The sequence below is a fragment of the Nitrosopumilus sp. genome, from assembly GCF_025699255.1.
Lineage (GTDB): Archaea > Thermoproteota > Nitrososphaeria > Nitrososphaerales > Nitrosopumilaceae > Nitrosopumilus.
Genome location: NZ_JAILWA010000002.1, coordinates 1 through 57,671, shown reverse-complemented (window position 1 = coordinate 57,671; position 57,671 = coordinate 1). Strand labels below are relative to the sequence as shown.

55 protein-coding genes, 1 tRNA gene and 1 other RNA gene (1 of these 57 running past the window's edge) are annotated in these 57,671 nt (G+C 29.1%); 31 read left to right on the top strand and 26 right to left on the bottom strand.

All coding sequences use genetic code 11. The annotated features are described in order from the left end of the window. Positions 1–367, top strand: the 3' portion of a protein-coding gene (locus tag K5781_RS02310) for a WbqC family protein (RefSeq protein WP_297440316.1). 347 nt of this gene lie to the left of the window's left edge; only the last 367 of its 714 coding nucleotides appear in the window; its start codon lies off the left edge, out of view; it ends in the stop codon at positions 365–367. A 9-nt stretch (positions 368–376) separates the two neighbouring features. Next, positions 377–1,273: an NAD(P)-dependent oxidoreductase gene (locus tag K5781_RS02305; protein ID WP_297440314.1), complete on the top strand. Its 897-nt coding sequence runs from the start codon at positions 377–379 to the stop codon at positions 1,271–1,273. Between the two features lie 13 nt (positions 1,274–1,286). Here K5781_RS02305 and K5781_RS02300 read toward each other — a convergent pair whose 3' ends face one another. Together K5781_RS02300 and K5781_RS02295 are read right to left on the bottom strand one after the other, a co-directional pair. Next, on the bottom strand, positions 1,287–3,032 hold the full coding sequence (locus tag K5781_RS02300; RefSeq protein WP_297440312.1) for a hypothetical protein: 1,746 nt from the start codon (positions 3,030–3,032) through the stop codon (positions 1,287–1,289). A gap of 106 nt (positions 3,033–3,138) precedes the next feature. Next, positions 3,139–4,092: an iron-containing alcohol dehydrogenase gene (locus K5781_RS02295; RefSeq protein WP_297440310.1), complete on the bottom strand. Its 954-nt coding sequence runs from the start codon at positions 4,090–4,092 to the stop codon at positions 3,139–3,141. 62 nt (positions 4,093–4,154) lie between these two features. On the opposite strand from K5781_RS02295, the gene K5781_RS02290 reads away from it, so the two are divergent. The 4 genes from K5781_RS02290 to K5781_RS02275 are packed head-to-tail and all read left to right on the top strand — an operon-like array spanning position 4,155 to position 6,833. Next, on the top strand, positions 4,155–5,054 hold the full coding sequence (locus K5781_RS02290) for an isocitrate lyase/phosphoenolpyruvate mutase family protein (protein ID WP_297440308.1): 900 nt from the start codon (positions 4,155–4,157) through the stop codon (positions 5,052–5,054). Continuing rightward, positions 5,051–5,539: a thiamine pyrophosphate-binding protein gene (locus tag K5781_RS02285; RefSeq protein ID WP_297440307.1), complete on the top strand. Its 489-nt coding sequence runs from the start codon at positions 5,051–5,053 to the stop codon at positions 5,537–5,539. The genes K5781_RS02290 and K5781_RS02285 overlap by 4 nt, the downstream gene beginning before the upstream one ends. Then, on the top strand, positions 5,532–6,080 hold the full coding sequence (locus tag K5781_RS02280) for a thiamine pyrophosphate-dependent enzyme (protein ID WP_297440305.1): 549 nt from the start codon (positions 5,532–5,534) through the stop codon (positions 6,078–6,080). The genes K5781_RS02285 and K5781_RS02280 overlap by 8 nt, the downstream gene beginning before the upstream one ends. 6 nt (positions 6,081–6,086) lie before the next feature. Next, positions 6,087–6,833 carry an NTP transferase domain-containing protein gene (locus K5781_RS02275; protein ID WP_297440302.1) on the top strand — a complete coding sequence of 249 codons (747 nt, stop codon included), beginning with the start codon at positions 6,087–6,089 and terminating at the stop codon, positions 6,831–6,833. On the opposite strand, the gene K5781_RS02270 is transcribed toward K5781_RS02275, so the two are convergent. The 7 genes from K5781_RS02270 to K5781_RS02240 form a co-directional block, all read right to left on the bottom strand. Beyond that, positions 6,830–7,954: a sulfatase-like hydrolase/transferase gene (locus tag K5781_RS02270; RefSeq protein WP_297440300.1), complete on the bottom strand. Its 1,125-nt coding sequence runs from the start codon at positions 7,952–7,954 to the stop codon at positions 6,830–6,832. The genes K5781_RS02275 and K5781_RS02270 overlap by 4 nt on opposite strands. Before the next feature lie 62 nt (positions 7,955–8,016). After that, positions 8,017–9,333 (bottom strand): sulfatase-like hydrolase/transferase, encoded by a 1,317-nt coding sequence (locus tag K5781_RS02265; protein ID WP_297440298.1) that lies wholly within the window; start codon positions 9,331–9,333, stop codon positions 8,017–8,019. Between the two features lie 8 nt (positions 9,334–9,341). Continuing rightward, entirely contained in the window at positions 9,342–10,484 is a 1,143-nt protein-coding gene (gene neuC / locus K5781_RS02260; RefSeq protein WP_297440296.1) for a UDP-N-acetylglucosamine 2-epimerase, read from the bottom strand. Next, positions 10,481–11,512 (bottom strand): N-acetylneuraminate synthase family protein, encoded by a 1,032-nt coding sequence (locus tag K5781_RS02255; protein WP_297440294.1) that lies wholly within the window; start codon positions 11,510–11,512, stop codon positions 10,481–10,483. Before K5781_RS02255 ends, neuC begins: the two co-directional genes overlap by 4 nt. 4 nt (positions 11,513–11,516) lie before the next feature. Then, on the bottom strand, positions 11,517–12,446 hold the full coding sequence (locus K5781_RS02250; RefSeq protein ID WP_297440292.1) for a methyltransferase domain-containing protein: 930 nt from the start codon (positions 12,444–12,446) through the stop codon (positions 11,517–11,519). Between the two features lie 39 nt (positions 12,447–12,485). Next, complete coding sequence (locus tag K5781_RS02245) at positions 12,486–13,493, bottom strand: Gfo/Idh/MocA family oxidoreductase (protein WP_297440290.1); 1,008 nt, start codon at positions 13,491–13,493, stop codon at positions 12,486–12,488. Then, entirely contained in the window at positions 13,490–14,257 is a 768-nt protein-coding gene (locus K5781_RS02240; protein ID WP_297440288.1) for an acylneuraminate cytidylyltransferase, read from the bottom strand. Before K5781_RS02240 ends, K5781_RS02245 begins: the two co-directional genes overlap by 4 nt. A gap of 97 nt (positions 14,258–14,354) precedes the next feature. Between K5781_RS02240 and K5781_RS02235 the strand changes: the two genes are divergently transcribed. Next, positions 14,355–15,350 (top strand): polysaccharide biosynthesis protein, encoded by a 996-nt coding sequence (locus K5781_RS02235; protein ID WP_297440286.1) that lies wholly within the window; start codon positions 14,355–14,357, stop codon positions 15,348–15,350. Here the strand turns inward: K5781_RS02235 and K5781_RS02230 are convergent. Further along, on the bottom strand, positions 15,347–16,657 hold the full coding sequence (locus tag K5781_RS02230; protein ID WP_297440284.1) for an aminotransferase class III-fold pyridoxal phosphate-dependent enzyme: 1,311 nt from the start codon (positions 16,655–16,657) through the stop codon (positions 15,347–15,349). The two genes, K5781_RS02235 and K5781_RS02230, sit on opposite strands and share 4 nt — an antisense overlap. Next, positions 16,654–18,201, bottom strand: a complete 1,548-nt coding sequence (locus tag K5781_RS02225) for a hypothetical protein (protein ID WP_297440281.1) — start codon at positions 18,199–18,201, stop codon at positions 16,654–16,656. The genes K5781_RS02230 and K5781_RS02225 overlap by 4 nt, the downstream gene beginning before the upstream one ends. Before the next feature lie 85 nt (positions 18,202–18,286). Between K5781_RS02225 and K5781_RS02220 the strand changes: the two genes are divergently transcribed. The 4 genes from K5781_RS02220 (at position 18,287) to K5781_RS02205 (ending at position 23,334) form a co-directional block, all read left to right on the top strand. Beyond that, positions 18,287–20,017 (top strand): N-acetylneuraminate synthase family protein, encoded by a 1,731-nt coding sequence (locus K5781_RS02220; protein ID WP_297440279.1) that lies wholly within the window; start codon positions 18,287–18,289, stop codon positions 20,015–20,017. A 38-nt stretch (positions 20,018–20,055) separates the two neighbouring features. Next, positions 20,056–21,189 carry an N-acetyl sugar amidotransferase gene (locus K5781_RS02215; protein WP_297440277.1) on the top strand — a complete coding sequence of 378 codons (1,134 nt, stop codon included), beginning with the start codon at positions 20,056–20,058 and terminating at the stop codon, positions 21,187–21,189. A 93-nt stretch (positions 21,190–21,282) separates the two neighbouring features. Next, positions 21,283–22,158: an SDR family NAD(P)-dependent oxidoreductase gene (locus K5781_RS02210; protein WP_297440275.1), complete on the top strand. Its 876-nt coding sequence runs from the start codon at positions 21,283–21,285 to the stop codon at positions 22,156–22,158. Between the two features lie 48 nt (positions 22,159–22,206). After that, positions 22,207–23,334 carry a DegT/DnrJ/EryC1/StrS family aminotransferase gene (locus K5781_RS02205; protein WP_297440273.1) on the top strand — a complete coding sequence of 376 codons (1,128 nt, stop codon included), beginning with the start codon at positions 22,207–22,209 and terminating at the stop codon, positions 23,332–23,334. On the opposite strand, the gene pseG is transcribed toward K5781_RS02205, so the two are convergent. Continuing rightward, positions 23,331–24,356 (bottom strand): UDP-2,4-diacetamido-2,4,6-trideoxy-beta-L-altropyranose hydrolase, encoded by a 1,026-nt coding sequence (pseG, locus tag K5781_RS02200; protein WP_297440271.1) that lies wholly within the window; start codon positions 24,354–24,356, stop codon positions 23,331–23,333. The two genes, K5781_RS02205 and pseG, sit on opposite strands and share 4 nt — an antisense overlap. 12 nt (positions 24,357–24,368) lie before the next feature. Further along, complete coding sequence (locus tag K5781_RS02195) at positions 24,369–25,370, bottom strand: N-acetylneuraminate synthase family protein (protein ID WP_297440269.1); 1,002 nt, start codon at positions 25,368–25,370, stop codon at positions 24,369–24,371. 73 nt (positions 25,371–25,443) lie between these two features. Here K5781_RS02195 and K5781_RS02190 point away from each other — a divergent pair, with 73 nt between their 5' ends. Then, on the top strand, positions 25,444–25,863 hold the full coding sequence (locus K5781_RS02190; protein ID WP_297440267.1) for a GNAT family N-acetyltransferase: 420 nt from the start codon (positions 25,444–25,446) through the stop codon (positions 25,861–25,863). On the opposite strand, the gene K5781_RS02185 is transcribed toward K5781_RS02190, so the two are convergent. Then, entirely contained in the window at positions 25,860–27,698 is a 1,839-nt protein-coding gene (locus tag K5781_RS02185) for a CDP-glycerol glycerophosphotransferase family protein (protein WP_297440265.1), read from the bottom strand. The two genes, K5781_RS02190 and K5781_RS02185, sit on opposite strands and share 4 nt — an antisense overlap. Before the next feature lie 129 nt (positions 27,699–27,827). On the opposite strand from K5781_RS02185, the gene K5781_RS02180 reads away from it, so the two are divergent. From K5781_RS02180 to K5781_RS02170, 3 genes are read left to right on the top strand one after another with little or no spacing between them, the layout of a single operon-like run. Continuing rightward, complete coding sequence (locus tag K5781_RS02180) at positions 27,828–29,327, top strand: hypothetical protein (RefSeq protein WP_297440263.1); 1,500 nt, start codon at positions 27,828–27,830, stop codon at positions 29,325–29,327. Positions 29,328–29,347: 20 nt separating this feature from the next. Next, positions 29,348–30,490, top strand: coding sequence for a glycosyltransferase (locus tag K5781_RS02175; RefSeq protein WP_297440261.1), 1,143 nt, complete (start codon positions 29,348–29,350; stop codon positions 30,488–30,490). Positions 30,491–30,534: 44 nt separating this feature from the next. Further along, positions 30,535–31,887, top strand: coding sequence for a nucleotide sugar dehydrogenase (locus tag K5781_RS02170; protein ID WP_297440259.1), 1,353 nt, complete (start codon positions 30,535–30,537; stop codon positions 31,885–31,887). A gap of 2 nt (positions 31,888–31,889) precedes the next feature. Here the strand turns inward: K5781_RS02170 and K5781_RS02165 are convergent, their stop codons facing one another. After that, the gene (locus tag K5781_RS02165) at positions 31,890–32,636 is read right to left on the bottom strand and encodes a class I SAM-dependent methyltransferase (protein WP_297440257.1); all 747 of its coding nucleotides are present in this window, start codon (positions 32,634–32,636) and stop codon (positions 31,890–31,892) included. Positions 32,637–32,676: 40 nt separating this feature from the next. Then, positions 32,677–33,822, bottom strand: coding sequence for a hypothetical protein (locus tag K5781_RS02160; protein ID WP_297440255.1), 1,146 nt, complete (start codon positions 33,820–33,822; stop codon positions 32,677–32,679). Positions 33,823–33,837: 15 nt separating this feature from the next. Here K5781_RS02160 and K5781_RS02155 point away from each other — a divergent pair, with 15 nt between their 5' ends. After that, on the top strand, positions 33,838–34,980 hold the full coding sequence (locus K5781_RS02155; RefSeq protein ID WP_297440253.1) for a glycosyltransferase family 4 protein: 1,143 nt from the start codon (positions 33,838–33,840) through the stop codon (positions 34,978–34,980). Here the strand turns inward: K5781_RS02155 and wecB are convergent. Beyond that, the gene (gene wecB / locus K5781_RS02150; RefSeq protein ID WP_297440251.1) at positions 34,977–36,047 is read right to left on the bottom strand and encodes a UDP-N-acetylglucosamine 2-epimerase (non-hydrolyzing); all 1,071 of its coding nucleotides are present in this window, start codon (positions 36,045–36,047) and stop codon (positions 34,977–34,979) included. The genes K5781_RS02155 and wecB overlap by 4 nt on opposite strands. A gap of 133 nt (positions 36,048–36,180) precedes the next feature. On the opposite strand from wecB, the gene K5781_RS02145 reads away from it, so the two are divergent. Beyond that, positions 36,181–37,134 (top strand): glycosyltransferase family 4 protein, encoded by a 954-nt coding sequence (locus K5781_RS02145; RefSeq protein WP_297440250.1) that lies wholly within the window; start codon positions 36,181–36,183, stop codon positions 37,132–37,134. On the opposite strand, the gene K5781_RS02140 is transcribed toward K5781_RS02145, so the two are convergent. Then, positions 37,131–38,033 carry an NAD-dependent epimerase/dehydratase family protein gene (locus tag K5781_RS02140; protein WP_297440248.1) on the bottom strand — a complete coding sequence of 301 codons (903 nt, stop codon included), beginning with the start codon at positions 38,031–38,033 and terminating at the stop codon, positions 37,131–37,133. The genes K5781_RS02145 and K5781_RS02140 overlap by 4 nt on opposite strands. Before the next feature lie 119 nt (positions 38,034–38,152). On the opposite strand from K5781_RS02140, the gene K5781_RS02135 reads away from it, so the two are divergent. Further along, positions 38,153–39,340 carry an asparagine synthase C-terminal domain-containing protein gene (locus K5781_RS02135; protein ID WP_297440246.1) on the top strand — a complete coding sequence of 396 codons (1,188 nt, stop codon included), beginning with the start codon at positions 38,153–38,155 and terminating at the stop codon, positions 39,338–39,340. Positions 39,341–39,410: 70 nt separating this feature from the next. After that, positions 39,411–40,454 carry a methyltransferase domain-containing protein gene (locus K5781_RS02130; RefSeq protein WP_297440244.1) on the top strand — a complete coding sequence of 348 codons (1,044 nt, stop codon included), beginning with the start codon at positions 39,411–39,413 and terminating at the stop codon, positions 40,452–40,454. Positions 40,455–40,477: 23 nt separating this feature from the next. Here K5781_RS02130 and tes read toward each other — a convergent pair whose 3' ends face one another. Further along, positions 40,478–42,142 (bottom strand): tetraether lipid synthase Tes, encoded by a 1,665-nt coding sequence (gene tes, locus K5781_RS02125; RefSeq protein ID WP_297440242.1) that lies wholly within the window; start codon positions 42,140–42,142, stop codon positions 40,478–40,480. Positions 42,143–42,260: 118 nt separating this feature from the next. On the opposite strand from tes, the gene K5781_RS02120 reads away from it, so the two are divergent. From K5781_RS02120 to K5781_RS02110, 3 genes are read left to right on the top strand one after another with little or no spacing between them, the layout of a single operon-like run. Next, positions 42,261–43,028: a helix-turn-helix domain-containing protein gene (locus tag K5781_RS02120; RefSeq protein WP_297440240.1), complete on the top strand. Its 768-nt coding sequence runs from the start codon at positions 42,261–42,263 to the stop codon at positions 43,026–43,028. Position 43,029: 1 nt separating this feature from the next. Next, positions 43,030–43,488, top strand: coding sequence for a metal-dependent transcriptional regulator (locus tag K5781_RS02115; protein ID WP_297440238.1), 459 nt, complete (start codon positions 43,030–43,032; stop codon positions 43,486–43,488). 47 nt (positions 43,489–43,535) lie between these two features. Further along, the gene (locus tag K5781_RS02110; protein WP_297440237.1) at positions 43,536–43,700 is read left to right on the top strand and encodes a hypothetical protein; all 165 of its coding nucleotides are present in this window, start codon (positions 43,536–43,538) and stop codon (positions 43,698–43,700) included. Here the strand turns inward: K5781_RS02110 and K5781_RS02105 are convergent, their stop codons facing one another. Further along, positions 43,701–44,120, bottom strand: a complete 420-nt coding sequence (locus K5781_RS02105; RefSeq protein ID WP_297440235.1) for a secondary thiamine-phosphate synthase enzyme YjbQ — start codon at positions 44,118–44,120, stop codon at positions 43,701–43,703. Positions 44,121–44,291: 171 nt separating this feature from the next. Between K5781_RS02105 and K5781_RS02100 the strand changes: the two genes are divergently transcribed. Together K5781_RS02100 and K5781_RS02095 are read left to right on the top strand one after the other, a co-directional pair. Further along, entirely contained in the window at positions 44,292–44,708 is a 417-nt protein-coding gene (locus K5781_RS02100; protein ID WP_297440863.1) for a hypothetical protein, read from the top strand. Positions 44,709–44,740: 32 nt separating this feature from the next. Then, positions 44,741–45,793: an mRNA surveillance protein pelota gene (locus K5781_RS02095; protein ID WP_297440233.1), complete on the top strand. Its 1,053-nt coding sequence runs from the start codon at positions 44,741–44,743 to the stop codon at positions 45,791–45,793. On the opposite strand, the gene cutA is transcribed toward K5781_RS02095, so the two are convergent. After that, positions 45,790–46,101, bottom strand: a complete 312-nt coding sequence (gene cutA / locus K5781_RS02090) for a divalent-cation tolerance protein CutA (protein WP_297440232.1) — start codon at positions 46,099–46,101, stop codon at positions 45,790–45,792. The two genes, K5781_RS02095 and cutA, sit on opposite strands and share 4 nt — an antisense overlap. Positions 46,102–46,144: 43 nt before the next feature. Here cutA and K5781_RS02085 point away from each other — a divergent pair, with 43 nt between their 5' ends. The 4 genes from K5781_RS02085 (at position 46,145) to K5781_RS02070 (ending at position 49,007) form a co-directional block, all read left to right on the top strand. Further along, entirely contained in the window at positions 46,145–47,341 is a 1,197-nt protein-coding gene (locus K5781_RS02085) for a site-2 protease family protein (RefSeq protein WP_297440230.1), read from the top strand. 42 nt (positions 47,342–47,383) lie between these two features. Beyond that, the gene (locus K5781_RS02080) at positions 47,384–48,298 is read left to right on the top strand and encodes a TIGR00269 family protein (RefSeq protein ID WP_297440228.1); all 915 of its coding nucleotides are present in this window, start codon (positions 47,384–47,386) and stop codon (positions 48,296–48,298) included. A gap of 33 nt (positions 48,299–48,331) precedes the next feature. Further along, positions 48,332–48,643: signal recognition particle sRNA (gene ffs, locus K5781_RS02075), an RNA gene on the top strand. Between the two features lie 31 nt (positions 48,644–48,674). Next, the gene (locus K5781_RS02070; protein ID WP_297440226.1) at positions 48,675–49,007 is read left to right on the top strand and encodes a DUF5655 domain-containing protein; all 333 of its coding nucleotides are present in this window, start codon (positions 48,675–48,677) and stop codon (positions 49,005–49,007) included. On the opposite strand, the gene K5781_RS02065 is transcribed toward K5781_RS02070, so the two are convergent. Beyond that, positions 49,004–49,282 (bottom strand): acylphosphatase, encoded by a 279-nt coding sequence (locus tag K5781_RS02065; RefSeq protein ID WP_297440224.1) that lies wholly within the window; start codon positions 49,280–49,282, stop codon positions 49,004–49,006. The two genes, K5781_RS02070 and K5781_RS02065, sit on opposite strands and share 4 nt — an antisense overlap. Positions 49,283–49,332: 50 nt before the next feature. Next, positions 49,333–50,067 (bottom strand): 50S ribosomal protein L2, encoded by a 735-nt coding sequence (locus tag K5781_RS02060; RefSeq protein ID WP_297440222.1) that lies wholly within the window; start codon positions 50,065–50,067, stop codon positions 49,333–49,335. Positions 50,068–50,172: 105 nt separating this feature from the next. Between K5781_RS02060 and K5781_RS02055 the strand changes: the two genes are divergently transcribed. From K5781_RS02055 to gatE, 3 genes are read left to right on the top strand one after another with little or no spacing between them, the layout of a single operon-like run. Next, positions 50,173–52,359 carry a CDC48 family AAA ATPase gene (locus K5781_RS02055; protein WP_297440221.1) on the top strand — a complete coding sequence of 729 codons (2,187 nt, stop codon included), beginning with the start codon at positions 50,173–50,175 and terminating at the stop codon, positions 52,357–52,359. 32 nt (positions 52,360–52,391) lie between these two features. Continuing rightward, a complete protein-coding gene (gene gatD / locus K5781_RS02050) occupies positions 52,392–53,681 on the top strand; it encodes a Glu-tRNA(Gln) amidotransferase subunit GatD (RefSeq protein WP_297440219.1) in 1,290 nt (429 codons plus the stop codon). Between the two features lie 11 nt (positions 53,682–53,692). Continuing rightward, a complete protein-coding gene (gene gatE, locus K5781_RS02045) occupies positions 53,693–55,600 on the top strand; it encodes a Glu-tRNA(Gln) amidotransferase subunit GatE (RefSeq protein ID WP_297440217.1) in 1,908 nt (635 codons plus the stop codon). 8 nt (positions 55,601–55,608) lie between these two features. On the opposite strand, the gene K5781_RS02040 is transcribed toward gatE, so the two are convergent. From K5781_RS02040 to dnaJ, 3 genes are all read right to left on the bottom strand, one after another. Beyond that, positions 55,609–55,693 (bottom strand) — tRNA-Leu (locus K5781_RS02040). Positions 55,694–55,930: 237 nt separating this feature from the next. Next, entirely contained in the window at positions 55,931–56,470 is a 540-nt protein-coding gene (locus K5781_RS02035) for a hypothetical protein (RefSeq protein WP_297440215.1), read from the bottom strand. Between the two features lies 1 nt (position 56,471). Further along, positions 56,472–57,527: a molecular chaperone DnaJ gene (gene dnaJ, locus K5781_RS02030; RefSeq protein WP_297440213.1), complete on the bottom strand. Its 1,056-nt coding sequence runs from the start codon at positions 57,525–57,527 to the stop codon at positions 56,472–56,474. Positions 57,528–57,671: the final 144 nt, after the last annotated feature.

Genomic DNA, 57,671 nt, shown 5'->3' with positions numbered 1-57,671 from the left:
AGATAGTCTGGTAGAATTGAATTTTGCATTTATAAAAGAAATTTTAGATGTTTTGAATATTCAAAAAAACATCAAATTTTCATCAGAATTAGGAGTTGAAGGAACAGGCACGGACAAGATAATTAATCTAATTAAAGCCGTAAATGGAGATGAATATATCTCAGGCACAGGAAAAGGTTCATCTAGATACATTATTGATAATGAAATTAGATTTGAAGATAACAATATCAAGTTAATTTTTCAAAAATTCAATCATCCAATTTATAATCAAACTTCGTCTGACTTTGTTCCTAATTTGTCAATAATTGATGCTATTTTCAATATAGGTCCAGAAGATACGTTAAAAATCATGAACAAAAAACTGTAGAGTAGAAAAATGAAAATTCTTGTAACAGGTGCATCAGGTCAAATTGGAAGAATCCTTAGTAAAAAAATTATCAATGAAAAAATTCCATATCTTGGATTAGATATCAGAAAAGATGATTCAATAGATGGAAAAATTATTCATTCTGAAATTACAAATAATGAAGATCTTAAAAAACATGAATCTGAATTAGTAGAGATAGATACTTTGATTCATTTAGCAAGTTTAATCACTAATGACAGAGATGTAATTAAAAATGGACCAGATAGTGTTGAACTAAATATCAAAGGGACAATGAATTTGTTAAAATTTTTACCAAATTTAAAAACAATAATTTTTTCTAGTACATATATGGTTTATGGAACACCAAATGAGAATCCAGTAAGTGAACTTCATATTACAGATCCAAATGTTGTTTATGGAGCTAGTAAGCTTGCAACAGAAAAATACTTGCAGATATTTTGTAAGGAAAATAATATTTCTTTGGTAATTTTAAGGATGATGGGAGTATATAATGTGGCAAAACCACATGGGCAAGCAATTCCAACTTTTGTAAAAATGATTGCAAATGATCAAAGACCAACAGTTATGGGAACTGGGAAAATTAGAAGAAATCACCTATACATAGATGACGCAATAGAATCAATAATGAAATCAGTCAAAAATCCTCAAACGGGAATTTATAATATCGGAGGTAAAGATTCACCATCTAATTTAGAATTAATTGAGATAATAAATAATAAAATGGGAAAGAAAATTGAGCCTATTTTCAAAGAAACTACTGTAAAACCTTATGATTTTATTACTGATATTTCAAAAGCGAAATCTCAATTAGGCTTTGAACCTAAAATAGAAATTGAAGAAGGAATTGAAAAAACAATAAAAAATTATTTAGAAAATAAATGGTAGATTAATTCAAATTTTATTCTAGGCATATTTGATCATTTTGTGTAATAGTATTTTCATTATTTTTAATAGAAAGAATACAAAATGATTTAGAAAAATCACTAAAAATTATTTCATGATTATCAGCTAAATCTTGGAAAACAATCTTTTCATGGATAGTAGTAGGGGTTTTGAATATGAAAACAGAATAATCTTCACTTAAGATATTTTTTAATAAAGAAATGGAATCAGGAGGGGCAATTTTATCATCTATAGGTACTATCTGGAAAGGAATTACATCATATTCTAAAATTCTATCAGTTTTTAGGGCTACAATCACATTATTTTTTTTTAATCCTTCCAAATCAGGAGGATGATTTAAAGATAATTCAAATGGATTTTGGATTTCAAAAGTTCCGTTGAAGATTGCTTGACCAAATGGAGTAAAGTAAATTGAACTTCCAAAAAATATAATCAAACAAATAATTACAAAAATTTTAATTATTTTTAATCCAAATATTGGAATTCTTTTTTTATCAATAGAAAAAATTTTGGTAATTAAAAATCCAATTATCATATAAAATAAAATAAATGCAGGAAACATGTATCTACCAGGTACTCCATAAGATGCTCTATCTTCTGAAGTTAAAGCTGAATAAAACCAAACCGTAGAAAGAATGAAAAAACATATTACAAAAATTTCTTTTCTATGATCTTGTGTTTTTAATGAAATTATTATACCAGAAAGTAAAATCAATATTGAAATTATTCCAAGCCAGAATTTTCCAAAAAGAGGATCAAAATTTTGAAATAATGACGATTCCATAGCGGGAAATTGATATGGTAAAAGATATTTTGAATATTGTTTGATGTTTTCAAAATGCCTAGACTCAAGTTCAAAAAAGGATGAAATTTCTTTATCAGTTGTTCCTTCACCACGCTGAATTATGATTTGAGTTGTAAATGGATCACCAAAAAAGAAATCATGATATCCAAACCAAAATGAAAAGAAAATAATCCAAGGTATTAGAAGTAAAGCAGACTTTTTGAAAGCAGATTTCGAAAATGATTTTTGATAAAGTGATTTTTTATTATTTTTTGTCCTTAAATGTTCAAAAATAAAATATGAAAATAAGAAAATTAATTCTACGGGGAAAAAAATTATATTATTAATTCTAACAAAAGTTGCTACCGATAAAAATAATGAAGTTAGAAAAATTGAAAGGTTAGATAAATTCTTTATGAATTTTATTAAAAAGTAGAAACCCAACAAAAAAAGAATTGTAGCTGAACTTTCAGTTTGAAAAGAAACTGCCGAACGAAGGAAAATATGATTTGTGACTAAAAATAAAATTGCTAAAAGACCAACATATTTTCCAAATAATTTGGTAGATACACGTTCTGAAACAATTAGTAAAAGAATTCCAGAAATTGGACCAAAATAAAACAAACCAAAATTTCCTGTTAGAGAATAAAGAAATGATGCCCATAAATGAAACCCTATTGGTCCTAAGGGAACTGCATAAGAAGGATCAATAGTATTTGCCCAATCACCAGGTTTGAATTCAAATTTTCCAGTATTTTCTAATAATTCATTTGTAATTGCATATTGACCTTGAGAAAGTTTGATCCCAATTGTCGCCAAAGTATATCCATCTGCTGTATCATAATAAGGGGCAAAATTAGAAATTAAATAAAAACCAAAAAATCCAATAATTAAAATCTTGCATAAAGAAACTTTAGATAAAAAAAATGTTTGATTAGTAACATTATTTGTCTTCAATTTAATTCTCTTTTTCAATGTATGTTTTAAATCAATTTAAAATAATATTTTTCCGAATAGGCAATTTATGTCAAATATTTAAAATCAAAGGAAAATTTGATGAAAATTAAAAAGTGTCATAGAATTGTTTTGAATTTAGTAGATGTAATAACTCAATTATCTTATCTTTTGAAATAAATTTAGGATTATTATCTAAATGTTTTTTATCCTTTAAAATTAATTCTGATGCAATATCATAATTTTCATCAAGATGTATAGGTTCAAAATTTAATTTTTTTACAATAGTTTTAAAGCGATCATAAAATTTTGAATTGTTGAATTTGTGGGCAACTGAAGTTGTATAAGATAAAGCATGCCCATGAGAATACCCTTCATTAGAATAAACATATGATAATGCATGTCCTAATGTAGTAGAACTATTTCCAAAGCCTAACCCCGTAATTAGAGAACCATATGGTAAAAGTTCAAAATTTTCAGAAAGAATTGCACTTTCTAAACAATTGAAAGCATGTTCACAAAGAAATTTTGTGTATTGATTTGCAATTTTACTATCATAAGCTTCTGTACATTGTGCACAAGCATCAATTGCTGAATTTTTTATAATATTCAAAGGTGTATTGGTAATGAAATTACTATCAACGATTGAAATATCAGCAAATAGTTTATCATCATGAAAGCTTTGTTTTTTTCCATTTACCTTTAAAACTGAAATTCTAGTAACTTCACTACCACTTCCAAATGTTGTTGGAATTAAAATTTTAGATTTGTTTAATTTTGCGGCAACAAATTTTGCTACATCTAAAGTGCTTCCTCCACCAACACCAATTATTGTAGAAAAAGAGTCATTTCTAAATTTTGAAATAATTTTTTCAGTGGTCTCAATTGATGGATTAGGTTCAACATCTTCAAAAAGTAAAAAATCATTTAATGCTAAATATTCTAGCCATCCTCGGGATTTAGCACCTTTACTGGTAATAACCAAACTATCTAAAGGAAAAGAGAAATTTCTTACAGAGTTTTTGCCAAAAATAATCTTTGGAGGCTGTTTAATAGTAAACATTATCATAATTTTTTTAACAATCTATTATTATAAGCTAAAAAACTAGTTTCATTGTGACTAAAATGAATTCTAGTTCTAATAGTTTAAGAAAAAAATTAGCAGAACAATCCATTGTTAAAGTAGGAGGCGCATTTGACGCCATGTCTGCCAAACTAGTAGAAATTCATGGTTTTGATGCAGTTTGGGCTGGAAGCTTTGCCATTTCCGCCACTCATGCACTTCCTGATGCAAGCATTCTAACGATGACAGAATTTTTACATGCTGCATCCAATATGGCTGAATCATGTAATATTCCCATTATTGCAGATTGTGATACGGGTTTTGGTGGACCTAGTAATGTTGGTCACATGGTAAAAAAATATGAAAAAGCAGGAATTGCAGCTGTTAGCATCGAAGATAAAGTATTTCCAAAACAAAATAGCTTATTAGAAGATGGAACTCAAGAACTTTTACCGGAAAAGGATTTTGTTGCAAAAATCATTGCAGGAAAGGATGCAAAAATTTCGAATGATTTTATGATTATTGCTAGAGTAGAGGCTTTAATTGCAGGTTTAGGAATAGATGAAGCAATAAAACGTGCAACTGCATATGAAAAAGCTGGTGCTGATGCTATTCTCATTCATTCAAAAAAGAACACACCACAAGAAATTTTTGAGTTTAGTAAAAAATGGGAAGGAAATATTCCCTTAATTTCAATCCCAACATCATATCCTAATGTAACAACTGATGAATTGATTTCAAATAATTTCAAAATGGTAATATATGCAAATCATACTCTTCGTGTTTCATATTTAGCGATGTCAAAACTTTTGGAAGATATTTCGAAAACAAATAGCTTATCCAAAGTGGAACAAGAAATGTCATCTATGGAAGAGATTTTTCAGTTGCAAGAAATGTACAATATTAAAAAACAGGAAAAAGAAATTGAAGAAAATCTTAAAAAACTTGGATATGTAAAATGAATGAAAAATCACAAAGATCAATGTTTAAATTTTTGAAGAAAATTGGAATAAAGAATTTTGTAGGAGTCCCAGATTCTACTATGAAACATTTTATCAACCAAGGACTTGAAAAAAATGAGATAATTATAACAACTAGAGAAGAAGAGGCTATAGGAATTGCCACAGGTATGTCTTTAGTTAAGAGCCAATCGCTAGTTTTTATGCAAAATGCAGGTTTTGGAAATTCAATAAGTACTATAACTTCACTAGTACAATTGTATAAGATTCCAATAATTTTTCTTATCGGATGGAGAGGCTACCTTCCAACCGATGCCCCAGAGCATACAAAACTAGGAAAAATTCAGCCAGAATTGATTAAAAGTTTAAAATTGAAATCAAGAATTCTTACTGAGTCAAATTGGAAAGAATCATGCAAATGGGCAAAATCACAAATAAAATCTGAAAATCCATGTGTCTTAATAATTAAAAGGGAATTTCATGATTAGAAAAGAAGCAATTGAAATCATTGGAAAGTTTTGTAAAAACAATCCAATTGTTTCTGCAAATGGATTCATTAGCAGAGATCTATATGATACATGTGAAAAGAAATCTAATTTCTATATGATAGGTTCAATGGGGCTTGCATCATCAATTGGTTTAGGAATTGCTTTGACAAGATCTAAAAAAAAGATCTACGTATTTGATGGAGATGGTAATATCTTAATGAATTTAGGTTCATTAACCACCATTGGAAAAATGTCTCCAAAAAATTTAATCCATGTAATTTTTGACAATTCAATACATGAATCAACTGGAGGACAACCCACACACACATCAACAATAAAAATTGAAAAAATCGCTAAAGCTTGTGGATATACAGTATATAAAACAAGTTCAAAAGAAAAATTAATTGAAATATTAAATAAAAAATTAAAAATCAAATCGCCAATAATGATTTTGATTAAAATTCAACCAAGTAAAATTGTTAGTTCTAGAGTAATGTACAAACCAACAGAAATTAAAAAAAGGTTCATGAAAGCAATTTAGAATAAAATGAGAGTAATTATTATTGCAGCCGGTTATGCAAGTAGATTAGGAGATATTACTAAAACAACTCCAAAGGGATTGTTAGATATTAACGGAAAAACAATTTTAGAGAGACAAATTTCACTATTTAAAAAAAATCAAATTAATGAAATTATCATAATTACAGGACCACACAAAAATTTTGGAATTGAAAATATCTTATATCTTAATGATGATAATTATGCAGAACATGATGTTTTGGGTAGCTTAATGGCTGCAAAGGACAAAATTGAGGGTAAGATTTTAACATCATATTCAGACATTCTGTTTGAAGAATCAATATTAAAAGAGATACTAAGTTTTTCTGGAGATATAGGAATTCCAATAGATCTTAATTGGGAAAAATCCTATGAAGGTAGAACTCAACATCCTAAATCTGAAGCTGATAATGTGTTAATAAGAAATGATAAAATCATTAAAATTAAAAAAAATATAGAAAAAACAAATGATGAAGATGTAATTGGAGAATTTTTAGGTCCAATGATTCTTTCAGAAAAAGGTTCAAAGTTATTTGTAGATACATTTATGAAAATTCAAAAAAATCATGTAGGAAAATTTCATAATGCACCATCATTCAAGAAAGCATATCTTACAGACATGCTTCAAGAATTAATTGATTTGAACATTGATGTTAAGCCAATTTTCATAGAAGGAAATTGGTGTGAAATTGATACTCCTCAAGATTTAGAAAAAGCTAGAAAGTTATTTAGTTAAATTTTTCCATCACTTAAAATTTGAAGTTTTTCAAATAAAACGGTTTCAATTTCTAAGTTATTTCCTGAAAGATTGTTTGTTTCATGTGGATCATGAACCAAATCATATAATTCTCTGGTTTCATTATATTCATTAAATATTAATTTCCACTCTGAAGTTCTTACAGATTTTATATTTGGTTCTTTAGGAGGTTTTGTATCTTGAAGTGGATTTCCTGTTTCAGAAAAAGCAATTTTTTCTGGAAGGGATTTTCCTCCAAATAATGGCAAAAGTGATTCGCCATCAATTTTTTCATAATTTAGATCTAAAGAAATTCCAAAGTAATCTAGAATGGTAGGCATGAAATCAATAGTTCTCACTTGTTGACTAATTTCTAAATTTGGCAAATCAGGCGTCAGAAAATATGCAAATGTTCTCAATGTATAATCATAACAAAAAGCTCCATATGCTCTTTCACCAATTTTTTCGCCAATACTAATCCCATGATCGGACATAATTAGTATCATAGAATTTTTTGAGAGTTCTAAATCATCAATGGTTTTTAAAATTTCTGTTAGATATTTTTCTGCACTTTCAAAAAGAGATTGATATCTTTCTTTGTTTTTTTCTTTACTGTTAAAATAATCTTCACTAAAATTATTGTAAACTTTTAAAACTTCATTCATAATTCCAGTATGAATATTACTATACTGTAAATAAAGAAAGAAATTTTGTCCAATATCATTTTTTATTTTCATTTCTTGAAGAAATTTTTGATGTCTTAATGTAAGATTATCATTTAATTCATCATGAATTAAAAATTCATCCAACCCTTGTTTTGGAATAACTAAATCGTTTACAACATCAGCTTTTGTATAATAATTCTCATCATGTAGATATTCAGAAATTGTTTTGAATTTATTTTTTTTAAAATTATAAGTTGACCAATAGCTGTTTGTACCTGTTCTAGTCCCATAAGAACCACTGAAAACCGCATGCATTGCAGCAATTGTATGTGGACCATATGTGATTGGTTGAGAAAGGCAAATTGAATTTTTTTTAATAGATATAAAAGTAGGTGATTTTAACGAATAATCTAATCGTCCTCCATCAATCATCAAAATTATAAGATTTCTTTTCATATTATGAACAGAAAACTCCAAGCTAATAAAATTATTTTATTATTTTATAAAATATGTAGATGTTATACGTATCCCAATTTTTTAAGTTCATCTTCAACCTTTTTTGTTTCTTCAACACTCATGGATGGTTTTTCAAAGCGTTTTTGCAGTTTGTTACGTAAATCCATAAGGTCAGATTCCATTTTGCTTACAAGGTTTGAATTTTCTAATGCAATATTTTTTTCTTCCAAAATATCCTCTTCTAAATTGAATAAGTGGATTTTTTTAGAAGGATCTTCCAAACTTCTAAAATATTTGTATTTCAATGTTCGAATTCCAACAGTTGCTTGAGGATTCTTTGTATCGGTTTCAAAAATAGTATTTTCCAGATATACTGTGGAAATGTCTACTGATTTGCCACTAAAAATTGGTACAAGACTTTTCCCATCGATTTCCTTTAGATTGATTGGAATTTTCAATAAATCCATTAAAGTAGGAAAAATATCTACACTTCTGACAAGATCATCAACAGGGCCAATAGAATCAACACCACATCCTGAAAATAAAATTGGAACGTGAATTAAATCATCAAACAAATATCGTTCTTTGGCAGTTCTTGTTTGAAGCGTTCGTTTTTCTAAAGGATCGTGTGTTTGAAATTCTTTGATTTTATGTTTTGTCCCGCGTTTTATTGAAGAAAGATAATTGTAAGTTGAATTAGGTAATTTTGATCGAAGTTTAGATTTTAAAGAAGATTCGTGTTTAGGTAAATCTTCAGATAATAAATAATCACCATGATCAGATGTTAAAATTATCAATGTGTTTTTTAAATCAAGAGTTTCAATCAATTTTCCTAAAAAAGAATCAATCTTTTCTACAATCACATCATAACGTTCAGAATAATTTTTGTCAGTGTATTCTTTAGGAACTCTAATTGGAATATGTAAATCATCTAAATGGATTAAATAAAACCATGGTTCTGAAAATGACTTGATCTTGTCTAAAATTTGTTTATCCAAGCCTTCATGAAGATTAGTGGAAGTACGGTCATAGCCTTTATCTTCATTTTCAAAGTTTACATCAAATCCAATTTCAGTTAAACCTGAATCCATTGTTGCAAAAGTATGATATCCATTATTCTGTAAAATTGTAATGAAATTTGAGGAATCTGAAAAAATTTTATGATAACTCATTCCATCTTTACCAGCATTTATTGGGTATTTTCCAGTAAAGATACTTCCATATCCAGTAATTGTGTAATCAGAAGAGCTAAATCCATTTTTAAAATAAATCCCTTTTTTTATTAATAAATCAATATTTGGTGTTTGGATATTTTTGTTGTTAAAGCATTTGTCTGCCCGCATTGAATCAATTAAAATTAAAATTATGTTTGGCTTCATTTTTTATCTCAATATGATAATGTCTTCTGAATAGGTATTTTAGATAGATCGAGTGTTTCCAATATTTTGACAATTTTTGATGCACTATTACCATCTCCATAAAGACTAGTAGATTTTTTTACTTTATTTTTAAAATTTTTGTCAAAAACAGCCTTTTTGATGGCTTTTTTTATTTCATTTTTGTTATAGTTTACATCAATCACACTAAATGACTTTAATCTTCCTTGTTGACGAGTACCAATATTTACTGAAGGAATTTTTAAGAAAGGTGTTTCAATAATTCCACTACTTGAATTTCCAACTAATGCAGATGCATGAAATAAGAGATTAACATATTTGTTATTTTGAATTGTTTTGATATGTTGAATTGAAGAATTTTGTATTAATTTAGAAAGTTTTTGAGAACCAGCATCAGCATTTCCATGTATAAGTAACGCTTGAATTTTTAATTCAGAAATTGCTTTTAATGTTTTCAAGAAATTTTTATCGACATTATTAACTTCTGTAGTAACTGTGTGTTGTAAAACTACTATAAATGGAGAAGAAAAATCAATTTTGAATTCTTGAGACAAATTCTCAATTGTTAGTTTTTGTGTTCGAAGAATATTGTCTAATCCTGTACTTCCAACAGTAAAAATGAATTTCTTATTTTCTCCCATTTTTTGTAATCTAGTTGAGGCAATTTTATTTGATGTAAAATGAATATGTGAAAATTTTGATGTTGCATGTCTTATTGATTCATCGATAGTACCAGTAATATCACCACCTTCAATGTGTGCAACATGAATATTCATATGTGAACCAACAATAGCTGCCGCAAAATTTGCACCTATATCAAAACCAGCTAAAATTAAATTAGGTTTTTCTATTTTCACTATTTCAGTTATTTTTAAAATTGCTCGACCAAAACTTTCAACCATTTCCGAATTAGTTCCTGTAAAATATTTTGGATACATTGAAAATTTATAAGAAATTTTGAAACCATCATTTTTTATTTCATTAATTGTTTTTCCATGACTTGACAAAAGATGACTGCCTGTGACAACAAGACAATAATCAAGTTTGGACGATTTGGTTATTTTTTTTAAAATTGGTCGAAATTTTGAATAATCTGCTCGCCTTTCAGTAACAATAAGAATTTTTTTCTTCAAACTATATCTTTCCAAGTTAATTGTTTATTTGGTTTAATAGATTTTTTAGCGTTTTTACCTATAATTTCATAGAATTTATTTGCGTGTAAATCACCTGTTCCGGGTCTTTTTGTGCCTATATTCTCTAAAGTAAATTTTTCTCCCTTTTCAATTGTTTTTGTAGTAACAATTGATGCTTCAGCAAATTTTCGTATTGGTTTTTCATTTTTTAAAATAAATTTCGAATCTCCTAGTGCTTGTTTTACTGCGTTGCACCCAATTACCAATTCATTTAGTTCAGACGGATCCAAAGAAATTTTTTGATCTGGTCCAGACATTTTTTTATCTAGAGTAAAATGCTTTTCGATTATAGATGCTCCTTTTGCGACACTAGCTATAGCAGTATAGATTCCAATAGAATGATCTGAAAGACCTACAGGAACATCAAACATATCTTGTAATTTTTCAATCATCCCCAATTTAATTTCGGAATAATCTGAAGGGTATGTAGATGTAGTTTGGAGTAATGCAAATAAATTTTTGTATTTTTTAAAAATTTTTACAGCAGATCGAATTTCTGAAATAGTTGACATTCCAGTTGATAATATTATTGGTTTTCCAGTTTTTGCTACAGTTTCAAGAAAAGGTAAATTTGTAAGTTCCCCAGATCCTATTTTGTAAGCAGGAATTCTAAGTTTTTCAAGTCTTTGAACAGCCTCAATAGAAAAGGGGGTAGATAAAAATAGAATTTTTTCTTTTTTACAGTATTTTTGAAGTTTTAGTTCTTCTGTTTCAGATAATTCACAATTTTTGATTATATTCCATAGAGTTTTTCTTGAAATTTTTCCTGGTCGAATATTAGTTTTAATCATTTCTTGATCTGCAATATGGGTTTGAAATTTAATACAAGATACGCCAGCTTTTTTGGCAACATCAACCATTTTTTTAGCTATTGTTAAAGAACCATTATGATTAATTCCAGCTTCTGCAATTATAAAAACTGGAAAGCTAGTACCAATATGAAAATTGGAAATTTTTAGAGATTTCAAGATACTATTTTTTTAGAATAAAACACAGATAAGGTGAGTTTTCTAGTGAATAAGTTTCAGGAAGGTTCAAGAGAGGTTTAAATAATTTAAAGAATATATCAACCCATTCTTTTTTGATATTTTTTCTTTGTTCATCAGATAAAGATTCAGACATTTGAATTAGCAAATGAGCAATTGGTCTTAGTCCAATGTTCCACATATCAATAATTAATTTACCAGGATGAACATTTTTCACTTCTTCAATTTTAAATCCTGCTTCTTCAATTAGCTTTTTCCATTCATTATATTTTCGTAAACCTTTCATAGTTTCTCGTTTTTTTCTATCTAGAATATCAATTGCTTCTTTTGAAAGAAAACATTCCAATTCATCTAAAGTTTCAAGATGAAATGGAGTAAACAAATGAAGAACTGCTCTTCCTTCAGGATGTAGCATTCTGTGAATATCAGATAATAGAGGTTGTGGTGGGTCTACCCAATAAACAGAGTTACTGTAAATTGTTTTAAAAAAATCATCTTTAAATGGAAGAGGAGTTTTATTATTATCATGTAACACCAAATTTTTGTATAGACCTAACTTTTCTGCTTTACTAAGTAAATTCTGTTTCCAATCGGTACCATAATCAATTTGTTTGTCAGCATTTTTTAAAATTTTTACTGCATAGTTTTCATCAAAAGAATCATGAATGTCTACAAATTCAGAATGTTTGAATTCTTTTGCAAGAGTTGAACCAAAATTATCAAAATCTTCATGAAATTTACCTCCCATATGAACAAAAGCAAACTGTCCATCACCACAGGAAATATCAATAGAGGGAGATTCAAAATCTATTCCATCAAGAGATTTACTTCTAAAATAACACTCAGGGCCAACTTCAGGTCTTAACCAATGAAGATTTAGAAAATCCTTTAGAATATCTTCATCATGTTGATTCACAAGAATACAACTTTTTTTGACAATTTAAGTTGTTCTGATTCAGATAAAAATTGTTTCAATTTTTTTACCAGTTTTATTACTTTTCTCAATTGCATCTAAAATATTGAGAAGATTTAATTCATTTTTAAGAGTGTGAGGATATTTTTTTAATCCCTTTATAGCATTGATGAAAGCTTTAATTTCTTCTTCATACATTGACTCAGGAATTTTCTTAGCATAACCTTTGGCATATTTTCCAATCAATAATTTTTGAGTTTTCCATCCTTTTCCATTATTGATAGATATAGTATTTTTAAAAAAATCACACAGTATGGAACCAGATTCACCAACAATTTTTGTTTCTCTAAAAGTGGGTTGAGAAAAGACATCTATTAGTAAATGGCAAGAGATTTTATTCTTGAATTCAAGAAAAATATGGTAAAAATCATCAATATCTACAGGCAGACTAGAAATTTTTCCTTGAATTCCAATAACAGATTTGACATTTGAAAATAAATGTATAAGCCAAACTAATTCTACTGGAACCATTTCACGAGCTCCCCCAGTTTCTTTTTTTGAAACATAGAAATCATCAATTTTTTCCCATGGATGCCAAGAAGGGAGATATTGACCTGTATGATGTTCTATTGCTAAAATATCACCAATTGAATTTTTTTTAATTAATTTTTGTAGTGATTTTACAACAGGGTGAAACTGCATTGTACATGAAGGAGCTCCAATGATATTTTTGTTTTTTAATTTTTTAATAATAGATAATGTATCTTTAGAAAACATGTTTACTTCCATGAAAAAATGAAGATTATTTTTGATTGCTAATTCTGCATATTTTTTATGTAAATCGGGAGGAGTTGAGATAATCATCACATGAGGTTCCTCTCTTAAAGCATCATCAATTTTCAAAAATGTAGGGATGTTGAATTTTTTAGATACAGTTGTAATTCTATCTAATTTAGGATCAAATCCAATGATATCTTTACAATTTAACTTGAGGAGATTTCTAATTCTTCTATTTCCCATTGAGCCTAGACCGACAATTAAAAATTTCATTTTATTTCATTTGTTTTTGTAGAAATATCAGATAAATTAGTTTTCCAGTGATTTTTCCATTTATCTTCAGTATTTCTAATTGCTTTTAAGATATTGGAATTATTATTTAGAAATATTGAAAGTTCCTCTAAATCAAAATTTTTTGAAATACTAGAAAAAATTTCTTTAGCTATTTCAAAATCTTCTGGATAATCCAATGATAGACGTAAATTGTTTGGGAATTGGTTTTCTAAATTTTGTATAGCTTCGCCTTTTGAAATAAGATTTGATTCAGTAAAAAAACGGATCCAACCAGTTTCAGTATCATCAGAATTTTTATTTTTACAAATTTGTTTTAAAATATGTATAGGAAATCCAAAAGATTGTAATCCCAATGGAACGGATGAAATTTTAATAAAATCAGTTTTATTTTTAATATATTCTTCAACAATGTCATCAATAGATTTAGGATCAGTGTAAATATCATCTCCATCTACATTAACAATATAATCAGAATTGAATGTTGTTGCTGCATCAAGATATCTTTGTAGGATATCTTTTTCAGAACCTCTGAAATATTTGATATTATTTTTTTGTAAAAAATTCACTAGTTCATCATCGGATGGTAAAGTTGTTGTACACACCACAATGTTTCTAATTTTTTTTGCATTTGATAATCTATCAACCAAGATTTTAAGAATTGGTATTTTTGATATTTGTAAAAGTGCTTTTTTAGGTAATCTACTACTATCTAATCGTACAGGAATGAATATATCGAAATTCATAAGAAAATTCCTAGTTATTGCTTAATATCTTAATATGCTAAATTCACGAATAGTATGAGTAGAAATTATTTTATTATTAATGGATTAAATGTAGAGATTGATTAAAAAAGAGACAAATTTGAAAGGGAAAAAAATTCTAATCACAGGAGGATCAGGGTCAATTGGAATTGAACTAATTAAACAAATTTTAAAAGAAAAACCATCAAACATCAGAATTCTTTCAAATAACGAAAATTCAATATTTGAACTTAAAAAAATTTTTGGTAATAATCGATACATCACTTACCTTTTAGGAGATATTAGAGACAAGGACAGACTAAAGTTGGCAATTCGTGATATTGATATCGTATTTCATGGCGCTGCAATGAAAAGAGTTGATGTTTGTGAAGAAAATCCTTTTGATGCAGTAAAAGTCAATGTTATGGGAACAAGCAACATTCTTGAAGTCTCGTTATTAGAAAATGTTTCAAAATTTGTTTACATTAGCACTGAAAAAGCAGTTAATGCCTCAACAACAATGGGAGCAAGTAAATTTCTTGCAGAGAGACTTGCAATCAATGCTGGATCATATAGAGGAAAAGGAAAAACAAGTTTTTCAATTGTAAGACTCGGAAATGTTTTTGGATCAAAAGGATCAGTTTCACAAATATTTTTAGAGAGAATTAGAAAAGGTTTGCCCATAGAAATTACGGATAAAACAACATCAAGATTTTTTATTTCAATCCCTGAAGCAGCATCATTTATTCTAAAAATTGCCAAAATTGGAAAAGATGGAGAAATATACATCCCAAAAATGCCAATGATGAAAATTTATGATTTGGGAGAAAATATGATTAAATTTTTACAAAAAAATTCAAAGATTAAAAAATCTAAAATTCAAATAAAACAAAATTTTGTAGAAAATAGTATTGAATATTTAATCTCAAAAGAAGAACTTCCATTTTGTTATGAAACAAAAGAAATGTTCAACATTACAAAAGTTAAGAACAAGAAAAATTATTCTTTAGAACATTTTAGTTCAGATAAGTCCAAAAAAATTGGGAATAAAAAATTTGAAAAAATCTTAAAAGACCTAATAAAACAAGAAAATTAGAGTGTCTTCTTTTTAGTAGACTCAATAACCACATTCCAGATGGATTGAGGAAGGTTTCCTTCAACAAATTCTTTGAAATTATCATCTTTTACTTTTTTACTAATCATATCACAGATATCTTCAAGGGAACTTAGAGTGTTAGATATATCTAATTCTGAATGCGAATAGCTGATAAATGTGTGACCAGGGGAAATAAAAATTCCTTTCTTAATCATTTCTTGTAAAATTAATGCTTTCAAAGAATTAGATTCATTTTTTTGTGAATCATAACATTTCAATGCCATACGAATATCATACCCCATCATTTTTGCATCCAAATCATAATTTTCAACAATTTTATTCCAACCATTAAATAGTTTTTTCCCTAAACTCCAACAATAATCTAATGTGTTATTATTTTTCATTTCATTTAATGTAGCATTACATGCAGCAAGTGAAAGTGTTTCACTATTATTTGTGGAACTAACCCAAAGTTTATCAAAGATTTTCATAAATTCTGATTTACCTGCAATTATTGATAATGGAAATCCATTTGCAATTCCTTTTCCATAACAAACAAAATCTCCTTCAATATCAAAATATTTTTGTCCGCCTTGAAGATCAAATCTAAATCCAGTAACAATTTCATCCAAAATTAAAATTGATTTATTTTCATTTGTTAATTTTCTAACTTGTTGTAAAAAATCATTTTTTGGTTTTTCTAAATAAGTTGGTTCTAAAACAACAGTTGCAATTTCATTAGGGTTTTCATGGAAAATTTGTTCAAGACCAGATGCGTCATTATAATCAAAAATTTTTATCAAATCCTGATTAAATTTTGGAACCCCATCATTCCTACTAACCATAGCAGCTTGCCAATCATGCCAAACTCCACCACTTCCACAATAAGCGATTTTTTCACGTTTTGTTAATGCTCTAGCTGCTCTTACTGCACCAGTTACCGCATTTGAACCTGATTTTTCAAATTTTACCATTTCAGCATTGGGAATAATTTCAGATATTAATTCAGAAACTTGAATTTCAATTGGATGCGGAAGTGAGAAAAGAACACCATCTTGAAGTTGTTCCATTACTGCTTGATTAACAGATGAATAGTTGTATCCCAAAGTAATTGGTCCTAATGCCATCAAATAATCTATGAATTCATTATTATCTACATCAAAAAAATGAGAACCTTTAGCAGATTTAGCATATACAGGATAACAACCTTCTACAAAAGTTGTTGCAGATCTACTAAATGTTTGAGTTAATCCGGGGATTAATGTTTTAGATTTTTCTAATAATTTTATAGATTCATCAAAAATCATTTTAATACAACATCTTTATCATCATAGTTTTTAAATTTCTTTAAATGTTCATTTAACATAGGTTCAAATTTTGATTTATGACGCTCAAGAAATTTTTTCATTTCTGAATTTTCAATAAATTGTTCTTGATTAAACCCAAGATAATGGAATGTGTTTTGAAAATCGATCAGATATTCCCATTCTTTAAATTCAAATGAATTTTCATGTACATAACTTACATAATCATAAAGAGCTTTAAGATCAACAGAACAATTCAATGCTGAATGAATAGTTTTAGAAAGATTTTCAAAGTGATCTATTCTAAAAACAGATGGAATGACAACATAATCAACATCAGAAAAAACTATGCTTGGTTTTTTATATAATGCAGCTTCTAAACCAACATCACCAGATATGGTCATAGCTATTTTACATTTTTTAATTAAATCGTGAGAGGAAATTAAAGGATGAATCAATTTAACATTAGGTAATTTTAAAAATTGCTCATAATACTCAATATTTCGCCAACCTTCATCGCGCATTACAGGGTGTTCTTTTACATATAACATCATGCCCATAGGTAATGATTTGGCAATGTTTGTTGCTACAACAATTTGGTTAAAATTAAAACGAGATTGAATTAAAATTTCACGTTCAGGTTCTGAATGTAATGGAAAATATACAAAATCTTCAGAATCATCAATTTTTTTTATACAGTGAGTATCAAGGAAATTTTCATTAGTTTTTCGTCGTCTTTCTCTAAAAAATTTAGAAGATTTTTTAATTATTGAAAATTTTGTTTTTCCTTTATTAAGATAAATTTTTTGGTTATGTTCATTCATAGAATTTATTAGAAATTTTCCCATTGCAAATAATTTTTTAGTTTTTGGAATTGTAAATTGTGTTCCAAATAAAGAACCTGTACCACGTTTGTATGTTTCAAGATATTTTTCAAGATCTTCATGTGATTTGATAATTGGATTTTTAATTTGCGTGTAAAGTTCAGGATTATCAATTTTTGCAATGGTTTTTGAAATAGTTAATCTATTTCCAAATCTTGCTGTCTCAAGCATTAAAGAAGGAATACCAAGTTTTTCACACATTAAATGAAGTAAAAGTTTTGGATGTCTAGTAACCATATTTGTAAGAAAATAATCAGGTTTGATTTCCTCTAAAATTTGTTCAAATAATTTACATTCATGTTGAATTATTGACAATATTTCTACCTTAGAAAAATTATGAAAAGGATTGAAATCAGAATAAAAAAATCGTTCAGTGTAAATAATATCCCATAAATTTATACCCCATTTTTGTTCAAAATTTTTCAAATAATCTTCATCAACATCTATATCATTTTTAACAAAATCATAATAATTCCATAATTTTGAAAATTTAACTAAATTTTGATTTTGATAAAAATTTTTTATTCCAATCTCTGCATCATCAATTAATCCAAATAATTCAAAATCAGAATCCTCTTGAAGGAGATTAGCTAAAGAATAATGTACAAAATCTTGACCAGACCAAATTAACAGTTTTTTCAAAATATTTTCAACCTTATTCATTAATCAAACAAATGATAGAATAATAATTAATTGGTTAAAATTACAAAATTCGTGTAATTTTAATATCTGTTAAACTTAGAAAATATTGTTTTCAAACAAGAATTGTTTTGTAATTGCTGAAATTGCGAATTCTCATGAAGGTAGTATTGAAAACGCAATTCGACTCATTAAAGAATCTAAAAAAGCTAATGCAGATGCAGTAAAATTTCAAATTATTTTGGCAGAGGAATTAGCTACTTCAAAACATAAAAATTTCAAATTATACAAAAAGCTCCAATTTTCAAATCCAGAGTGGCAAAAAATCTCAAAAATTAGTAAAAAACTAGGATTAAAAATATTTGCCGATGTATTTGGATTAAAAAGTGCAAAAATAGCTGTTAAAATTAAAGTTGATGGATTCAAAATTCATTCGTCTGAAATAGGAAATAAAAAACTAATTGATTATTTATCAAAACAGAAAAAAAATATTTTAATTTCAGCAGCTGGGTCAAAAATTATTGAAATAGAAAAAATTATTTCAATATTAGCATCTCCAAATAAAGAAATTGCTTTACTACATGGATTTCAGGGATATCCAACTAAACTTGAAGATTTAAATTTGAAACGATTGTCTGTATTGAAAAATAAATTTAGAATGGAAATTGGCATAATGGATCATGTTTCTGGAGATTCAGAATTTGCATTAATTGCTCCATTATTAGCAGTAAGTCTTGGGGCAACAATTGTTGAAAAACACATTACTTTGAATAGAGATGAAAAAGGAATTGATTATTTTTCAGCATTAAACCCTATAGAATTTAAAAAAATGGTAAAATTAATCAAAAATTCACATAAGGCATTAGGTAATGGAACTGTGGAAATTTTAGGGAACGAATTACAGTATAGATTATTACATAAAAAAACTTTAATTGCAAAAAAAGATATTCCAAAATATAAAATTCTTAGTGAGCAATATTTTGATATCAAAAGAGCACCAAAGGTTACAGAAATTTTAAGTTTTTATGATTTAGATGGAAAAATTGCAGCAAAGAAAATTACAAAAGGAACAATAATTACATCCAAACATTTAGAAATTAAATCTCCTAAAGTTGTAGCTGTAATTGCATGTAGGATTAATTCAGATAGATTATTTGCAAAGCCATTACAAAAAATAGGTAATGAACCTATTTTAAAACATATTATAAAACAAATTAAAAAATCATCTCTAATTAATGAAATTGTACTCGCAATAAGTGAAAAAAATGGAAATCAAGTGTTTGAAGAGTTCGCAAGGGAAAATAATTTAAAATTTGTAATAGGAGATGAAACAGATGTTTTAAGCAGATTAATCAAAGCATCAAATTATACAAATGCAGATATTGTTTTTAGATGTACATCAGAAAATCCATTTCTATATTGGGAAAAAATTGACAATATCATAAAGGAGCACATTAGTGGGAATTTTGATTATACCTATATTCCAAAAATTCCTCTTGGTTGTGGATTTGAATTAATTAATAAAAAGGCATTAGAAATATCACACAAGAATGGTTTGAAAAAACACAGAAGTGAGTTATGTACTTTATACATAAATGAAAATCAAAAAAAGTTTAAGATCTTACCATATATGCCACCAAAAGAATTGCAAAAGCCAGGAATAAGATTAACGGTTGATACACCTGAAGACCTACAATTAGCTAGAATAATCTTTGATTCAATAGGAGCAAAACGTCTAATTCGTATCAAAGATATTATTTCATTCTTAGAAAAGAATCAAGAATTAACAAATCTAAATAGTGATGTCAAAGTGGAATATCGTAGATATGATAACGTATGAATTTAAAATTAAGAGAATAAAAAATCAGAGTGGATAATATGAGAATATGTAAGCGATGTATACAACCAGACACAAGACCAAATATCTATTTTAACGAAGCCGGAGTATGTGGTGCATGCATATGGGAGTTAGATGAAAAACCCAAAATTAACTGGCAAAATAGAGAGAAGGAATTACATGATATTGCTAAATGGGCAAAAAAATCATCAAAATCCAACTATGATTGTATTATTGGAGTAAGTGGAGGAAAAGATAGTACCTTTCAAGCATTAACAGCTCGCGACAGGTTAGGCCTTCGTTGTTTACTAGTTAATGGAGAACCAGAAGGAATTACTGAAATTGGTAAAGAAAATATTGAAAATATTAAAAATTTAGGATTTGATGTGATTTCTCTAAGACCAAATCCTAAAGTAATGAAAAAACTGGTTAAATATGATTTTTATAAATATTTGAATCCTCAAAAAGTAACAGAATATTCTTTATGGGCATCATCATATATTATTGCAAATCAATTTGAGATTCCTCTATTAATTCAAGGAGAAAATCCTGCATTAACATTAGGTGTTAGTAAAGGGGGATTAACTAAAGGTTACAATGCACTTGAAGCAAATAAACAAAATACATTATCATATGGATGGAAAGAATATTTGAATGTAGAAGGAGTTGAAGAAAAAGATCTTTTCTTTTTTCATTATGATGAAAAAGAATTGGAAAAGAAAAATATCAAAGGTGTTTGGTTACAATATTTTTTGAAAGAATGGTCTCCAAAATATAATGCAGAATTTTCAAAAAAATATGGTTTTAAACAAAGAGAAGATGGATTTGATCCAAATTCTATTGGTACGTATATTCCATACTTTCAATTAGATTCAGATTTGATTCAAGTAAATCAATTACTGAAATCAATTAAGCTTGGATTTGGTCAGTGTCTTGATCATACATGTTATGATCTTAGGGAAAATAGAATTTCTAGAAAGGAGGCAATAGATTTAGTTTTAAAATATGATGGAAAATGTAGTGAAAAATATATTGAAAAATTTTGTAATTGGATAAATATTTCTATTAATGAATTTTGGAATGTTGTAAATAAATTCAGAGGAAATATGTGGAAAAAAGAAGGAAATGATTGGGTAAATTCTTTTCAAAAAGAAATTAGAAATCAGGTAAACTGAAGAATTTTAATATTTTTACTTAAAATTTTAGAGAATATATTGTATAGAATAACTGATATAATCATTAATCATTGAATAAAACGGTTGAAAGAAATGGAAGCAAAGGTTAAAACTCAACTCAAAAAAGAGTTGAAAAACAAAGTTGTTTTAATTACTGGTGGGGGAGGCAGTATTGGTTCAGAATTAGCAGAAAGAATGTTAGATTATCCAATAAAATCATTAAGAATTTTAGACATTGACGAACATGCCTTGTTTAAATTTTCAAGAAAAGTCAAAGATAAGCGTATTAGAGCATTATTGGGAAGCGTGTTAAATCGTGAAAGAATAGATATGGCTTGTAGTAATGTAGACATAGTAATTCATACTGCCGCAATAAAAAATATAGAGATATCAGAATTTAATGCTATTGAAACGATTGATATCAATATCAATGGAACTGTAAATATGATTAAATCAGTTGAAAGAAATAAACCAGAAAAATTTTTGAACATTAGTACAGATAAAGCTGCAGAATCCTCAACACTCTACGGAACAACAAAACAAGTTGGAGAAAGACTAACAAGTTGGGCATCATCTCATATAGATTCAACAAAATTTGCTTCAGTCAGATTTGGCAATGTGATTGAAACAAGAGGCAATGTTTTTGAAGTATGGGATGAAGAACATCAAAAAAAGAAACCTCTTTCAATAACAGATCCAGAAATGAAAAGATATTTTTTTCATAAATCTGAAGCAGTAGATTTCATTCTTGAAACCTTGACACTAATGAAAGGGGGAGAAGTCTTTGTACCAAAAATGAAATCATTTAGAATTGATGATTTGGCAAAAAAGATTTCAAAAAAACACAATATTATTGGAAAGAGAAGAGGCGAGAAGTTAAACGAAGTACTGCTTACAGATAATGAGTTAAAAAATTCTAAAGAGCTCAAAAATATGTGGATATTAAAACCCTATATGTACATGAATTAATAAACAAAAATCTTAAAAGTTTAAAATCATACGTTGAGAAATAAAATAATGAAAGTTCCATATTTTTTACCATGGATTAATGATGAAGATAAAAAAGCAGTTCTAAGATCATTAGATCAAAGATGGTTGACTAATGGTCCTTTTTTAAAAAAATTTGAGAAGGGAATATGTGATTTTTTAGGTACTAAGTATGCTCAAGGAGTAGGAAGTGCAACTCAGGCTTTACATTTGTCATTACGTGCAGCAAATATCAAAGCTGGTGATGAGGTAATTGTGCCTACATTTACTTTTGTAGCTACTGCAAATGCAGTAAAATATTGTAATGCAAAGCCAGTCTTAGTAGATGTAGATCCATTAACTTTTAACATTTTACCATCAGAAATTGAAAAAAAAATCAATAAAAAAACTTGTGCAGTAATTGTTGTTCATTATGGAGGACAATCATGTGACATGGATGAAATTCTAAAAATAGCAAAAAAAAATAATTTAATTGTTATAGAAGATTGTGCGCATGCATTTGGGTCTACTTACAAAAAAGTAAGCTGTGGAAATATTGGAAAAACTGGTTGTTTTAGTTTCTATCCAACAAAAATTATTACTACGGGTGAAGGAGGTGCGATTTCAACAAATGACAAAAATTTTTTGAGGAGAATTAGAATCTTAAGATCACAAGGAATGGATATCTCGTCTGCTGAAAGAGAAGAAAATTTAGAATGGAAATACGACATTATCGATTTAGGTTATAATTATAGGATGGATGAAATCAGAGCTTCATTAGGATTATCTCAATTAAAAAGAATTAAAGAAATTAACAAAAAAAGAGAAAAAATTGCAACTATATATGATCAAAAATTAAAAAATATTCCAGGTTTAATCACTCCATATAAAAAACCAAATAGAAATCACATTTATCATTTATACACAATAAGAATTACAAAAGATTATCATATTTCAAGAAATGAATTATTTAAAAAATTAAATAAGAAAGGAATTGGAGCTAGTGTTCAATATATTCCTATACATAAAATGACACTCTACAAAAAAGAATACGAAAACAATTCTAAAGATTTTCCAAATGCGGATTTACTAAAAGACCAAGTATTATCTCTACCAATTTTTCCAACAATGACAACAAAACAAATTGAAAGAGTTATCACAGTTTTAAGAAAAAATTAATTTTTTAATAGTGAATAAATTTTTTGAGAAACTCTCAAACTTCCTTTCCCATCCAAGAATTTTACAGATTTTGTGCGTAAATTTATGTTATTTGAGAGTAGATTTTCTAATAAAATCTTAATTTTTGAATGGATTCTATTATTCGGATATCCCAAATTATAAGCAATTTTATGGTGTTCCCATTCTCGTGCAGTTAAAATCTGATGAGAACTTTGACAGATTAGAGCAAAGGGTTTTCCTAAAGTTGCAAATTCATAGCTAGTTAGACCACCACTACATATTCCAAAATCACAATTTGATATTTCTTTTTTCATATTATTAGTAGACAAAATAATTTTAATATTATTTGAAAAATTTTTTTTCATTAAACGTAAATTTTTCGTTAAACAAGTAGCAGGTCCAAGAACTAAAGTAATATCAAAAAATAATATATTTTTTGAAATAGATTTTAAAAATAATTCAATAATATTATTTTCGTCATAGCCTCCAACAGTAATCAATAATTTTTTAAATTTTTTTCTGGAACGATTTTTAGCTTTCATAATCTTAAATTTTGGATCTAAAATCTGATATTTTGGTCCTAAAAGAAATGTTGTAGAATTTTTTGTAATTAATTGATTTTTAAAACCTATAAAACCATTTACTAAAAGATGGGAATCATAATTGATATTTGATAGATCACTGATAACTACGGTTTTTACAAATTGTTTAAATTTTTTAATATAGTTTTTATCAATTTTGTATTTATCAAAAATCACTAAGTCAATATTATTCTGTTTAATAAAATCAATTGTTTTCTCATAATCTTGCTCTAAATTGTAACTTTTTTTTACAGTAGTGATATTTCTATATCCATTTTCTAATATGATTTTTTTCGCTCCTCCAAAATCTTCTAAAAGAAAAAAGATTTTTTCTTTAGAAAATTCTTTTGCCAAGTTAATTGTGCGATAAATATGGCCAAAACCAAGTTCTTTTCCTTTGGATTTTCCCCCTGATGTTCTAAAAAGAATGTTATACGTCAAGACAGGATACCATCATTTAATATCATTCCAATGAAGAGTTTTTCCTGATTTGATATTTCTTTTGGCAAATTTTCCAATAATTTTTGAATAATATTTAGGCTCAATTCCCGTTGCAGGTCGCTTGATTGCGATCATATCGTGCATAATTTTTTCCCCTTTAGAAATATTTGAAAGTGCGGTAAGACTTCTCCTAGCATTTTTCCTAGTGGAAATTTCGCTATTTTGACATTTTTTTATTCCATCACCCAACATGCGTTCAAAGTCACGACTTTGTTGAACTAAATTTGCAAATTCATTTGGAGTAGCAGAAATTGGTTGATCTGGGCCTTTCATTTTTTTATTTAGTGTGAAATGTTTTTCAATAATTTTTGCACCTAATGCAACCGCCATTAATGGAATTAAATTATTATTTCCATTATCAGAAAAACCTACAGGATAATCAAAATTTTTTGAAATAGTAGTAATTGCTTTCAAATTAGCTTCTTTAATTGGGTAAGGATATCCAGAAATAGAATGTAATAAAATAATTTTATTGTTATTTTTTTCTATAACTTTAACTGCTTGTTTAATTTCTGTGAGATTAGCCATTCCAGTAGACAAAATAATTGGTTTATTTTTCTTTGAAATATTTTCCAACAAAGGGAAATCAGTAAGATCTCCAGAAGCTATTTTATATGCAGGTAATTTGATTTTACTCAATAATTCAACAGCTTTGTTGCTAAAAGGAGTGGAAAGAAAAGTAATTCCTTCACTCTTCGAAAAATCAGAAAGCTCGAAATAAACATCATCATCTAATTCTAAATTTTTCAATAATTTATAATAAATTGAATCAGTTGTTGTAATATCATCAGCTCGAAAAGTTTGGAATTTAACAGCGTCAGCATTAGAATCTTTTGCTGCAGAAATCAGTTTTTTAGCAATCTTAGAATCACCGTTATGATTTATTCCAGCTTCAGCAATAAAATAAACAGGTGAATCATCACCAATTCTCTTTTTATTAATCGAAATTTTCATACTATTAAAATAATTATCAACCTATAATTTGTTTTAGTATAAGAATAAAAACATCAAAATCTGTTTTAAATTATTGAATATTGAATTAGTGCCTGTAAAAAGAGAAAATTGGGATATAATTTTGGAACTTAGAAATGAGTTTTTTCAAATGTTCTATAAACAAACTAAGCCCATACAAAAGGATGAGCATTATGCATATCTAACTGAAAATGAAAAAAATCAAAATTTTCATCATTGGATGATAAAATTTAACAAAAAAACTGTTGGATATGTTAGAATTTTGAATGAAGATGTAGGAATAATGATCAAAAAAGAATATCAATCTAAAGGAATTGCTACAAAAGCTTTAGAATTAGTAGAAAAGGAAGCAAAAAAAGAAAGTATTAAAAAACTAATTGCATTAGTAAAAATTGAAAATGAAGAAAGTAAAAAAATTTTTGAAAAAAATAATTTCAAAATGAAAATGTTTTGGTATGAAAAAGATATTAGTTAATCAAGAATTTTATCAATAATAGAATTCGGGTTATTTTCAGGAATATTATTTTGTTCTAATAGAAATGCAGGTAAATTTTTTTGTAAATCTGAGATAATAGATTGATCAGATAAAATTCTTTTAACATTATTTGATAGTTCATTAAGATTTGAACTTAAAACAACATTAAATTTTTCATATGGAACAGTATGTTTAATATTATCAAAAGTAACACGAATAACTGGTTTTTCAAAACATAAGGCATCAGTCATAATATTTGAAAATACAGATATCACAATTGAAGAAATATGAATTAATTCAAACAGATCATCAGAAATTATTCTTGCATTATTTACAGAAGAATCATCAAGAATTTTTTTATAAATTTCTATATTTTCATTTGGATGTGGTTTTAGAATTAATTCGTATTCTGAGTTATTTCCAAAATTCTCAAGAAGAATTTTCCAAATTAAAGAATTGTAATTATATTTCCCTTGAGCAGAATATTTTTCCTGAAGAAATTCAGTTCCATAAAGAATTACTTTTTGACTTTTTTTAATGTTATATTTCTCGAATAAATTTTTTTGAGATAATGAATTTTTGAGTTTATGTAGATTAAAGAAAGTAGGATTACCATAAACTAAAATTTGATTAGATGGATATCCTTGAGAAACCATAGTATTTTTGGAGAATTCTCCATGTACCAATGTTATGTCAGGAATAGGAAATCCTAGGAGAAAATTCTTGTTTCTAATTTGATCATAGGAATACATTGGATTGAATTTATCAATTGCACCATGAGCAACCCCAATTGTTTTAATGTTATTTTTTTCAGCAGCTAAAATCATGGCTAATCCATATGGACCAGTTTCATACGAAAGAAAAATTGTTTTTGGTTTGTGTTCTTTAAAATAATTTTCTAGAGAAATCAAATAATGAATGTAAGATGGAATATAGGATGAAAAAGTCATCATTTTGAATGTATAAGAGATGGAACTCCATAATGAAATTTCTCTATATACAAATAGTTGCTGAAATTCTTTTTCAGAGATTAAGTTGTTATATTTATTTAAAAAATCATTTAAAATTTTTGTAGGTAAATCAGATAATAACATCTCTGAAGGTATCCAATCAATTTCTGAATTAAGTCGATTGTCTAATACATTAAATTCACCATCAAAAGTATAATCAAAATCAATTCCAATAATATTATGATTTTTCATTACATGATCAATAATGGGTTGCTGAATATATTCACCAAAATATGATTCGCCAGTTTTATGATCAATGATTTTTCTATGATATATTGTTGGAATAGCAAAAATAATTTTCTTTTGTATATCAGGAATTGATTTTGATTGAAACATTGTTTTTCTTTTTTCAGTTTTTTTAGAATGGATTTTTTGATAACGGTTATTTTGGAAAGTTGGTTTAAATTTATTAAAAAATTTATTTTTAATATTTGTTGAAAAATTCTTTTCTAATTTGATTCTATGTTTATGTGAGATTTGTTCTATCAAATCAATATTGGAAAAATTTTCAGAAACTATAATTTTTGAAGGTTTTTTTTCAGATAAGAATTCTTCAAATTTTTCTATAAAATTTATGCATTTTTTTATTTTTGGATAAACTGATGGGTGAATAAACCACCATAACGAAAAATCACTAAATTGAAAATTTTCGAGAAAAGATTTTGAATTAATTTTTGATTTTTCTATTCCCATCAGGAATTCAAGAGGATTTCCAAAGGATTCCTCACCTGCAAGAATTTGAAAATCTTCTTCTTTTACATATAAAATCGAGTTATTTTCAGCAGATTTTTCTCCAAAAATAACGATAGGACCAGAATTAATCATATTTCTAAATAAAATTATTTGATATAATAAGAAATTCAGCTATCCAACAATAAGCTTTTGGAGAAATTATGTTGGTTGATTTGGAGATTAAACAGTAATTGTTTAATTTAATGAGAAAGAGAAAGCCGCATGAGTGACGTTAGACTAAGATTTTCAGGTATGGTTCGTTTTATCAGTGCCATAGTTAGTGTTTTTACAGGACTGGCATTTACCACTCTAATCACAAGAAATCTATCTTCAGTAGAATATGGAGAATGGAGTATCATTGGTTCTTTAATGATTTATGGGGTAATGCCGGCATTAGGTTTAGGTTATTGGTATACTAGATACACTGCAAGAGAACTTCCTATTGCTAGATATGGCGTATTCTTAACATCGATTTTTTCATTAGGAGGAGTTTTAGCATTTTTTACTGCAGCAATAATCTTTATTGATGAATTTGAAAATTTGTTTCCAATTTTACTTGTAGCTTCCTTACAAGTAATTACTGGAAGTTTGATACATTCACTTAATGCTATATCAAATGGGAAAAAACCAGAATTCCAAGCATATGGTACACTCATTTTTGAAATAGTTAAAGTAATTATTGCATTTGCCATGGTTTATGGTTTAGGTAATTTTTCATTAATAGATGTAATCTATGTGCTAATTATCTCTCAGATTATTCAGATAATTTCGTTATCTTCAATGATAAGAAAAGAAATTAAAAAGAAAGTTGAAATTAAAAATATTAAAAAAATTATCAAGTCATTATGGATTCCTTTGTATGACAGAATGTCAGATGTTGTTTTTACATCAGACATTTTAGTAGTTACTTTACTTACATCATCATTTGTTCAAGTTACGGTGTTTAAAATTGCATTTGTATTTTCAGCCATGGCAGAATTTGGATTAAGTTTCACATATCCATTGTATATAAAATTGCTAGGGGGTGGAAAGAGCATAGATATTGTTACATCAATCAAAATGGTTGTTTTATTCACATTGCCAATTGTTGTCGGAACAATAATTCTTGCAAAACCATTGTTATTTTTACTGAATCCAGATTATGTTTCCTCAGAATTTATTTTACAAATATTATCTTTGTATAGTCTATCATTAGTATTTGGAGTAGTATTTCAAAATATTATTTTAGGAACAGAAAGAGTTGACGTAATGGGAAAATTCTCACAAAAGGATTTAATTCATTCAAATTTGTTCAAATTACCTACAATTGATCTTATTTTCAAATCAGTATATCTAGTAGCAATTACTGTTTTAACACTAGTTATTTGGAACGATGAGATATCATTTGTAGAATTTGGTCAAATCTGGGCTTTTGTTCTACTAATTACAAACATTCCTTTTACAATCTATAAGCTAATTTTAGCAAAGAAAATACTTGCTTTCTCATTCCCATTAAAGGCAATTTCCAAATATTTAGCTGCCTCAATTTTGATGGGATTCTTGACATTTTACATGGTAACATTAGTAGATTATTCAAATTCAGAAGCCATATCATTTGCACCACAGATAATCGGGTTAATAGGAATTTCTGCAGGATTTTATTTTGCAGTTATGAGCACAATTGATAAAGAAACAAGAGAGTTATTCAAGGCAGCGTTTACAACTATAAGAAATTTTATGTAACAATATGCAAATAATGATAAATGGAAAAAATTTCTATGAATAAAAAACTCTGTATTTTTCCATCTGATCCAATAATTGACTATTATAATAAAGGAGAAATTAAAGAACGATACTTTAATCCTAAAAATATTTTTGATGAGATAGATATTATTTCTCTAGCAGATATAGAAATTGAAGAAGAAAAAGTAAAAAAGCTAGTTGGAACTGCCAAATTAAAAATTCATGCAATTGGTAAAAGTAGCAATAGAAATAGAAATCAAGATCTTTCTAAAATCTTACAATTAGTAAAGGAATTAAAACCAGATGTGATTAGAAGTTACAATTCATTATTATCAGGATGGTATGCTGCATCATGTGCTAAGGAATTAAAAATTCCATTTTTCCTCTCTTTACATACTCAATATGATCACATGAGAAAGATAGCAAAAAAAGAAAGTATTAAAAAATTTTTGGCATTAAAATATACCGAAAAGAAAATTGAACCATTTGTATTAGAAAATGCAGATAAAATTACAATTGTATATCAAATAATTGAATCATATGTAAAAAAGCACACTATCAAAAAACCTGAAGTTCTTTACAATAAAATTGATTTTGAAAGATTTAGTTCTGGTAAAAAAATTAATGATATATCTACGCCTATGATTATTTCAGTAGGCAGATTAATTGAACCAAAAAACCATCAATGTCTTATTCATGCAATGAAAAATGTGAATGCCAATCTTTTGATAATTGGAGATGGGGCATTGTATGATAAATTAACTAAATTAATAGAAAAACTAGATTTAAAACAAAAAATCAGCATTATGCGTTCAGTACCAAATGAAAAAATTCAAGATTACTACAAATCTGCAGAAATTTTTGCATTAGCATACGATACAAAATTAGAGGGAATTCCTATCCCAATTATCGAATCCATGGCATCGGGGTTACCTGTACTAATTCCATATAGCGAAAATAATTCAGCCGGGGAATTGGGAGATGCTGTAATGTATTCAGAAAATAATCCAAAGTCATTTTCAGAAAATATCAATAAATTACTTCATGAATCTGAACAAAGAGAAAAAATGTCTCAAAAAGGAATAAAAAAAGCAATGGAATTTGATTCAAATATTATAGAAAAACGAGAATCAGAGATTTATCTTGAGTTAATGTCAAAGTAACAAACAATACAAATAGTTAAAAATTGAATAAAAATATCAGCAGTATGAATCTTAAAGAATCATTTGAAAAAATAAAATCAAATGACTTTGTTGTTGAGATTTATGGATTGGGATATGTAGGATTTCCATTAGCAGTAAGATTATCAAAAAACGGATTCAAAGTAATCGGAATTGATGTGAATACAGAAAGAATTGAACGATTACAAAATAATCAATTAATGGATTCTGAATTATTGTTGAAGAATGAATTTTTAGAATCTAGAGAAAGAGGATTGTTGGAATTAGATGACAAATCAAATACAGATTCAAATCCCAAAATTGGAATAATTTGTGTGCCTACTCCAATTCCTACAGAAACCACATCATCAGATATTTTTGTAAAATCTGCAGTCGAAAGCTTTCTTAAATATTCCAAAAAAGGAGATGCAATAATTTTAGAAAGTAGTATAGAAGTTGGAACTACTGAAAAAATAGAGAAAATTATTGAATCAAGAGGATATTCCATAGGAAATGATTTTGGATTATGTTTTTGTCCAGAAAGAATTGATCCTCAAAATAAAGAGTGGGGAATTGAAAACATTCCTAGAGTTATTTATTGTTCTGATGATATTAGTTTTGAAATTGCAGAGAAAATTTATCAAAATGTCAATAATGGAAATTTGATTCGTGTAGAAAAACCTAAAATCGCAGAAGTTGTAAAATCATTTGAAAATGCTTTCAGATTAGTAAATATTTCATTAGTAAATGAATTAGCAATTTTATGCGATAAACTAGGAATTAGCGTCAAACAAGTAATTGATGCTGCTGCAACAAAGCCTTTTGGGTTTTTACCACATTATCCAGGAGCTGGAGCGGGAGGACATTGTATTCCAAAGGATCCACGTTTTTTGCTAGAATCTGCTAAAAAAATGAATCAACAATTTATCACAATAGAAAATGCCTTAGAAATCAATCTAAAAATGCCAATATACATCACAGATAAAATTGAGCAAATTCTTGAACAAAAAGGACTTGAAAAATCAGTTTTAGTGTGTGGATTATCATATAAACCAAATATTGAAGACATGAGAGATTCTTCAAGTTTTAAATTAATTAAAGAAATGAAAAATAGAGGTTTTGAAATTTTTGGATATGATCCATTTTTTAACATCGATTATGTAGAAAAATATCTTGAGGAAAATAAAATTACAGAATTAGATTTTGAAAGATTAAATGATTTAGATTATGAAAGGATCAAAAATATTAGTTGTATGTGTATTGTACAACATCATTTAGTCGATAAGGAGAAAATTATGTCAATATATGAAAAATCAGTCTTACCATGTATTTATGATTGTCAAACAAAGCTTGGAAAAAATAAACAATCAAGAACTGAATTGTATTATCTAGGAGAATAGAATTATTTTTTTCTACCTATAGCAATGATTTCATAACCAAAAAGTTTTGCAAGTGATTCATGTTTTGATTCAAAAATAACTGATTTTTTAGATATTCTCTCAACAGATTTTTTACTTAAGGGAAGTGTGAGTGTTCCTAGTGCAGCAATATCTGAAAATTTTTTTCTTTCTTTAATTGGAGGCATGATTCTGACACCCTTGATTAAATCTACAGTAAGACCAGATTTTTCCATTAATGTTTTCAATCGACCAGGTGAATAAGACTCTTCATATCCATATGGCCATTTTTTTGTTGCTTTGAGTATGGTTTTTCGTATAGGCCAAACAGTGTATCTATTGGGCACTGAAATGATTACAAGATTTTTAGAAACTCTTGTCATTTCTTTACATGCTTCAAGATTTTTTGGATCTTTGAAATGTTCCAAAACACCTTCATTCCATACAACATCAAAAGAATTTGATTTGAATGGTATTCTAAACATGTCTCCTGAAACTAGATTCGTTGCACCAAATTTGGAATTTGCAACTTTGAGTGGCATAATACTTCGATCCATCCCTACAGAAAATAATCCAGATTTTTCAAAATAAGATACTAAAACTCCAGATCCACTACCTACTTCTAAAATACTTGATAGACCCTCAATTTCCTCATTCAAAATACTAGTTAATCTATCATAAAATGCCTGATCTACAGGATTAAAATCATCAAAATTTTCATAAATTTGATCCCAAGTTTCAGGTGTACTCATTTTTTTACAATAAGATAAGAGGTTTTTAAATTGAATTTAGTTAAAAAAGTAGACTAGCCTCATTATCAAAGGTAATTTTTGACAAATTTTCTTTCCAATAGATTGCTTGAAGAGCAAACATTGAACCCCATGAATTTAATCTTTCACGTTTCTTCCAACCTAAAAAGCTCTTGTAATTTTCTTCATAAAAACCTCCAAAATACATTTTGGAAGAATTATCAGATTGTAATTGTATTAGATAATCAAATAATTTTTCGATTGGAAAAGGATACTCTATTTTATTCAATTTTTGAATAAGAATCAAAATTCGGATTAATTGGGCAATATGATAAGATGTTTTTGCATTTGGATATTTTGATAAATACCACAATAGAATACTTCCATCTTCTTCAATTTTTGATATACACCAATCAATTCCTTTTGTGCAAATTGAAAGATATTTTTCATCTCTGGTAACATCATAAGCATGAATTAATCCTTCTAATGCATAACAAAAAGAATGTAAGTGAATAATTTTTTGATCAAGATGAAGTCTAATGCTTCCATCATCGTTAGTGAATTTATTTATTGAATTTGCAATTTGTATACCTAGTTCTAAAAAATCATCATTTTTTGTAATTCTATAATAATGAAAAAATGGAATACAACATTTAACATGCAAACAACCTTTTTGTTTATACCATACATCCTTACTTTCAGAAAATTTCTTTGTTGATAAATCAAAGTATGGTTTTAATGTTCCATCTGAATTAAGAGAATCTATAGAAATCCAATTAAGAAGTTTTTGTGCATAATTAAGATATTTTTTATCATTTGTGAGATCATAACAATCTAACAAACCATTTGCACATATTGCGGTATCAAATGAATAAACAAGTTTTTGTTCTAATGATTGAATAATTCCACCATTATTTTCAAAAAGTTTAATCAACCAATCTGCAGAATTTTTTGCTAAATCAACATGATCCTCATCATGTTTTGACAAAAACTTTAGAGAATTGATAAAATATCCTGTGATTTCAGGATAAAGAAAACCATAATTTTCATTTTTTTCATCAATATAGGCATGAACGGCCCCTAAATTTTCATCATTTGAGGCTGTAATTGTCAATCCAGAAGAAAGTAACCAATCTTTGACATTATCAAAAGATTTGCTCAATTCATGGTAATCTTTTATTTGTTCCATAAAAGCCTAAACTTTATGAGAATTCTTGTAATGGTTTTTCATTTTCCACCCATGAGTGGTGGAGGAGTTGTTGTAATTGTTGATATTATTAACAAATTAGCTGAATTGGGAAATGATGTTACGGTAATAACTCCCCAAATTGATTGGAATGGGGAAATTTATCAACCAAAATTAAATTCCAAAATTAAAGTAATTCGAACTGACTCACCATCAAAATCTAAGATTAAAGTTGCAGCAAGAAGATGTCATACAAATATGATCAAGGAAGCAACCAAAATTGGAAAAAATCAAAAATTTGATTTTATTTTTTCAATATTTCATCCATTTCATTTAGCTCCAAAAGCAGCAGTTGAAACTGCAAAAAAACTAGAAATACCTTCTATAGTAAAAATTGATGATGCAATTTATGATAAAGCAACAGGTTTAAAATCAATTCAAAGAAAAATTGAAAAAATTCTTAATGCTAAAACTTTAAAAAATTCTAGCAAAGTTTTAGTTGCAAATGAAGAAACAAAGAATATAGTTATTTCAGAATATGGTATTTTAGAAAAAAATATTTCTATTCTTCCAAATGGAGTTAATCTAAATTTATTTAGTCATGTTAATAATTACGAAGTTAAAAAAATAGTTTTCACTGGTGCTATGTACTATCATAGAGGTTTAGATATTTTACTAAATGCACTTCCAAAAATTATTGAAAAACATAATGATGTTAAATTAGTATTAATGGGAAGTGGTCCGGAATTAGAAAAATTAAAAGAAATTGTTAAACAAAAAAAGATAGAGTCTAATGTTGAATTTGTAGGTTGGATTGAGCGTAAGGATATTCCTGAAAAACTAAAAGATGCCATACTTGGTATTGGTCCATTACGCCTTACAGATGTCACATCAGGAGCATTACCGATTAAAGTTTTAGAATACATGGCAGCATCACTACCAATCATTGCTCAAAAAAATACACTCCCAAATGATGTTTTGGTAAATGAAAAAAATGGTTTTTTTATTGATGGGGAAGATGATTTAGTCATGAAAATCAACCAATTATTGAATAATACTGAACAAATGATTACAATGGGTAAAGAATCTGAAAAAATGGTAAGAAAATTCTCATGGGATAATGTTGTAAACGAAATTTTAGAAATTGCTAGAAAAAACTAGAATTCTTTTTGAAGAATTTTAATTATTTTTTGAGATGTTGTTCCATTTCCATAAGGCGAAGTTTTTCTTGGGAATTTTGGATTTAGAAAAGTTTGATTAATTTTTTTGGAAATACTTTTGCCATCTAATTTTACTAATTGAGCCATGTTGGCATGAATTGATTCTGGTCTATCACTAGTTTTTCGAATAACCAAAACTTTCTTTTGAATTGAAGATGCAGTAGCTTCTTCCTGAATCCCTCCTGAATCAGTCACTATAAAAGAACAATTTTTCATTAATTCTAACATTTCAAAATAACCAAGTGCATCAAACAACAAAATATTATCAGAATTTTTTAGTTTATTTAATAATCCAAATTCATTTAATCTCTTCTTAGTTCTAGGATGAATTGGAAAAATGATATCTTGTTTTGAATTGATTAATCCTTTTATTATTTCTGTTAAAGATCTTCTATTATCTACATTTTCAGCTCTATGAATTGTTGTCAAAATAAAATTATCTAAATGAACAGAAATAGAAGAATTTTTAGAAGAAATTTTTGAAAACATATTAACAGAATCAATTATTGTATTACCAACAACATGGATTTTTCCATGGACATTTTCTAATTTTAGATTATTTTTGGCAATATTTGTTGGACAGAAAAGATGTTCAGATAAATGATCAATGGTAATTCTATTATGTTCTTCAGGCATTCTCCAATCATAGCTTCTTAATCCTGATTCAACATGACAGATTGGAATTTCAGATTTTATAGCACAGATTCCAGAAGCTAAGACTGTGTTTGTATCACCCTGTATCACTACATTATCAGGAATTTCTTTTATCAAAATTTTATGTAATTTTTCAATTATTTCACTGATTTGGTATGAGGGATTTGAATGAGTAATTTTTAATGAATAATCGGGTTTGGGAAGTCCCAATTGTTCAATAAATTGAAGAGACATTTTTTGATCATAGTGTTGTCCTGAAAAAACTACTGAACATCTTTTTTTACCTAATTTTTTGATTAATGGGGCAAGTTTGATTATTTCAGGTCGAGTTCCAAGTACTATACAGGTTTTCATCTAATTCAAAATTAATAATTTTTAGATATTATTATGAGTATGGGAAAATTACTCAAATTTTCTTTTTCCATACAAATAGTGTAATTTTCTAGTCATATTAATTTAGTAGAGTTCAATTACAAATCAAATAGACATGAAAATTCTTTTTATTTCTCCAAGATTTTCAGGTGGAATTGGTGGACATGCAAAAAGAGTAGCTGACAAACTCAATGAGTATGGGTATGAGGTAAAACTCATGAAAACTACACATATTCCGATTAAAAAATTAAAGAATCCAAGTTTTGCTGCATTTAGTTCATTAAGAGCAATTATTCAAAATGAAAAATTTGACATTGTGCATGCATTTAACTTTCCATCTGCATTTGCCATGAAATATACTAAAGCCAAGAAAAAAGTATTGTCAATACATGGCATATATTCAGACCAAGTCCAATCATTACATTCCAATGTTACTGCAAAAGCAGTTAGTTCAAATGAACTTAAAGTTTTGAAATGGGCAGATAAATTAACTACAGACTCCAAAGCCGTTAAAGAATCCTACAAAAAGAAATTGGGAATAGATCTTGAATTCTTGTATGCGCCTCTCGATACAAAAAAATTTGAAAAAATTAAAGATGTTTCAAAAAAAGAAAATCAAATTGCTTTCATTGGACGAGATAGTTATGAGAAAGGAATAGACATCTTGAAAAATATTGAATCAAGATTAAATGGGAATGTAGTTTATTGTACAGATTTAGATTGGGAAAATACAATGTCAATTTTGAAATCATCCTCTGTTTTAGTTGTACCATCAAGAATGGAAAGTATACCTCAAGTAATTAAGGAAGCATTCTATCTCAAAATTCCTGTAATTGCAACAAATGTAGGCGGAATTCCAGAACTAATTACTAATGAAGAAAATGGTTTGTTGGTGGAACCTGAAAATTCTACTCAATTGATTGAAACAATAAACAATTTACTTAGTGATAAAGATAAAGCAAGGAAAATTGGTCAGGCTGGATATAATTTTGTAATTAAGAATCTAACATGGGAGGTATTACTTCCAAAATATACAAATTTTTATGAAAATTTATTAAAAGAAAATTAAGTAAAAAAGAAATTTTTCAATCCTTGTTCTAAAGGAGTTTCATAAGTCCAGTTAATTAATTTCTTAGAAAGATTAACATCAGCTTGACTTTCTTTTACATCACCTTCAGGTAATTTCAAAAATTTGATTTCAAGTGATTTTCCTGAAAGTTTAATCATAATTTTTGCAAGATCTAAAATGGATGTAACAATGCCCGTTCCAATATTTAAAAATGCAAAATCAGTTTTACTATTCATAGCAAGAAGATTAGCCTTTGCAACATCTTTAACTGATACAAAATCACGAACTTGTGAACCATCACCAAAAACAATTGGAGATTCATTATTATTAATACAATCAAAGAATTTAGTAATTACTCCAGCATAGTCATTTGTTTGTCCAATTCCATAGACGTTAAAGTATCTCATACCAATGATTGAAACTCCAAGTTCGTGATATTTTTTCGCTAATTTTTCGTCTTCTAATTTAGTAATTCCATATGGATTAATTGGATTTTTATCAAAATCTTCCTTTATAGGTACAGATTCAGTATTTCCATATACACTAGAACTACTTGCATATACAACTTTTAATCCAAATTCGTGTGCAATTTTAAAAATATTTTCAGTTCCATTTACATTGACTTGATGATACTTTTCTTTTTGAGAAAATGATTCAGGAACTGATGTAAGTGCAGCTTGATGAAAAATTCCATTAGAATCAGAAATAATTCTTTTGAGTTCTTCAAAATTTAGAATATCAATTTTCTTTATTGAAATTTGATCTTCAATTCCGGATAAATTAGATAATTTACCTCTCCAAAAATTATCAATTACTGTAACTTCATGCTTGTGTTCAAGTAAATGTTTTACAATATAACTACCAATAAATCCTGAACCACCAGTTACAACAAATTTCACGAATTTGATGGAATAATCATATCTTTAAATCTTACAAGGCAATCGAGAGCCATATAAAGACACAAAACTGAATGAATTTTCAGGGTATTAAGTAAATGAGCATTGAAAATTATTCCAAAATGATTAAGGAAATACTAAGTTTGAGATATTATCCATCATTAAAAATTCCCAATAAAAAATTGAGTTCAGATGATTTTGAAGTTATAGAATATCAAAATCCTGTGCATAAAATTGAAGAATTAATTATTAATTCAATTAAAAATTCGGTAACAGAAGAAAAAATTTCTGTAGCACTTAGTGGTGGCGTAGATTCAACCTTAGTTCTAGCATTATTAAGAAAAGCCTTACCAGAAATTCAAATTGAAGCAATTTCAGTAAAATTTGCTGATAGTGTGGATGAAACAAAAATTGCAACAAAAATTGCAGAAAAATTTAGTGCAAATCACAACATTGTTTCTATAGATAATTTTCTTGAAGAATTGCCTAAAGCAATCAGCATTATCAAAATGCCATTTTGGGATACACATTGGTATCATATGGTAAAAACTGCAAAACAATTTTCAAAATCACTAGTATCAGGAGATGGTGGTGATGAATTATTTGGTGGATATACTTTTCGTTATGAAAAATTCTTATCAAATTATGATGTAAAAATGACATCAATAGAAAAAACTAAGCTTTACCTAGATTGTCACGAAAGAGATTGGGTTCCTGATCAAGAAGAATTGTTTGGTAAGAATCTAAACTTTTCTTGGGATGAGATTTATGCAAAACTTCTTCCATATTTTGAAAATTCATTACCTCCTCTTGACCAAGTATTTCTAGCTGACATTAATGGAAAATTGTTGTATAATTGGATTCCATTAAATTCAAAATTTTATTCATATTTTGAACTTAACGCTGTAACACCATTATTGTCAAAAGAATTATTGAAATTTGCTCCACATCTAAAAAACTCTCTCAAATATAATCAAGAAAACAATATTGGAAAAATTCCATTACGTACAATTTTGGAAAAACATATAGATCCTAATCTGATCACTCCCAAAAAACAAGGTTTTTCAGTCAATACTATCAATTTATGGAAATCTTTTGGAAGTAAATTATGTACACACTACCTAGATAATGCTAGAATTCTTCAAGATAATTTGATTAGCAGTGAATGGGTTAAAAAGCATCTATCAAATCTTAATTCTGAACCAAATGTGAGATATGTAAATAAATTCTTGGGGCTTCTTGCATTAGAAATATGGTACAGAATTTTTATTACAAAAGAAATGAATGAAAATACAACTTTATCATTGTAAAGAATTTTGATACAATAATTGATTTTTTCACATTACTGGTTTTTATTTCCCTTTAATCTGAAATTATTTTATGAAAGATTTTCTTGTAGAGCATCTAATTTGTCCAAAATGCTCGAAAAAACTTGTTTTAAAATCTTTGAAGAAAAAGAAAGATGAGATTATTGAAGGAAATTTAATTTGTTTAAATAAACACAAATTTCCAATTAAAGATGGAATTCCAAGGTTAGTTGTCGATACTGCAAAAACTTTTGTGGACACAGAAAATTCTTTTTCTTCAAAATGGAAAAAATACAATAAAACTTATCATACAAAAAACTGGATTAATGGACAAAAAAAATGGTTTTTAGAGAGATTTGGATGGAAAACAACTACGAATTTTAATAAATTTTTGAAGACCAGGACAAAAATTCTTGATGCTGGTACAGGTGTTGGAAATAGTGCAAAACTATTTTCGTCAAATCCTGATGCACAAGTTTTTGCAATTGACGCAAGTGAAAGTGTTCTTTTTGCCTACAAAAAATACGGAAATCTTCCTAACGTTCATTTTCTTCAAGCAGATATTAGAAAACTTCCATTTAAGAAAAATTTCTTTGATTTTATTTGCTCAGATCAGGTTTTACACCATACAAAAGATACAGAAAGTTCATTCAAGATGCTTACAAAACTTCTTGCCAAAAAGGGATTAATTTCAATTTACGTATACAAGATTAAAGGACCTATTAGAGAATTTGCAGATACCTTTATTCGTGAATCTACTGTCAAAATGACTGAAAAACAATGTATTGAGTTATCAAAGGACATGGCAATTTTAGGAAAAAATCTTTCAAAAATTAATAAAAAAATTACCATTCCAAAAGATATTCCGGTTCTAAATATCAAAAAAGGGACATATGATGTTCAGCGATTTATTTATTGGAATTTTTTGAAATGTTGGTGGTCAGGAGATGTTCCATTTGAGCAAAGTGTTGCAACAAACTTTGATTGGTATTTCCCAGAATACGCATACAGGCATTCTGTTAAAGAAGTAAAGAAATGGTTTAAAGATTCAAAACTAAAGATTTCTCACTTTAATGAAATTGAAAGTGGAATTAGTGTAAACGGACAAAAGAATTAAAATTATAAAATAATTTAACCAGTTTACATAGTTGCTTGAGCGGCTTGATGGAACATTTCGCTCTTTGCACATCCTGCTGCAAGTTCATCACCTGCTCCACGTCTCATAAGACCTCTGTATAGACCATCTTCTAATTTGACGCCTTCTCTTTCTTCCCATTCCTCTACAGTGATAGAATATTTCTTTTGAATTCTATCTCTATACCATTCTGGAATCACATTAAATGCACAGAATGGAACTATTCTGAGATCTGGAGTTACATAGTGAATATCACATCTTTGTAATCTTTCAAGGTCTTCATTGTATTTGTCTTGGAAGTGCATCATACCGAGGAATAGTCCCTTGACGTGCCATGAACCAACTGAATCAAATGATCTCTTCATCAAGATATTGCCAAACATCTTTGCTAAATCTAATCCTGCAGGTTGTTTCTTTGTATCAACAAAGCCTTTGAGTTTTCTAACAACTTCAAGCATTGTAAAGTACTTGTTTTTACCAGAACGAATTTCTTCTGCTTTATCTTCAAATAATTCTAACATTCCTTGAATATCACAGAATTTTGTTAATGGAACAAACTTCTTTGTGTCTGCATCTTCAAAGATGTATGTTCCTGCACCACAAGCAAAGTGAATTGATAACTCATATTTTGGTTTGCTTGAGAATGCTTCAATTACATTTGTTAATGGCATACAACTTGGGACTGGGAACCAATCATCAACAGTTACTTCACCGTTAGTTTGCTCTTCAATTCTTTGAACACAATCAGGAACTGTGATTCTGTATTTTTCACGTTCGGATTTACCCATTCTTCCAGTTAGTGATACTGGTTGGAAGTTTACAGCGTGAACTACATCCATATTCTTTTGTGCATATCTGATAATTCCACCTAATTCATGATCATTAATTGATTTGATTACTGTTGGAACAAATACTACTGTAGTACCTGTTTTTCTGCAACTATCAAGCGCATAAGGAATTTCCCAATGGTTTTTTGGATTTGTTCTTGCAGTTACACCATCAAAGGAAAGATACAAGTTGTTACATCCAGCTAGTCTTACCTCTCTTGCAGCTTCTGGATCCATTGCATGTCTGATACCATTTGTATTCATTTGAATATGATCAACGCCTTCTTCTTTCATTATTTTAATAACATCTGCAATATCTTCTCTAAGCATTGGTTCACCACCAGTAATTTGCATAGAATTTCCTGGAATTGGTCTCTCTGCTCTTAGAGTTTTCATCATACCTCTAACTTGAGTATGATCTGGCTCATACATGTAAGCGCCTTCAAGACCTTTCTTAACATAAAAGAAACAATACCAGCATGTTAAATCACATCTGTTAGTTACAATCATGTTTGCCAATCCACTGTGTGATAAGTGGTTTGAGCATAATCCACAGTTGTTTGGACATGAGCATTTGTCAATCATTACGTTTGGAGAATGGGCACCTTTGCCATCCATCCAATATGTACTGAATTTCTTGTACATTTCATAAGAACCAAAGTATAATTCCTCACATTCGCCGTGAGTTGGACAAACTTTTGACATAAACACTTGATTATCTCTCTCAAAGACTTCAGCATCGAGAATCATGTTACAGTCTGGACATATACTTTGAGTAAATCTAATGGTAGATTTTTTGCCTAAATTTTTAGTTGATTGATTGGATATCTGAATTAGTGCCATACCTACATTGGTGACTTTTCTGAATTGGTATATAATGCATTTCCTACTTGCCCCCGTGGGGAATTTAGGAGGTAGGCATACCTGATTTAAATATCAAAACTGATCGACTAGATCGCAGATGAATATATCAGACAAGACACGAAAAGCATTAGAAAAAATTGGTCTTACCAGTTATGAAATCAGAACATTTTCAGCTTTGTTAAAGTCTGGAGAATTAACAGCATCAGATCTTAGTCAAAAATCAGGAGTTCCTTATTCAAAAATCTATGAGGTTTTAGGAACTTTAGAAGAAAAAGGTTGGATTGGTTCAGATGATTCAAGACCAACAAAATATTTTGCAAAATCTCCATCTACAGGTCTTGAGACAACAAAACAAAAAATGGAAACTGATTTTTCACAGAATCAAAATATAATATTAAATGAACTAGTTCCACTCTATGAAAAAAGCGGAACTAGTGAAAGACCAGACATATGGGTATTATCAGGAGCAGTAAACATTGCAGCTAAAATTTTAGAAATGGTTGAAACTTGTAGAAATGAAGTAATGATTGCATTGCCAGAAGCTGGAGTAGAACTTGTTAAACAAGCATTACCAAAACTAAGATCACTTCATGATAAGGGAGTAGACATTACAATTCTTACATCCGATAAGATGGACAAAGAATCAATCAAGGCAATCAAAAGAGTTGCTACTGTGACAATCAAGAAAGGATTGTTTGGAGGAGGCATAATTTCAGATAAAAGATATGTTGTAATTCTATTAGGACCTGAAATCGGAGGATTAAATTCATCAGAAGTTGTTGCAATCTGGGCAGATCATGCGGGTTTGGCAGGATTTGCACGTCAATACTTTGAATATTTATTAAAAGATTCCAAGAAGGTCTAATATGGACTCACTAAATGATGAGAATGAAGAGACTCTCTTTGTAGGGACTGCAGAAGCAGAACATGTTGAGATGTATCTTAAAGCAATTTGGCACATCAAAGAAAGAGGAGAGGATGTAAAAATAAGTACAATTGCAAAAATGCTCAACGTTAGGCAACCTAGTGTAGTTCAAATGCTCAAAAAACTTAATGTAAAAAATCTTGTAAATTACAACAAAGCAGGAGTAAGATTAACAGAAGATGGTGAAAGAATTGGAGCAAGTATGATGCGAAACAGTAGATTATTAGAAGTTCTTATGGATAGTGCACTCAAAGTAGAAATTGATGAGGAAATGGTTTGTGGAATTGAACATCATATGAATAAACAGTTTACAGATGCACTTTGTGTAATGTTAAAACATCCAAGAAAATGTCCGCATGATCACGAAATCCCAATGGGTGAATGTTGTAAATCAGCATAAACAAAACACAACCCAAAAGATATATCATCATAAAATAACATTCAATCATGGCATGCTTCTGTGGCTGTGAGATATATGAAAAAAATGAAGATGGATTCAAAATTGCATGTGTAAAATGTGGACATGGACCACAAAACCATAATGATGAATTCAGAGATGCAGCAAGAAAGAATGAATCACAAAGTCAAAAACGTGATGCAGACTTTGGATAATTATTCGCCAATGATTTTAACTAAAACTCTTTTTGGTCTTTTTCCGTCAAATTCACCATAAAAAATTTCTTCCCAGGGTCCAAAATCTAATTCACCATCAGTAATTGCTACTACAACTTCTCTGCCCATTACTTGTCGTTTAAGATGTGCATCGGCGTTATCTTCACCAGTTTTGTTATGATCATATTGAGATGTAGGTGCGTGAGGAGCTAATCCTTCTAACCATTTTTCATAATCATGTAGTAACCCACCTTCATTATCGTTAATGAAAACACTTGCTGTGATATGCATTGCATTTACAAGACAAAGACCTTCTTTGACTTTACTTTTGATAACTAAACTTTTCACATCGTTTGTAATGTTGACAAAGGCTCTTCTTGTTTTGACTTCAAATGTCAGATATTCAGTTAGAGATTTCATGTTTTGTTTATGGTCAGCATTAATTAAAATCCTAAGGCAGGCTCAGAACTCAAGATCCTCATCATCAATCAAAGGGATAGGTACATCATGGCCTGCAAGGCATATTTTAAGCAGATTCCTATTGAGTCTTTCAAGAAGCTTGATAAATGGCTAAAAGTTCAATCATTCAAAATGGTTACAATAGACACTCCTGCATCATTAGAAAGTTTTAGAAGATTTGTCATATCTAGTACTTGTAAATCCTATGCACCAAGAGCTTATTTAGAAGATTTTGAGGTGTTTGCAGAAAGAGAAGATAGCTTGGGAGCAATTTATGTCGAAGCTGCTGATAAAGTTACTTTGAAAAAAATTAGAGACATTACATTTGTGAATGCAAAAGACATCTTGGGTATTATCTATAATTCAAAAAGTGGAAACACTTCTCTAAAATGGAGACAAATCAGAAGAAACAATGGCAAAGTTATAGGAGAAGCATCTGCAAATTCTTTAACAAATTTGTCTGAATCAGGAGTTCTCACTTTAGAATGGGTTGAGAATTATCTGAAAAAGAAATCTCAAGAAACAAAACCAGAAGAAACGACAAGTTAAACTCTTTTCTTTTTCTAAATTAGAATATTATTATGATTACAAAGGAAATAGATGAAAATTCAATTTCAGTGATTCCAGAAGATTCAGAGGATCTTTTGAATTTACGACGTATAATTAAAGAAAATGACAAAGTTATTGGTGATACTACAAGAGTTCTAAAACAAGACAAAGACTATTCAAGACCAGATAAAGGAGAGAGAATCAAAGTTAGAGTTGCATTATCAGTAGAAAAGATTTCACTCGATGATGTGTTAGATAGATTAAGAGTAGGAGGTACAATTTCTGAATCAAGTAATGAATCAGTTCCGCATGGTTCACATCATTCTTTTATCTTAAAGCTAAATGATGGTATTACAATTTCAAAGAAAAAATGGTTACCAATAGAAAAAAAACTTTTAGAATCAAGTAATAATCAGATTAGTTTTGTTTTAGTTGCAATTGATACAAGTGATAGTGGAATTGCAAGATTAAGAGGTACACATTTAGAATTTATGCCAAATATCTACTCTGGTTCTGGTGGAAAAAGATACAAAACAAATTTCAATATTGAGAAATTCTTTGATCAAGTGTTGCAGGCCATATCAACAATTTTCAAAGAAGGAGATACAATAATAATTTTTGGTCCTGGAGAAACAAAAAAAAGGTTTGGGAATTTTATTGAAAAGTCACAAAAACTTCAAAAATATAAAATTCAAGTTGTAGAAGGAATTGACTCAGGAGGAGAAGATGGAATATATACATTTACAAAATCTCAAACAATGCAAGAAATAATGTCTGATAGCAAACTGGCTAAGGCATCATCAATAATTGACGAGGTAATGATTCTTGCAAAAAAAACAAGTAGGAAATTTACTATGGGGTATGATGAAACCTTTAATGCAAATGAAGTAGGAGCAGTTGAATCATTAGTATTTTCAGATAAAATCATTCAAGAAAATGATGAACAGAAAGTAATGGACTTTCTAAATGATGCTGAAACAAAAGGAGTAAAAATTTTCAGTGTTGATTCATCTACGGATATCGGTCTTAGAGTTTCAGGATTAGGTGGAATTGTATCATTGTTACGATATGCAGTAGAATCCTAATTGGTGGAATCTACCAACCAATTCATGTATGACTGATTAATTGAACTAACATCAATTTCAGCTATTTCAGGAACATCATATGGATGAGTTTCTTTAATTTTATTTTTTAACTTTGTTTTGTTTTTGTTAATTGTTTTGAATATAGCTAGATATTCTGAAGAGTTTTCGATTTTTCCTTTCCAAGAGTAAATTGATGAAATTTTAGAAATATTTACACATGCTACAATTTTGTTTGATACAAGTTCATTAGCAATTTTAGAAATTGATTTTTTATTAGGATAAGTTGAGATTATGATTACTGGTTTCATAGTAAACGATAAATGTCCGTACCTTAAAAAATTAACAATTAGTTTGGAACTTGATTTTATTACTCAAAATTCGATTATCTATGTCTTAATGGCTTGGGTAGTTATTGTCATAATTGCAAAAGCACTAAAGTTTGAAAAATATGGTTTTGAGATAAAGGCATACAGTCTAGTATACAAGAATAAAGGAGTAAATGAAGTTCTCTTAAAATTACTTAGTAGAACAAAAAGAGGGATTAGAGTGTTTGCAGATACGAGTGTAATTGCAGGTTTTATTATGATGGGATTTGCATTCTGGTTTTTGCTCAATAATGTTTCAAACTTTTTTGTAGCACAATCAGAATTCTCAGAATTAACGGTTCTTATTCCTGGAGTTACACTGACATCAGCATCATCTATTACTTACTTTCTATTATCAATTCCAATTGTACTAGTAATTCATGAAGGGGCACATGGAATTGTTGCGGCATTAGAAAAAATAAAAATCAAAACAGGAGGGTTTGCTATTTTTATCGCAATGTTTGCAGGATTTGTAGAACCAGATGAAGAAGAATTTGATAAAGCCAAAAAAATTTCCAAATTAAGAGTAATTGGAGCAGGAGCTACATCAAATGTAATGTTTGCATTTGTGTTAGGAGCTATTTTATTAACAAATCCATTCTTTGCAATGGTTTTACCTGAGCCGTTACTTAGTGCATTTTATGAACTTCCAGAAGGAGTTTTGATACTTTCAATAATTGAAAACTCAGGTGCAGAACAAGCAGGATTACTTGCAAATGATATCATCACATCGATTAATGACATACCGATATTCAGTCCAGTCGACTTTCCGGTTTTGAGTCCAGGTGATACTGCAAGTGTTTCTGTAATCAGAGATGGTCAACCATTAAATTTTGGTGTAGAGATAATGGCTTCGCCTGAAGATCCTGAAAGAGGATTAATTGGAATTATGAGAGATAACACATTTGCATACAAACCTATAATGAATTTCATCGAATGGAATGATCCTAACGTATCGATGTTCTTGTTATGGCTCTGGATGATTTCGTTTTTTATAGGTATTATCAACATGCTCCCATTACCAATTTTGGATGGAGGAAAATTCATTCACACAATTATCGATAAGAGAATTTCAGACAAATCAGTAAATATTGTCATGTGGGGAATCTATGCATTCACTTTTGCTCTATTTGGCCTTAACATTGCTTTATCGTATTTAAAATCAGGATGGTTTACAATCTAAAAATACCTAAAGAATCATTAATGAAAAAAGATGGTTCATCTTATGAATTGTGACAGATGTAAAAACCCACCTGCATATACAAGAAAATATTCAGGTGAAAAGCTTTGTTCACAATGTTTTTCAAAATCAATTGTGAGAAAAACTGCTAAAACTATTTCAAAATATAATATGATAAAACATAATGAATTAGTGGCAGTTGCAGTTTCAGGAGGAAAAGATTCTCTTGCTTTGTTGAAAATTATTAACGAAATGGCATTAACTCATAGTTTTAGAATTAAAGCAATTACTATAGATGAAGGAATTCCAGGGTATAGAAATGAAGCATTAGATATTGTTGAAAAATTTTGTAAAGAACTTAATGTTGAACATAAAGTCTATTCTTACAAAGATCTTTTTGAACTAACACTAGATGAAGCATTAGATCTACGTGAAAGTGAAAAAACTTCATCATGTTCAATATGCGGAACCTTAAGAAGAAGAGCTATTGATTATGCAGCAAAGGATATAGGGGCAGATGTGATTGCAACGGGTCACAATCTAGATGACACATTACAAACGTTTGTGATAAACATGTTATCTGGAGATACGACTAAAATTGGATGGATGGATCCTGATACTTCTACAAACTCTTTAAGAAAAATAAAACCGTTTTGTGAGATTTATGAATCTGAAATAGTTTTTTATGCATTTACAAATGACATGCCATTTCAATCAGAACCATGTCCACACATGAATGAAGGAATTAGAACTGAGATTCGTGAATTTTTGAATTCGTTAGAAAATCAACATAGCGGAATTAAAAATAATTTGTATCAATCAATTCTTAAAATATCACAAGTTGTAAAAAATTCAAACACAAAAGAAAAAACAAAATGTGAAAAATGTGGAAATGAATGTACAGGTAATGTATGCTCAGTTTGTAGTGTAGTTTTAAAACTAAAAGAAAATCAAACCTAATGCAAATATAACATACTTTCTAAGGAAAAATGGTAGTAGGTAGGATCAGGGTGCCAGCCGTGCCCTATTCTGAAACCGGCTATATGCAGAGATCAGCAACTGTTGGGTAAATCTCTAGAAGGGTAATTCCCGCTTGGTGTGCGGAAATGAAATCACGCCGAGGCGGGTGGTTGCAGGACTAGAAATATCCGAAGGGATAACTTCTAAGACCGAACCATCGAAAGGGATGAGGTCCGGGAGGGAGCAATCCTAAGGTGGAGCATCCACGCTTCCTCGTCAACGTGGCGGATCTTGTACGCCTTGAAATGGGGCTATTCGTCTAGACTGGAACCAGCAGATCTACTACCTTTATAATTAAAATAAAATTTTTCAATTTGTGGAAGGAATAATCTCATTTGGTAACAAAAGAAATTATCAAGAATTTAAAAAACAAATTCCTAGTCATGTATTGCCATTATTTGATGCAATAAGAGAATTTTGCTTTTCGTTAGGAGACAAAGTGGTAGAAGATGTAAGAATGCACAGAGTGGTTTTTTGTAAATCTATGACATTCAGATGGTTCCTAGATGTAGAACCTGTAAGAGATGGCATAATAATTAAAGTTCAACGAAGCAGAAAAGAACCAGTTAAAATAATTCAAGTTAAAAAAGATCAAGATATTTCAGAGTTTTCTGAGATCATTAAAGATGCATTTTATGAAATTCACTAATACAATACATCAAATTTTGAGAATTCTCCTATAAATTTCTCATTTCGAATTTCTACATCTTCAACTCTTGCGTTGGCTGGACCTCCATGAGCCCATTCAATTAATCTACTGATTTTTTCTACATCTCCTTCCAGAACAGCTTCGACTCTACCATCATCAAGATTTTTTACCCAACCAAAAATATTGTTTTTCTTTGCCATTACTTTGAGCGTTTGACGGAAAAAAACACCTTGTACCTTCCCAGTTACAAAAAGTCTAACTCGTTGATCTGACACTACAACAATAATTAATTGGGCTATTAATCAATTTTAGGTTAAAGTAAAAACTACTTTCTTTCTTTGATTCTTGCTCTGCCGGTCTTTCTTGCAGCAATACTACCTACCTTAGCACCTGGAGGAGCATCTCTTGAAACTGTAGAACTTTGTCCAACATGTTGATGACGTCCACCACCGTGTGGGTGTACATATGCTGCTTGAGCAACACCTCTAACAATTGGATATTTCTTTCCTTTAGCTTTAAAACTACGCCATTTGTTACCTGCGCTCATAAAGTGACGTTCACTTGCACCACCACCTGCAAGAGTACCAATCATAGCTCTGTTTTTAGGATTCAAAGTAGTAAATTTTCCAGATGGGAGTTTGACTGTTACACCATCATCACCATGTGAAAATACGGTTGCATTTGTTCCTGCAGATTTTACTATAGCTCCACCATCACCAAAGTGTTTTTCAATATTACAAACAATGGTTCCATCAGGAATATTTTGAACACTAATGACATTACCTTGTTCGATATTTGATTTTAATCCAAATTGTAAAGTTGAACCAACTGTAGTTCCTAGAACTGCAGGTACAAATGAAACAGAGCCATCTTCAAATCTAACTTTTGCTAAAGGTGCTTCTCTCCCACGTTCATGTATAAGATCAATAATTTTTCCCTCGTGTTGTTCTGCTAGTGGAAAACGTGGATAATTTGCTTTTACTCCTACTTTACCAGTAGATGTAGATCTAAATTGATTGCCTCCACGGCCTCGTCTTCTAACTAATGGTCTCTTACCCAAGTTGATCGTTTCCTACCTAAAGAGAATTTTAAGCTTGTGGTATTCTTACTGTAAGTTATGGAAATTACCACAAAGGTATAAAAATTAGAATTGAGGCCATTGTATATGAGTCAAAATGCACTATCTCTCAAAGTTCTTGAAGCATATACTAGAGATGTAGGAAGAGGAGTAGCAAGAATTGATTATGATTCTATGGATACGTTAAATGCCTCCACAGGCGATGTTATTGAAATTAAAGGTAAAAGAAGAACTGTAGCAAAATGTCTTCCACTTTATCCATCTGATGAAGGTAAAGGAATAATCAGAATTGACGGACTTGGAAGAAATAATTCAGGAATTGCTATTGGTGATACAATATCTGTAAGAAAAATTAAAGCAGTAGCTGCTGAAAAAGTAGTAGTTGCTCCATTAGAAGCAATCCCACCTATTGATGAAAGATATCTTGCAGATGCCTTAGAAAGTGTTCCTTTGATTAAAGGAGATAATGTAATGGTCCCATACTTTGGTGGACGTCTAACTTTCCAAGTTATTGGTGTGAATCCATCAGCTGATGCTGTTTTGGTTACTCAAAAAACAGTTTTCCATATTGCAGAAAAAGGTGAAACATTACGTGGAGTTCCACAAGTAACCTATGAAGATATTGGTGGAATTCACAATGAGATTAAAAAAGTAAGAGAGATGATTGAGCTTCCATTAAGACATCCAGAAATATTTGAAAAATTAGGAATTGAAGCTCCAAAAGGAGTTTTGTTATACGGTCCACCTGGTACAGGTAAGACACTTCTTGCAAAAGCAGTTGCAAATGAGAGTAATGCACATTTTATTAGTATTTCAGGTCCAGAAATTATGAGTAAATTCTATGGTGAAAGTGAAGCAAGATTAAGAGAAATTTTCAAAGAGGCAAGGGAAAAAGCACCATCAATAATTTTTGTGGATGAAATTGATTCTATTGCTCCAAAAAGAGAAGAGGTTACTGGAGAAGTTGAAAGAAGAGTTGTTTCTCAAATGTTGTCATTAATGGATGGATTAGAGGCAAGAGGTAAAGTAATTGTAATTTCAGCAACCAACAGACCCAATGCAATTGATCCTGCATTAAGAAGACCAGGAAGATTTGATAGAGAAATAGAAATTAAAGTGCCAGATAAAAAAGGAAGAAAAGACATACTTGCAATTCACAGTAGAAACATGCCTTTGGGTGAAGATGTAAATCTTGATAAAATTTCATCAGTTAGTCACGGGTATGTTGGTGCAGACTTGGAATATCTTTGTAAAGAGGCTGCTATGAAATGTTTAAGAAGATTACTACCTGTTTTGAATTTAGAAGAAGAAAAACTTCCTCCTGAAACATTAGACAAACTAATTGTAAATCATGAAGATTTCCAGAAAGCTTTGATCGAAGTCACTCCATCAGGCATGAGAGAAGTTTTCATTGAGAATCCAGATGTCAAATGGGAAGATGTTGGTGGTTTAGAAGATGTTAAACGAGAACTACAAGAAGCAGTTGAATGGCCAATGAAATATCCAGGTCTTTATGATAAACTTGGACACAATATGCCAAGAGGAATATTGTTACACGGTCCAAGTGGTACTGGTAAAACTCTACTTGCAAAGGCAGTAGCTACTCAAAGTGAAGCAAACTTTGTTTCTGTAAGAGGTCCTGAACTTTTATCAAAATGGGTAGGAGAATCAGAAAGGGGAATTAGAGAAATTTTCAAACGTGCACGTCAATCTTCGCCATGTGTAGTATTCTTTGATGAAATTGATTCAATTGCTCCAATTAGAGGAGCTGGTGGCGAAACTGCAGTAACTGAAAGAGTAGTCAGTCAACTATTGACAGAATTAGATGGAATGGAAAATATGCACGGTGTCATTGTATTAGCAGCAACTAACAGAGCAGACATGATTGATCCAGCATTATTAAGACCAGGAAGATTTGATAAAATTATTCAAATTCCACTTCCAGATAAAGAAAGTAGAAAGAGTATCTTGAAAATTAATGCAGCCAAGATTCCAACTATAAGTGAAGAAAATGATCCAAAACATGTTGATTTTGATAAACTTGCTGAAATAACTGACGGACTTAGTGGTGCAGATACTGCATCTATTGCAAATACTGCAGTATCATTAGTTATTCACGAATTCCTAGATTCACATCCAGATGTTAAGGATATTGAGAAGACCTCAATTGATGCTAAAGTTACTATGAAACACTTTGAAGAAGCAGTAAAGAAAGTTAGAGAACAAAAAGACCTTAAGATGGGAGAAAAACTAGTAGCTTCCTATTACAGGTAGTTTTAATTAAATAACAAATCTAATTCTCATAAATGTCAGAATACACAGGGTATGATGGAAATTCATTAGAATTTTTAAAGAAAAATCAAGTTGTAATTGGTGATTCTGTAAAAATTTTAGCTGATATTACTTATTCAGGCATTATTATGCCAAGATATGAACACAGTGATGATAAACATATTGTTTTAAAATTAAAAAGTGGATACAATATAGGTTTAGAAATTACCAAGATAGAAAAAATAGAAAAAAATCCAACTAAAGAAGTAATTATTGAAAAAGATAGTAAAATAGAAAAAAATGAAAAATTACCAAATATTTTGCTTTTATCAACAGGAGGTACAATTGCTAGTAAAATTGATTACAGAACAGGTGCAGTAACACCTGTATTAACAGCTGAAGAATTGAATTCTTCAGTTCCAGAGCTTGCAAAGATTGCAAACATAGAAGCCAAAGTACTATTTTCAGAATATTCAGAAAACATCGTACCAGAACATTGGCTAAAAATTGCTGAAGAGATTAAACAATATTCTAAATCAGATTACTCTGGAATCATTATTGCACATGGAACAGATACTATGCACTATACTTCTTCATATCTTTCATTTTCATTGGCAGGATTTCCAATACCGATTGCTTTAGTAGGTTCACAAAGATCCTCAGATCGTGCATCATCAGATGCTGCATTGAATTTAATTGGAGCTACAAAATTTCTAACTGAATGTAATACAAATGGAATATACATTGTAATGCATCAAGATGAAAATGATGAAACAATTGCATGTCATATAGGAACTAGAGTTAGAAAAAACCATACAAGCAAAAGAGGGGCATTCCAAACAATGGGGGATGATCCTGCATTTTTAGTTGTGAATAATAAAATTCATAACAATATGAAAACAGATTATTTTTCAGCTCAGGAATTTAATCCCCAAATAAAAATAAATGAAAAAGTGGCACTGGTTAAATATCATCCAGGGTATGAACCATCTTTGTTAAAAAATATAATAGATTCAAACTATAAAGCAATAATTTTTGAAGGTACTGGATTAGGTCATATTGGAAAAAATATGTACTCAATAGTAAAAATTGCAAAAGAAAAAGGGATCTTTATGGGAATGACTTCACAGTGTATTGATGGAAGAGTTAGAATGACAGTTTATGAAAGTGGTAGAGATTTGCTTAATTTAGGAATAATTCCATTAGAAAACATGATTCCTGAAACGGCATTAGTCAAAGCAATGTGGGTAACTGGAAATACTGAAAAAATGGATGAAATCAAGGAATTCATGCTTGATAGAATCGCATCTGAATTTTCAATATAGGAGGAGACAATATGGAAAAATTTTCGATTAATGATGTAGGTGTCAAAGTAGGATTGGAAATTCATCAGCAATTATCAACTAATAAGAAATTATTTTGCAATTGTACTCCTATTGAATCAGATGAATATTCCATTAAATTTCAAAGAAAATTACGAGTATCTAAAAGTGAATTAGGGGAATTTGATCCTGCGGCATTGTTTGAAAGTACAAAATCAAAAACTATAATGTATTATGCAAATAATCAGAGTAGTTGTTTAGTAGAGCAGGATGAAGAACCTCCTCATGAATTAGATGAAGATGCAAAAAATATTGCATTAATAATTTCATCTGCTTTAAAATCAAATATTTTTAGTGAGATATATCCTATGAGAAAAACAGTGATTGATGGTTCAAACACTACCGGATTTCAACGCACTATGTTAATTTCACAAGGAGGATATTTTTATGCAGGGAAAATAAAGATAGGAATTCAATCGGTGTGTTTGGAAGAAGATGCAGCGAAAATTTTGGGTGAAGAAGGTTCTGTAAGGAAGTTTGGTTTAGAGCGTTTAGGGGTTCCCTTAGTTGAAATTGCAACGGAGCCTTTTGAAGTAGAATCATCAGAGATTAAAAAAATTGCATTATCTTTAGGAAGAATTTTGAGAAGTACAAAAAAGGTAAAGAGAGGTTTAGGATCAATTAGGCAAGATGTTAATGTTTCAATTAAAGAAGGAAGAGGCATAGTAATTGAGGTAAAGGGAGTACAGCAATTAGATCAATTAGAAAAAGTTGTTGAATATGAAGCAAAAAGACAACACGGTTTGCTTAAAATTTCAAATAAAATTCAAGAAAAAGATTGGAAATTTTATGATGAAGACAGAAATGACATTACCGAATTATTTTCAAAATGTAAATCAAAAATTATTCAAAATGCCATTAAGAAAAATCACAAGATAGTTGAAATATCTTTTAAAAATATGGTTGGGATTTTTGGATATTCACCATATGAAGGTATTAGATTAGGGAAAGAAATAGCAGAATTAGTAAGATTTTTTGGAATTGGTGGAGTGTTTCATTCAGATGAATTACCAAATTACGGAGTAGAAGAAACAGATCTGAACGAGTTAAAGAAATATACTGGAATTAAAGAAAATGATGCTTTTTTGATTTTAGCTTCACCTCAAGAAAAAATTCAAACTATTATAGATCAGATTGTTTTAAGAATTGAACATATTAGAGATAACGGTATTCCAATAGATACTAGACTAGCTACTCAAGCAGGAGAAACAAAATTTCTCAGACCAAGACCAGGTGCAGCAAGAATGTATCCTGAAACTGACATTCCTCCAATAATTATTACACAAGAAGAAATATCAGAATCTCAAAAAAATATACCAAAATCATGGGATGAATCTATTAAAGAATTAGAAACAAAATATGGTATTAATCAACAACTTGCAGAGCAAATTTTTGATTCAAAATATTATGTATTATTTGAAAAAATTATTAAGGAAAGTAAAATCAATGCCACATTTGTAGCATCAATTCTTTGTTCTTCAATTACAAATTTAGAAAGAAGTGGATTAAATTCTAATTTATTGCAGGATGAAGAAATTTTTAAAATATTTCAGCTGTTAGAAAAAGGAAAAATTGCAAAAGAATCAATTGAAATAGTTTTTGAAAATATAATGGCAGGAAAATCCAAAACTGTTCAAGAAGCTATGCAAAATACTTCAATTCAATCAATCAACGAAGATGATCTAGAGAAAATTATTGAAAATATTGTAGATAAAAATAAAGAACTAATAAAAAACCAAAAAGAAAGAGCAATTGGACCATTAATGGGGATTGTAATGAAAGAACTAAGAGGTAAAGCTTCTGGTGAAACAATTAACAATCTACTTTTAAAAAATATCAAGAAGAAAATAGAAAATCTTTAGAAAATAGATGCGGGAAGTGGGATTTGAACCCACGAACTCCTAGAAGATAAGGATCTGAACCTTACACCGTTGACCAGGCTGGGTGACTCCCGCATTGAAAAAATTTGAAAGCTAGAATAAGTTTCTTTATTATACTAAAACATCAAATACAAAATGAACTAGTGAGAAAATGGAATTTAGAGAAGTTTATTGCTTAAATTGTAAAAAAGTACTAGGTAGATACAATACCAAATTCTATAATGAAGATAAAATTGGTGAATTAATGAACACTACTCATTCTACACATATTAGAAATGGTCATCAAGTAAATATTCGAAAATTTGAAAAAAATTAATGAAATTTTATTTTTTCAATTACCTCAGTAAGATTGGAAACTCGCTGAATTTGATTATTGTGAATATGTTGATTCCATGGTTGTGAATACAAAAATACTTTTTTATTATTTTCAAGAAATTTTTCTGCATTTAGAGGAGAATCATCAATAAATACATCATAATTCAGATCAGCTTTCATTGGACCGTCAATTACAGAAACATAGTTGTCATAAGATACATCATGATGATCCAACCATGATTTTACAAAGGAATTAGTCGAATGTTCTCTGGCAGTAACAATATCAACTTGACCAATATTAGAAAGAGATTTTGTAAGGGATGACAGATTTTCTTCAGTTGCAGGAATAGATATCCAATTTTTCCAACAAGAACTTAATTCAGAATAAAAGTCAAAAGGATCTATTTTGAATTCTTTCCAAAATTCCCAATTTGTAATTTGATATTTATCAATTTTTGGCCTAATAGAATTATTGTAATTTATCCATGAAATTATCACATCTGCAAGTACACCATCAACATCTAATGCAATTTTCATTTTAGTCGTTAGATTTTCTAAATTCATCTAAAAGATTCTTTTGATGTTTGTTGAGTTTTTTTGGTACGTTTACAACAACTCTAACAAATTGATCGCCTTTTCCTCTAGAATTTATGTGAGATACACCCTTTCCTTTTAATTTGATAATAGTATTGGGTTGACTTCCGGCATCAATTTTGATTTTTTCAGTTCCCTCTAAAGTAGGAACAACAATTTCACAGCCTAAAGCTGCATCAATCATAGATACATCATGATCATAAAAAATATCTTTTCCATCTCGATTAAATTTTGAATGAGGTTGTACACGTACTCTTACAATAAGATCTCCATTTATTCCATCTGGAATTTCGTTACCTTCTCCAGAAACAGTATAATCTCCAGAATCAATACCAGGAGGAATATCAAATGTTATAGTTTTAGAACCTTTCTTCATTCCTTGTCCTTTACATTCCTTACAAGGTGTTTCAATAATAGAACCTTGACCTCTACATGCTGAACATGGTGCAGCTGTTACAAAAGATGCAAATCCCATGTTACGAGTTTGTCTTACCTGACCTTGTCCATGACATGTATCACAAGTTTTTTTATTGGTTCCCGGTTTTGCTCCAGAACCATTACAAACATCACATTGGATTTGTTTTTGTAAATTAATTTCCATTTTTTTCCCATGTAGAACATCTTCTAATGTTACATGAGTTTCATATAGAAGATCAGAACCTCTTTGTTGTTGATTAAAACCAAAACCACCACCACGACCAAAAATAGATTCGAAAATTGAATCAAATCCACCTCCTTGTGCTCCTTGAAAAATATCCTCACTAGAATATCTTCCATCAACTCCAGCATGGCCATGTTGATCATAGATTTGTTTTTTTTCAGGATCTGAAAGAACAGCATATGCTTCAGAAATTTCTTTAAAATGTTCTGCTGCTTCAGAAGATTTGTTTCGATCAGGGTGAAATTTTAAGGCTAATTTTCTATATTGTTGTTTAATTTCATCAGGAGGAGATGTTTTACTTACACCTAAAACTTCATAATAATCACGTTTTGCAGCCATAATTCATCCTTAATCATAATTTCAGTATAAATGATTGAATTGAAATTTAGTTAGATTTGGTATCATCAGATGAAGATGATTCATTAGTCTGTCCTTCAGCACCTTGTTGTCCTTCAGCACCTTGTTGTCCTTCAGCACCTTGTT

Excerpts from the sequence above, each read along its gene's own strand:
- K5781_RS02145 (WP_297440250.1), top strand. The coding sequence starts at position 36,181 with ATGAAAATTCTTTTTATTTCTCCAAGATTTTCAGGTGGAATTGGTGGA.
- wecB (WP_297440251.1), bottom strand. The coding sequence starts at position 36,047 with ATGAAAACCTGTATAGTACTTGGAACTCGACCTGAAATAATCAAACTT.
- K5781_RS02160 (WP_297440255.1), bottom strand. The coding sequence starts at position 33,822 with ATGGAACAAATAAAAGATTACCATGAATTGAGCAAATCTTTTGATAAT.
- K5781_RS02295 (WP_297440310.1), bottom strand. The coding sequence starts at position 4,092 with ATGTTTACTATTAAACAGCCTCCAAAGATTATTTTTGGCAAAAACTCT.
- K5781_RS02095 (WP_297440233.1), top strand. The coding sequence starts at position 44,741 with ATGATTACAAAGGAAATAGATGAAAATTCAATTTCAGTGATTCCAGAA.
- K5781_RS02285 (WP_297440307.1), top strand. The coding sequence starts at position 5,051 with ATGAATGAAAAATCACAAAGATCAATGTTTAAATTTTTGAAGAAAATT.
- K5781_RS02100 (WP_297440863.1), top strand. The coding sequence starts at position 44,292 with ATGGTTACAATAGACACTCCTGCATCATTAGAAAGTTTTAGAAGATTT.
- dnaJ (WP_297440213.1), bottom strand. The coding sequence starts at position 57,527 with ATGGCTGCAAAACGTGATTATTATGAAGTTTTAGGTGTAAGTAAAACA.
- K5781_RS02035 (WP_297440215.1), bottom strand. The coding sequence starts at position 56,470 with ATGAAAATTGCATTAGATGTTGATGGTGTACTTGCAGATGTGATAATT.
- K5781_RS02115 (WP_297440238.1), top strand. The coding sequence starts at position 43,030 with ATGGACTCACTAAATGATGAGAATGAAGAGACTCTCTTTGTAGGGACT.
- K5781_RS02080 (WP_297440228.1), top strand. The coding sequence starts at position 47,384 with ATGAATTGTGACAGATGTAAAAACCCACCTGCATATACAAGAAAATAT.
- K5781_RS02280 (WP_297440305.1), top strand. The coding sequence starts at position 5,532 with ATGATTAGAAAAGAAGCAATTGAAATCATTGGAAAGTTTTGTAAAAAC.
- K5781_RS02120 (WP_297440240.1), top strand. The coding sequence starts at position 42,261 with ATGAATATATCAGACAAGACACGAAAAGCATTAGAAAAAATTGGTCTT.
- K5781_RS02230 (WP_297440284.1), bottom strand. The coding sequence starts at position 16,657 with ATGATTTTTGATGAATCTATAAAATTATTAGAAAAATCTAAAACATTA.
- tes (WP_297440242.1), bottom strand. The coding sequence starts at position 42,142 with ATGGCACTAATTCAGATATCCAATCAATCAACTAAAAATTTAGGCAAA.
- K5781_RS02185 (WP_297440265.1), bottom strand. The coding sequence starts at position 27,698 with ATGATTAATTCTGGTCCTATCGTTATTTTTGGAGAAAAATCTGCTGAA.
- K5781_RS02105 (WP_297440235.1), bottom strand. The coding sequence starts at position 44,120 with ATGAAATCTCTAACTGAATATCTGACATTTGAAGTCAAAACAAGAAGA.
- K5781_RS02275 (WP_297440302.1), top strand. The coding sequence starts at position 6,087 with ATGAGAGTAATTATTATTGCAGCCGGTTATGCAAGTAGATTAGGAGAT.
- gatE (WP_297440217.1), top strand. The coding sequence starts at position 53,693 with ATGGAAAAATTTTCGATTAATGATGTAGGTGTCAAAGTAGGATTGGAA.
- K5781_RS02265 (WP_297440298.1), bottom strand. The coding sequence starts at position 9,333 with ATGAAGCCAAACATAATTTTAATTTTAATTGATTCAATGCGGGCAGAC.
- K5781_RS02170 (WP_297440259.1), top strand. The coding sequence starts at position 30,535 with ATGAATCTTAAAGAATCATTTGAAAAAATAAAATCAAATGACTTTGTT.
- K5781_RS02195 (WP_297440269.1), bottom strand. The coding sequence starts at position 25,370 with ATGAAAATTTCGATTAATAAAAAGAGAATTGGTGATGATTCACCTGTT.
- K5781_RS02135 (WP_297440246.1), top strand. The coding sequence starts at position 38,153 with ATGATTAAGGAAATACTAAGTTTGAGATATTATCCATCATTAAAAATT.
- K5781_RS02215 (WP_297440277.1), top strand. The coding sequence starts at position 20,056 with ATGAGAATATGTAAGCGATGTATACAACCAGACACAAGACCAAATATC.
- K5781_RS02210 (WP_297440275.1), top strand. The coding sequence starts at position 21,283 with ATGGAAGCAAAGGTTAAAACTCAACTCAAAAAAGAGTTGAAAAACAAA.
- K5781_RS02225 (WP_297440281.1), bottom strand. The coding sequence starts at position 18,201 with ATGAATAAGGTTGAAAATATTTTGAAAAAACTGTTAATTTGGTCTGGT.
- gatD (WP_297440219.1), top strand. The coding sequence starts at position 52,392 with ATGTCAGAATACACAGGGTATGATGGAAATTCATTAGAATTTTTAAAG.
- K5781_RS02240 (WP_297440288.1), bottom strand. The coding sequence starts at position 14,257 with ATGAATTTCGATATATTCATTCCTGTACGATTAGATAGTAGTAGATTA.
- K5781_RS02180 (WP_297440263.1), top strand. The coding sequence starts at position 27,828 with ATGAGTGACGTTAGACTAAGATTTTCAGGTATGGTTCGTTTTATCAGT.
- K5781_RS02245 (WP_297440290.1), bottom strand. The coding sequence starts at position 13,493 with ATGAAATTTTTAATTGTCGGTCTAGGCTCAATGGGAAATAGAAGAATT.
- cutA (WP_297440232.1), bottom strand. The coding sequence starts at position 46,101 with ATGAAACCAGTAATCATAATCTCAACTTATCCTAATAAAAAATCAATT.
- K5781_RS02165 (WP_297440257.1), bottom strand. The coding sequence starts at position 32,636 with ATGAGTACACCTGAAACTTGGGATCAAATTTATGAAAATTTTGATGAT.
- K5781_RS02205 (WP_297440273.1), top strand. The coding sequence starts at position 22,207 with ATGAAAGTTCCATATTTTTTACCATGGATTAATGATGAAGATAAAAAA.
- K5781_RS02130 (WP_297440244.1), top strand. The coding sequence starts at position 39,411 with ATGAAAGATTTTCTTGTAGAGCATCTAATTTGTCCAAAATGCTCGAAA.
- K5781_RS02175 (WP_297440261.1), top strand. The coding sequence starts at position 29,348 with ATGGAAAAAATTTCTATGAATAAAAAACTCTGTATTTTTCCATCTGAT.
- K5781_RS02305 (WP_297440314.1), top strand. The coding sequence starts at position 377 with ATGAAAATTCTTGTAACAGGTGCATCAGGTCAAATTGGAAGAATCCTT.
- K5781_RS02155 (WP_297440253.1), top strand. The coding sequence starts at position 33,838 with ATGAGAATTCTTGTAATGGTTTTTCATTTTCCACCCATGAGTGGTGGA.
- K5781_RS02110 (WP_297440237.1), top strand. The coding sequence starts at position 43,536 with ATGGCATGCTTCTGTGGCTGTGAGATATATGAAAAAAATGAAGATGGA.
- K5781_RS02270 (WP_297440300.1), bottom strand. The coding sequence starts at position 7,954 with ATGAAAAGAAATCTTATAATTTTGATGATTGATGGAGGACGATTAGAT.
- K5781_RS02055 (WP_297440221.1), top strand. The coding sequence starts at position 50,173 with ATGAGTCAAAATGCACTATCTCTCAAAGTTCTTGAAGCATATACTAGA.
- K5781_RS02290 (WP_297440308.1), top strand. The coding sequence starts at position 4,155 with ATGAATTCTAGTTCTAATAGTTTAAGAAAAAAATTAGCAGAACAATCC.